The organism is Polaromonas sp. (genome assembly GCF_012927485.1).
GTDB lineage: Bacteria > Pseudomonadota > Gammaproteobacteria > Burkholderiales > Burkholderiaceae_C > Polaromonas.
Map to the genome: position 1 here is coordinate 57,672 of NZ_JABBPC010000009.1, position 57,671 is coordinate 115,342.

General features: G+C 57.4%; 48 protein-coding genes, 1 tRNA gene and 1 pseudogene (2 of these 50 cut by a window edge). 20 read left to right on the forward strand and 30 right to left on the reverse strand.

The window, feature by feature from the left end:
- Positions 1–2,111 carry the 5' portion of a DNA polymerase III subunit alpha gene (gene dnaE / locus HHJ16_RS02900; RefSeq protein WP_293640481.1) on the reverse strand. The gene continues 1,399 nt to the left of window position 1, outside the view, so only the first 2,111 of its 3,510 coding nucleotides appear in the window; the start codon lies at positions 2,109–2,111; its stop codon lies off the left edge, out of view.
- Between the two features lie 705 nt (positions 2,112–2,816).
- On the opposite strand from dnaE, the gene HHJ16_RS02905 reads away from it, so the two are divergent.
- A complete protein-coding gene (locus HHJ16_RS02905; protein ID WP_293640482.1) occupies positions 2,817–3,659 on the forward strand; it encodes a hypothetical protein in 843 nt (280 codons plus the stop codon).
- Between the two features lie 370 nt (positions 3,660–4,029).
- Here the strand turns inward: HHJ16_RS02905 and HHJ16_RS02910 are convergent, their stop codons facing one another.
- Positions 4,030–5,058: a sugar nucleotide-binding protein gene (locus tag HHJ16_RS02910; protein WP_293640483.1), complete on the reverse strand. Its 1,029-nt coding sequence runs from the start codon at positions 5,056–5,058 to the stop codon at positions 4,030–4,032.
- A gap of 235 nt (positions 5,059–5,293) precedes the next feature.
- Between HHJ16_RS02910 and HHJ16_RS02915 the strand changes: the two genes are divergently transcribed.
- The 3 genes from HHJ16_RS02915 to egtB all read left to right on the forward strand — a co-directional run bounded on the left by HHJ16_RS02915 (position 5,294) and on the right by egtB (position 8,489).
- A complete protein-coding gene (locus tag HHJ16_RS02915) occupies positions 5,294–6,076 on the forward strand; it encodes a LysR family transcriptional regulator (RefSeq protein WP_366557456.1) in 783 nt (260 codons plus the stop codon).
- Between the two features lie 265 nt (positions 6,077–6,341).
- Complete coding sequence (locus HHJ16_RS02920; RefSeq protein ID WP_293640484.1) at positions 6,342–6,551, forward strand: hypothetical protein; 210 nt, start codon at positions 6,342–6,344, stop codon at positions 6,549–6,551.
- A gap of 609 nt (positions 6,552–7,160) precedes the next feature.
- Positions 7,161–8,489, forward strand: a complete 1,329-nt coding sequence (egtB, locus tag HHJ16_RS02925) for an ergothioneine biosynthesis protein EgtB (protein ID WP_293640486.1) — start codon at positions 7,161–7,163, stop codon at positions 8,487–8,489.
- A gap of 42 nt (positions 8,490–8,531) precedes the next feature.
- Here egtB and HHJ16_RS02930 read toward each other — a convergent pair whose 3' ends face one another.
- Together HHJ16_RS02930 and HHJ16_RS02935 are read right to left on the reverse strand one after the other, a co-directional pair.
- The gene (locus HHJ16_RS02930) at positions 8,532–9,086 is read right to left on the reverse strand and encodes a flavodoxin family protein (RefSeq protein ID WP_293640488.1); all 555 of its coding nucleotides are present in this window, start codon (positions 9,084–9,086) and stop codon (positions 8,532–8,534) included.
- A gap of 204 nt (positions 9,087–9,290) precedes the next feature.
- Positions 9,291–9,992 (reverse strand): pirin family protein, encoded by a 702-nt coding sequence (locus HHJ16_RS02935; RefSeq protein ID WP_293640490.1) that lies wholly within the window; start codon positions 9,990–9,992, stop codon positions 9,291–9,293.
- A 108-nt stretch (positions 9,993–10,100) separates the two neighbouring features.
- Between HHJ16_RS02935 and HHJ16_RS02940 the strand changes: the two genes are divergently transcribed.
- The 6 genes from HHJ16_RS02940 (at position 10,101) to egtD (ending at position 16,237) form a co-directional block, all read left to right on the forward strand.
- On the forward strand, positions 10,101–11,054 hold the full coding sequence (locus HHJ16_RS02940; RefSeq protein WP_293640491.1) for a LysR family transcriptional regulator: 954 nt from the start codon (positions 10,101–10,103) through the stop codon (positions 11,052–11,054).
- Between the two features lie 190 nt (positions 11,055–11,244).
- Positions 11,245–12,327 (forward strand): FAD-dependent oxidoreductase, encoded by a 1,083-nt coding sequence (locus tag HHJ16_RS02945; RefSeq protein WP_293640492.1) that lies wholly within the window; start codon positions 11,245–11,247, stop codon positions 12,325–12,327.
- Between the two features lie 26 nt (positions 12,328–12,353).
- Positions 12,354–13,331, forward strand: a complete 978-nt coding sequence (gene gluQRS / locus HHJ16_RS02950) for a tRNA glutamyl-Q(34) synthetase GluQRS (RefSeq protein WP_293640781.1) — start codon at positions 12,354–12,356, stop codon at positions 13,329–13,331.
- Entirely contained in the window at positions 13,328–14,068 is a 741-nt protein-coding gene (trmB, locus tag HHJ16_RS02955) for a tRNA (guanosine(46)-N7)-methyltransferase TrmB (RefSeq protein ID WP_293640494.1), read from the forward strand. Before gluQRS ends, trmB begins: the two co-directional genes overlap by 4 nt.
- Before the next feature lie 47 nt (positions 14,069–14,115).
- Entirely contained in the window at positions 14,116–15,012 is an 897-nt protein-coding gene (locus tag HHJ16_RS02960; RefSeq protein WP_293640495.1) for an RluA family pseudouridine synthase, read from the forward strand.
- Positions 15,013–15,211: 199 nt separating this feature from the next.
- Positions 15,212–16,237, forward strand: coding sequence for an L-histidine N(alpha)-methyltransferase (gene egtD, locus HHJ16_RS02965; protein ID WP_293640496.1), 1,026 nt, complete (start codon positions 15,212–15,214; stop codon positions 16,235–16,237).
- A gap of 77 nt (positions 16,238–16,314) precedes the next feature.
- On the opposite strand, the gene HHJ16_RS02970 is transcribed toward egtD, so the two are convergent.
- The 3 genes from HHJ16_RS02970 to HHJ16_RS02980 form a co-directional block, all read right to left on the reverse strand.
- Positions 16,315–18,264: an acyl CoA:acetate/3-ketoacid CoA transferase gene (locus HHJ16_RS02970; protein WP_293640497.1), complete on the reverse strand. Its 1,950-nt coding sequence runs from the start codon at positions 18,262–18,264 to the stop codon at positions 16,315–16,317.
- 181 nt (positions 18,265–18,445) lie between these two features.
- Positions 18,446–18,691, reverse strand: coding sequence for a hypothetical protein (locus HHJ16_RS02975; protein WP_293640499.1), 246 nt, complete (start codon positions 18,689–18,691; stop codon positions 18,446–18,448).
- 27 nt (positions 18,692–18,718) lie between these two features.
- Positions 18,719–20,404 carry an electron transfer flavoprotein-ubiquinone oxidoreductase gene (locus HHJ16_RS02980; protein WP_293640500.1) on the reverse strand — a complete coding sequence of 562 codons (1,686 nt, stop codon included), beginning with the start codon at positions 20,402–20,404 and terminating at the stop codon, positions 18,719–18,721.
- Positions 20,405–20,525: 121 nt separating this feature from the next.
- Between HHJ16_RS02980 and HHJ16_RS02985 the strand changes: the two genes are divergently transcribed.
- From HHJ16_RS02985 to HHJ16_RS03015, 7 genes are all read left to right on the forward strand, one after another.
- Positions 20,526–21,308 carry an SDR family oxidoreductase gene (locus HHJ16_RS02985; RefSeq protein ID WP_293640501.1) on the forward strand — a complete coding sequence of 261 codons (783 nt, stop codon included), beginning with the start codon at positions 20,526–20,528 and terminating at the stop codon, positions 21,306–21,308.
- Positions 21,309–21,361: 53 nt separating this feature from the next.
- Positions 21,362–21,784, forward strand: a complete 423-nt coding sequence (locus tag HHJ16_RS02990; RefSeq protein WP_293640502.1) for an acyl-CoA thioesterase — start codon at positions 21,362–21,364, stop codon at positions 21,782–21,784.
- Between the two features lie 136 nt (positions 21,785–21,920).
- On the forward strand, positions 21,921–22,979 hold the full coding sequence (locus HHJ16_RS02995) for a 3-oxoacyl-[acyl-carrier-protein] synthase III C-terminal domain-containing protein (protein WP_293640504.1): 1,059 nt from the start codon (positions 21,921–21,923) through the stop codon (positions 22,977–22,979).
- 22 nt (positions 22,980–23,001) lie between these two features.
- The gene (locus tag HHJ16_RS03000) at positions 23,002–23,754 is read left to right on the forward strand and encodes a hypothetical protein (RefSeq protein ID WP_293640506.1); all 753 of its coding nucleotides are present in this window, start codon (positions 23,002–23,004) and stop codon (positions 23,752–23,754) included.
- Positions 23,751–25,028, forward strand: coding sequence for an NAD(P)/FAD-dependent oxidoreductase (locus tag HHJ16_RS03005; protein ID WP_293640508.1), 1,278 nt, complete (start codon positions 23,751–23,753; stop codon positions 25,026–25,028). The genes HHJ16_RS03000 and HHJ16_RS03005 overlap by 4 nt, the downstream gene beginning before the upstream one ends.
- A gap of 622 nt (positions 25,029–25,650) precedes the next feature.
- Entirely contained in the window at positions 25,651–26,373 is a 723-nt protein-coding gene (locus HHJ16_RS03010; protein WP_293640509.1) for a YafY family protein, read from the forward strand.
- Between the two features lie 32 nt (positions 26,374–26,405).
- The gene (locus HHJ16_RS03015; protein ID WP_293640510.1) at positions 26,406–26,780 is read left to right on the forward strand and encodes a VOC family protein; all 375 of its coding nucleotides are present in this window, start codon (positions 26,406–26,408) and stop codon (positions 26,778–26,780) included.
- 82 nt (positions 26,781–26,862) lie between these two features.
- On the opposite strand, the pseudogene HHJ16_RS03020 reads toward HHJ16_RS03015, so the two are convergent.
- The 5 genes and pseudogenes from HHJ16_RS03020 to aceE all read right to left on the reverse strand — a co-directional run.
- Positions 26,863–27,045, reverse strand: a pseudogene (locus HHJ16_RS03020) (Arm DNA-binding domain-containing protein); the annotation flags it as partial.
- A 215-nt stretch (positions 27,046–27,260) separates the two neighbouring features.
- A tRNA-Pro gene (locus HHJ16_RS03025) sits at positions 27,261–27,337 on the reverse strand.
- Positions 27,338–27,668: 331 nt separating this feature from the next.
- Positions 27,669–29,510 carry a dihydrolipoyl dehydrogenase gene (lpdA, locus tag HHJ16_RS03030; RefSeq protein WP_293640511.1) on the reverse strand — a complete coding sequence of 614 codons (1,842 nt, stop codon included), beginning with the start codon at positions 29,508–29,510 and terminating at the stop codon, positions 27,669–27,671.
- Between the two features lie 121 nt (positions 29,511–29,631).
- Entirely contained in the window at positions 29,632–31,314 is a 1,683-nt protein-coding gene (aceF, locus tag HHJ16_RS03035; protein WP_293640512.1) for a dihydrolipoyllysine-residue acetyltransferase, read from the reverse strand.
- A 59-nt stretch (positions 31,315–31,373) separates the two neighbouring features.
- The gene (gene aceE / locus HHJ16_RS03040) at positions 31,374–34,133 is read right to left on the reverse strand and encodes a pyruvate dehydrogenase (acetyl-transferring), homodimeric type (RefSeq protein WP_293640513.1); all 2,760 of its coding nucleotides are present in this window, start codon (positions 34,131–34,133) and stop codon (positions 31,374–31,376) included.
- A gap of 312 nt (positions 34,134–34,445) precedes the next feature.
- On the opposite strand from aceE, the gene HHJ16_RS03045 reads away from it, so the two are divergent.
- From HHJ16_RS03045 to folD, 3 genes are all read left to right on the forward strand, one after another.
- Positions 34,446–37,013, forward strand: a complete 2,568-nt coding sequence (locus tag HHJ16_RS03045) for a PAS domain-containing sensor histidine kinase (protein WP_293640514.1) — start codon at positions 34,446–34,448, stop codon at positions 37,011–37,013.
- Between the two features lie 33 nt (positions 37,014–37,046).
- The gene (locus HHJ16_RS03050; protein ID WP_293640515.1) at positions 37,047–37,673 is read left to right on the forward strand and encodes a response regulator transcription factor; all 627 of its coding nucleotides are present in this window, start codon (positions 37,047–37,049) and stop codon (positions 37,671–37,673) included.
- A 90-nt stretch (positions 37,674–37,763) separates the two neighbouring features.
- Positions 37,764–38,639 (forward strand): bifunctional methylenetetrahydrofolate dehydrogenase/methenyltetrahydrofolate cyclohydrolase FolD, encoded by an 876-nt coding sequence (folD, locus tag HHJ16_RS03055; protein WP_293640517.1) that lies wholly within the window; start codon positions 37,764–37,766, stop codon positions 38,637–38,639.
- A gap of 14 nt (positions 38,640–38,653) precedes the next feature.
- On the opposite strand, the gene HHJ16_RS03060 is transcribed toward folD, so the two are convergent.
- The 18 genes from HHJ16_RS03060 to pyrH all read right to left on the reverse strand — a co-directional run.
- Entirely contained in the window at positions 38,654–39,100 is a 447-nt protein-coding gene (locus tag HHJ16_RS03060) for a DUF4149 domain-containing protein (protein WP_293640518.1), read from the reverse strand.
- Entirely contained in the window at positions 39,100–39,576 is a 477-nt protein-coding gene (gene greA / locus HHJ16_RS03065) for a transcription elongation factor GreA (RefSeq protein WP_293640520.1), read from the reverse strand. Before greA ends, HHJ16_RS03060 begins: the two co-directional genes overlap by 1 nt.
- A gap of 135 nt (positions 39,577–39,711) precedes the next feature.
- Positions 39,712–42,942 carry a carbamoyl-phosphate synthase large subunit gene (carB, locus tag HHJ16_RS03070; protein WP_293640522.1) on the reverse strand — a complete coding sequence of 1,077 codons (3,231 nt, stop codon included), beginning with the start codon at positions 42,940–42,942 and terminating at the stop codon, positions 39,712–39,714.
- Positions 42,935–44,107: a glutamine-hydrolyzing carbamoyl-phosphate synthase small subunit gene (gene carA, locus HHJ16_RS03075; protein WP_293640524.1), complete on the reverse strand. Its 1,173-nt coding sequence runs from the start codon at positions 44,105–44,107 to the stop codon at positions 42,935–42,937. The genes carB and carA overlap by 8 nt, the downstream gene beginning before the upstream one ends.
- A gap of 258 nt (positions 44,108–44,365) precedes the next feature.
- Positions 44,366–45,151 carry an RNA methyltransferase gene (locus HHJ16_RS03080; protein WP_293640526.1) on the reverse strand — a complete coding sequence of 262 codons (786 nt, stop codon included), beginning with the start codon at positions 45,149–45,151 and terminating at the stop codon, positions 44,366–44,368.
- On the reverse strand, positions 45,148–45,765 hold the full coding sequence (rnhB, locus tag HHJ16_RS03085) for a ribonuclease HII (RefSeq protein WP_293640528.1): 618 nt from the start codon (positions 45,763–45,765) through the stop codon (positions 45,148–45,150). Before rnhB ends, HHJ16_RS03080 begins: the two co-directional genes overlap by 4 nt.
- A complete protein-coding gene (lpxB, locus tag HHJ16_RS03090) occupies positions 45,737–46,888 on the reverse strand; it encodes a lipid-A-disaccharide synthase (protein WP_293640783.1) in 1,152 nt (383 codons plus the stop codon). The genes rnhB and lpxB overlap by 29 nt, the downstream gene beginning before the upstream one ends.
- Before the next feature lie 96 nt (positions 46,889–46,984).
- Positions 46,985–47,797, reverse strand: a complete 813-nt coding sequence (lpxA, locus tag HHJ16_RS03095) for an acyl-ACP--UDP-N-acetylglucosamine O-acyltransferase (RefSeq protein WP_293640529.1) — start codon at positions 47,795–47,797, stop codon at positions 46,985–46,987.
- Between the two features lie 10 nt (positions 47,798–47,807).
- Positions 47,808–48,248 carry a 3-hydroxyacyl-ACP dehydratase FabZ gene (gene fabZ, locus HHJ16_RS03100; protein ID WP_293640531.1) on the reverse strand — a complete coding sequence of 147 codons (441 nt, stop codon included), beginning with the start codon at positions 48,246–48,248 and terminating at the stop codon, positions 47,808–47,810.
- Positions 48,245–49,300 (reverse strand): UDP-3-O-(3-hydroxymyristoyl)glucosamine N-acyltransferase, encoded by a 1,056-nt coding sequence (lpxD, locus tag HHJ16_RS03105; protein ID WP_293640533.1) that lies wholly within the window; start codon positions 49,298–49,300, stop codon positions 48,245–48,247. Before lpxD ends, fabZ begins: the two co-directional genes overlap by 4 nt.
- Before the next feature lie 47 nt (positions 49,301–49,347).
- Positions 49,348–49,854 carry an OmpH family outer membrane protein gene (locus HHJ16_RS03110; protein WP_293640535.1) on the reverse strand — a complete coding sequence of 169 codons (507 nt, stop codon included), beginning with the start codon at positions 49,852–49,854 and terminating at the stop codon, positions 49,348–49,350.
- Positions 49,854–52,160 carry an outer membrane protein assembly factor BamA gene (gene bamA / locus HHJ16_RS03115; protein WP_293640537.1) on the reverse strand — a complete coding sequence of 769 codons (2,307 nt, stop codon included), beginning with the start codon at positions 52,158–52,160 and terminating at the stop codon, positions 49,854–49,856. Before bamA ends, HHJ16_RS03110 begins: the two co-directional genes overlap by 1 nt.
- Before the next feature lie 13 nt (positions 52,161–52,173).
- Positions 52,174–53,550, reverse strand: a complete 1,377-nt coding sequence (gene rseP, locus HHJ16_RS03120) for an RIP metalloprotease RseP (RefSeq protein WP_293640538.1) — start codon at positions 53,548–53,550, stop codon at positions 52,174–52,176.
- A gap of 1 nt (position 53,551) precedes the next feature.
- Positions 53,552–54,739, reverse strand: a complete 1,188-nt coding sequence (gene ispC, locus HHJ16_RS03125) for a 1-deoxy-D-xylulose-5-phosphate reductoisomerase (protein ID WP_293640539.1) — start codon at positions 54,737–54,739, stop codon at positions 53,552–53,554.
- A 10-nt stretch (positions 54,740–54,749) separates the two neighbouring features.
- Positions 54,750–55,607, reverse strand: a complete 858-nt coding sequence (locus HHJ16_RS03130) for a phosphatidate cytidylyltransferase (RefSeq protein WP_293640541.1) — start codon at positions 55,605–55,607, stop codon at positions 54,750–54,752.
- Positions 55,607–56,359 carry a polyprenyl diphosphate synthase gene (gene uppS, locus HHJ16_RS03135; protein ID WP_293640543.1) on the reverse strand — a complete coding sequence of 251 codons (753 nt, stop codon included), beginning with the start codon at positions 56,357–56,359 and terminating at the stop codon, positions 55,607–55,609. The genes HHJ16_RS03130 and uppS overlap by 1 nt, the downstream gene beginning before the upstream one ends.
- Before the next feature lie 27 nt (positions 56,360–56,386).
- Complete coding sequence (gene frr, locus HHJ16_RS03140) at positions 56,387–56,947, reverse strand: ribosome recycling factor (RefSeq protein ID WP_293640545.1); 561 nt, start codon at positions 56,945–56,947, stop codon at positions 56,387–56,389.
- 55 nt (positions 56,948–57,002) lie between these two features.
- Positions 57,003–57,671, reverse strand: the 3' portion of a protein-coding gene (gene pyrH, locus HHJ16_RS03145; RefSeq protein ID WP_293640547.1) for a UMP kinase. 42 nt of this gene lie beyond the right edge of the window; 669 of the gene's 711 nt are visible here — the last part of the coding sequence; its start codon lies off the right edge, out of view — the gene reads right to left on this strand; its stop codon occupies positions 57,003–57,005.

Here is a 57,671-nt window from a genome sequence, read left to right on the forward strand (position 1 = left end):
TGCGCGGTCTGCATCACCTGCTCCTGGTAAACCATGATGCCGTAGGTCTCTTCCAGGATAGCCTTGACGCGCGGATCCGGGTACTCCGGCACTTCCTTGCCTTGCTTGCGCGCGATGTAGGTGGGAATCAACTCCATCGGCCCCGGCCGGTAAAGGGCGTTCATGGCAATCAAGTCTTCCAACCGGTCTGGTTTGGCATCCTTGAGCATGCGCTGCATGCCGATACTTTCAAACTGGAATACTGCTTCGGTCTGTCCCCGGCTAAAGAGGTCATACACCTTTTTGTCATTCAGCGGCAAATTCTCGAAGCTGAAATCTTTTTGCGCCGGATGGCGCTGGATGATGAATTCCTTCGCGATTTCCAGGATAGTCAGGGTGGCCAGCCCCAAGAAGTCGAACTTGACAAGGCCGATCGCTTCCACGTCGTCCTTGTCGAACTGGCTTACCGCGGAGCCGCTGCCCGGCTGAGCATAGAGAGGGCAAAAGTCGGTCAACTTTCCGGGTGCGATCAGCACACCGCCGGCGTGCATGCCGATGTTTCGCGTCAACCCTTCGAGCTTACGCGCCAGCTCCAGCAGGGTGCGCACGTCCTCTTCCTTGCGCTCGCGCTCAGCCAGAATCGGTTCGGCCTCTATGGCATAAACCAGTTTGTCGTTTTTGTCGCGGTCTGCTGGCGGCAATTGCAAGGTGACGGCCTGGCCTGGCTTGTTGGGAATCAGCTTGGAAATACCATCACAAAAACCATACGGAAAATCAAGCACGCGTCCCACATCGCGAATAGCCGCGCGCGCCGCCATGGTGCCAAAAGTCACGATCTGACTGACTGCATCCTTGCCATACTTGTCCTTCACGTAGTCAATCACGCGGTCGCGGTTAAGCTGGCAAAAATCAATATCGAAGTCGGGCATCGAAACCCGTTCCGGATTCAAAAACCGCTCGAACAGCAGGTTGTATTGCAAGGGGTCCAGGTCGGTGATTTTCATCGCATAAGCCACCAGTGAGCCTGCCCCGGAACCGCGTCCCGGGCCCACCGGACAGCCATTGTTTTTGGCCCAGTTAATGAAGTCGCTCACGATCAGGAAGTAGCCCGGAAACCCCATGTTCAGGATGGTGTTGATCTCGAACTCCAACCGCTCCACATAAACCGGCCGTTTCTCATTGCGACGCGCTTCTTGGGGGTACAAATGCGCCAGACGCGCTTCCAGGCCATCGAACGAAATCTTGCGAAAATACGCATCGATAGGGAGCCGTACACCGTCCACTTCCGGCGTCGGGTAGTCGGGCAGCATGGGCTTTCCCAACACCAGCGTGAGACTGCAGCGCTTCGCAATCTCAAGCGTGTTGGCAAGGGCAGAAGGAACGTCGGCGAACAACTCCGTCATCTGGGCCGTCGACTTGAAATATTGCTCCCGCGTGAACTTGCGTACACGGCGTGCATTGCCCAGAATTTCTCCCTCAGAAATACAAACGCGCGCTTCATGTGCTTCGTAATCGTCGAAGGTTAAAAACTGTACAGGATGCGTGGCGACCACAGGCAGCCCGAGCCGGGCCGCCAATTGCACCGCAGCCGTCACATGGCGTTCGTCATCGGGCCGCTGGGCACGTTGCAATTCCAGGTAAAAACGATGCGGAAAGATGCCTGCCAGATACAGGGCAGACTCAAGCGCCCGCTCGCTGTCTCCCTGCACCAAGGCCTGACCGACGGCACCGCCCTGTGCACCCGACAGGGCGATCAAGCCCTCATTGAGTTCTTCCAGCCACTCCAGCTGGATAACGGCTTGGTCCCGCACTACATTTTTCGTCCAGGCACGCGTCAGCAGTTCTGACAGATTCAGGTAGCCGCGGTGATTTTGTACCAGCAACAACAGGCGGGCCGCCGGTGCACCGGCATTCTTTCCGGGCACTTGCACCCAAACATCGGCGCCAATCAAAGGCTTCACGCCAGCCCCCCGACATTCCTTGTAAAACTTGACGGTGCCAAAGAGGTTGCTCAAGTCGGTAATGGCAAGAGCGGGTTGCTGGTCCGCTGCGGCGGCCTCAACGATTTCATCGATACGGTTGGTACCGTCAACAACTGAAAACTCAGTGTGAATTCTTAAATGGACAAACATACGCTTCATTTTAGGACGCAGCCTCTGACTGCCCACGCCATTGCATCGCTGCAGCAGGGTATGCCTTGCCTACACTCCCGCACATCATGCGTATTCTGAATGTTGCAGCGCATAAGTTTGTCGCGCTAGACGGCCAGCTGGAATTGTAAGCAGCGCTGCTCGGCGCGCTGCAGGCGCTTGATATCAGGGGCGCTGTGCAGCTTGCTAAAGACGGTTTTACCCTGTTTTCTGGCAGAGGTAGTGCCGACATTCATGATCTTTTGGCATGACTACGGGCCGAAGGTCGACTTGATGACCTTGAAATCAAGGAAAGCTGGTCCAGAGTGGCGTCCGTCTTGACGCGGGGCACGCGCTATTTCGAGCGATTAAAGTCGTCAGCACATATTCAAACAGGGTCATCGACCGGTTGAATCCAAGAGCGAAAGCCGACATCCAAGCGCAAGGTCCACTGGGCTATAGTGCTTGCATTGTGAAATGTCGAAGAGCGTGGTCCGGTGCCAATGCGCCAAGATAGGCGACAAGATAAAGGGGGACTGAAGTGACACTAGCGTTTCAGGAAAAATCTTTGCAAACCTTGGCTGCATGCGGCTTACCGCCCAATGGACTGATTCGTATCCAGTTTTGGAATTCTGGTTTATCTGGTCGGATAAGCTGGGATTGCCAGAATATCCGACGGTCTACATCACGTTAGGAGGCGAGAAAGCCATGACCATCCGAGAACAGGTTGAAGATGCATCCTTCTTGGCGCAGAACGGCCGCCACGTTGGCGCGCTTACAACGCTCATGCTTGCCGTCGCCGCTTCGTCTAGGAGGACGTTTCCAAAGGGCACGAAATCGCGCGAGAAGCCCAAGGAAGAAATGTCGGATCGCGAAGCCTTCACCCTATTCCTTGGCGGTCGCATACGGAAGATCCTGTTTGGAGACTTCGGCGCTCCAGACGAAGGAACATCAGGCATCTCTGTTGGGTTTCGCCAAGCACAACATGACGTCGCCGTTGTTCTCTACAAATACTATCGATGCGAACTTGTGCATGACGGTGAACTTCCAGAGGATGTCGAGTTCAGTGCTGCGAAGCAGCCTTCGGCCGGCCTGAACATAAGCAACCGAGGCCTGCAAGTCTCGATAAGCACCGGCAACAAGATGGTTCTCGACCATGGCTGGATCGACCTGCTACGGGAAGCAGTCACAAATGCACGCTGCAATGGGACCGAGTTCGGCATTCAGCACTTCGATCTCGTCCTCATGCCGGGTATTGACGAGCCAACGTTTCTTGCTTCTCTCGTCGAGAAATACGAGACAAGCCCGGGGCGTGTTCAGATACTAAAGCACGCAGTCCGGAAGCTCTCACCCGAGTCGATAACAAGCGCAGCCGGAGACGCCATAGCGAAAGGCTTCAGCGCACTGGTTCATTCCCAGGAGATCAATGGCGGAGCGATAACTGGTTTGAGAAGCCACGGTTTCACCAATGACCAAGGCGTCTTGCTTCAGCGAGGCATTGAGCTATTGCGTGAAATTGCATCCAGGTACCGCCTTGTCGCCGCCTCCTAACTATTCCTTCAAGCGGACGTGCCTACGGCACGCCGCTTAAGTCAAACGTTGAACGACTGCTATCGGCCGCCCCGAATGTCTGGAATCAGTCTGCCAGAGCCGGTGATCGTTCTCCGAAGCTTTCCTTCAAAACTGAAAGTCAGGTATCGAGCGCGGTGTCCTTCGGTTGTGCAGCGTAAGCGGGGTTCGCGATCGGCAGCTTTCAGGTCGCTCAATTTGCAATTCCGACCCGTATGTTTTGCGCAAGTCGCGGCCCAAACAAGCTTACAGGTTTCCACTCAGTTGCAGCCAGACCAGATCAGGGGCCGACGCCCAGCAGTAAAAAACTACTGCTTGTAATTGTGCTGAAATGGCCGTGATGGCCTTCGGGCTACCCATCACAGTGCGCATCAGCCACGCGCTGACACGCGAGCGGCTTCGCGCCAACAGCGTCTTTGGTGAACCCCAAGTCGTGCAAGGTCATGATCACCGCCTGAGCGAACGGGGTGTGTGGCTCTGCACCCAAAAGTGCGACCAGCTTGCGGTTGTCCAGCGCATGCGCAGTGTTCCACAAATAGCGCATCTCCAGCAGCGCCGCCCAGATGGGTGCAAACAGCGCACCAACGCGTATGACGGACCAAGGCAACTGGCTGTATTGCAGACAGGCGTCGGGCTTCACCCAGCCCTGGGCATGTGCAATGGGTTCCATCGTATCCAGCCATTGCTGGCCGGTGATGCCGTGACCTGCAAAGTGGAAGACTTCAAATGCCCTGAGGGAGTCGCGACGTGCAGCCACTTCGGCAAAAGTGCGGGCTAGGTCCGGCAAATAGGCCCAAGCCGTAGCAACGTCCTTGTGACCGGGATAAACGAACTTGCCCTTTTGAATGTCTTTGACAATGGCCTGGTCAAACCAGCTACCTTTACCACTGCCGAAAAAGTCTCCGGCACGGATCACGATAGCGCGGACACCACTGCGGTGAATCTGCTCTTCCATAGCGATGCGGATCTGGCCCTTGACCGTCTTTGCCCGTTGCGGCGTGTCCTCTGACAAGACCGGGGGCATGTCCGTCCCAAAGTTATAGATGTTGCCCATGAACATCAACGTGGCTTTGAGTGCGCGGGCGATCTCGATGGCCGCTTCAGTCAGGGGCATCGCCTGGGCTTTCCAAGCCTTGTGGGTGTAGATTGGGTTCAAGGCATGCACCACCACGCAGGCACCTTGGGCGGCGCGGGCTACCGCAGCGGTGGCTCGCAAGTCAGTGGCTATCCACTTGATGCGGTGGTCCGTTGCGGCCTCTGTGGGCACTTGTGCGCCGGGGCGGATCAGGCCCAGCACACGCCAGCCAGCGTCGGCAAAAGCGCGGGCAGTAGCCAGACCGAAACGTCCGCGTGCGCCCAAAATTAAAACGGTAGGTTGCATGGTGGTAATCCTTTTGAACAGAAACGTTTGTTGTGTTGACGTGAATTATGAAAACAAAGCGCGTGGTTCACAATTGCATAAATGTTGATACCAGAAATGCAAATATGCATACCTCTCCATGATTACCAGCGCTCCCCCCTCGTTTGACTGGCGCCTGGTGCGCTCCTTCCTTGCAGCCCTAAACCATGGCAGCCTGCTGAGTGCGGCCAAGGTGCTGCACACCAGTTAACCCACGCTGGGAAGGCATATTGCTGAGTTGGAAAACCAGCTGGGCGTGGTGCTGTTTGAGCGCACCGGGCGCGGCTTGGTACCCACTGCCACCGCGCTCAAACTGGCCGATGCCGCACGCGGTATGGCCGATGGCGCAGACCAGTTGGCACGCACCCTAACCGGTACCCAAGCCAAAAAAACCGGTACGGTGCGTATTACCGCCAGTACACCGGTGGCAGTGCAAATTCTTCCTCCCATCCTGTTGCAGATGCGTCAAGCCCTGCCCGACATTCAGGTGGAATTGGTCTCCAGCAACACAGTGAGTAACTTGCTGCGGCGTGAAGCCGATATTGCGGTGCGCATGGTCCGACCTGAACAGGGCACCCTTGTCGCCAAAAAGATAGGTGACGTGACCGTGGGTGCCTTTGCACACCGCGCCTATCTGGCACGACGCAGCCCGATACGCCGGCCACTGGACCTGATAGACCATGAGCTGATCGGCAGCGACACTAACACCGCCATACTGGATGGCTTCAAGGCGATGGGTTTTGCGGCGAGCAAAAATTTGTTTGCGCTTCGCACGGACGATTTCATCGTGCAATGGCAAGCCGTCCGCGCGGGCCTGGGCATTGGGTTTATAGCAAGCTACGCGGCGCGCGTCGACCCCGATGTGGTGCAGGTGCTGCCCGACTTGCTGCGTATCCCGCCCTTGCCCATGTGGCTTGCGGTGCACCGCGAAATACGCACTAGCCGACTCATTCGTTCGGTTTATGATTTTCTAGCGGAGGTACTTCCCAACGCTCTTTAACGCAAAGTTTTGTGCGACGTCTGAGGAGGCTCAGATTTACAAAATCATCGCCACATTGCCTACTGGCGGCCTGCCGATGTCGATGACTGCAATGGGGGACCCATTTCGGCAAGCTAAAGGACAGCAGTCAGTCTGCCAGAGCCGGTGAGCGTTCTTCGAACGCTGACCTTCAAAACTGAAAGTCAGGTATCGAGCGCGGTGTCCTTCGGTTGCGCAGCGAAAGGCGACCCCGTAACCGGTGAACTGAAACATAAGGATGTAAGAAGTGAAGACGCTCTTGTCGATAGTCTCCCTGTTGCTTTGCATTGCAGTTGGTGTCAGGATTTATGATGCGTTTGCTACACCAGATAGGCTTACATGCGTAGCCAATGAATTCAACTTTGGTTGCTTCACACCTTTGGGCTGGGCGATTTCGCTCGCGGCAGCAGCACTTGTGGTTCTGGCAATCTATGTCTGGGAGCGCTTTCGTGGCTGATAGGTCGCTCCGTTCTAACTGGCATATACGTTGTGTGACCGCTTCCGGACGAAGTGAAAGACTGCAAACAGTCTGACGCGAACAGTGGTGGCTACTCGACGGCGCATCGTGTCCATTTAACTTGTTTACGACTTTAGACGGTCCTGTTCTCAAGTCGAAACGCTGGAACAGCGCATGGAACTTCGCGTGAGGTTGACGACTTCAATTGCGTGGCATGCGCAATGCGCTTGAGGTGCATGAACCAACCAACCAGCCATCGATTGGCGCATCGGCGACCTCACCGTGTTTCCGGATGCCATGCAAAGTCGTCATGAAAAGCTGAAGATCAAAACGGTCGCGAATTTTTGTATCGGATGTAGTCGCGGCGGCAGGGCGGAATTCTGTAAGATTTCGAAGTCACTACATGGCGCCATTTTGACCGCGAATCCGTTGATTTGGCGCAGGTCGGGCACTCCACCCGGCCCCCAATCCCCGGGGCGATCTCGGCGCATCGTCTGACAACCGGGATAGCGAAAATCAGAGAAGCTTTAGATTAAACGTTTCTTGGTTTGGTTTTTCATCACTCTGAACCATCGGAAGCGCATCTACAAACTTTTGCATTGACCCCTCATGCCCGCACCGAAATCCGCTCTTCATGCTGACTCTTTAGTCTCGGAGCTATCCCAGCGCTTTGAAAAGGTTCGCAGGCAAACCGAGGTGCTGGTCGAGCCACTGACTGCGGAAGATTGCCAGCTCCAGTCCATGCCGGACGCCAGCCCTGCCAAGTGGCACCTGGCGCATCTGACGTGGTTTTTCGAAACCTTTGTGCTAGAGCGGTTTGAGCCTAAGTTCGAACCCTTCAACGCCAGCTTCCGCGTTCTGTACAACAGCTATTACAACGGCGTTGGAGACAAGTATCCGCGCCCGCAACGCGGCCTCATCAGCCGCCCTTCGCTGCAGGAAATAATGGCTTACCGGGCGCAAGTCAATGACCGTATCCAAAACCTGTTGACGACGGGGAAAACCCGTCAGGACAATCATCACGAACTGGCGCAGCTCATCACGCTCGGCCTGCACCATGAGCAACAGCATCAGGAGCTGCTGCTGACCGACATCAAACATGCGTTCTCATTCAACCCGGAGCGACCGGCCTATGCCAAGCGATGGCCGCTGGCTGGCATTCACCAGCAACCAGTACTCTGGCACCGCCATGCTGGCGGCCTGGTGTCGCACGGGTTCGACGCTGCGCAAGACGGTGCATTTTCATTTGACAACGAGGCACCTCGCCACCCGGTCTACATCGCCCCCTTTGAGCTGGCGAGCAGGCTGGTCACCAACGGCGAGATGATGGCCTTCATAGCCGACCAAGGCTACCAACGGCCGGAGCTTTGGCTGTCCATGGGCTGGGACTGGGTACAGACTGCCGTCACCCATCACACTGATCAGGGTAGCCTGCCGCTTTACTGGCAAGGCGATGCACGCGACTATCGTAATTTCACGCTGCAAGGGCTGGTGGATGTCGACTCCAATACGCCGGTATGCCACTTGAGCTACTTCGAGGCCGACGCGTTTGCGCGCTGGGCCGGTGCCCGACTGCCGACCGAGTTTGAATGGGAGTTGGCCGCCCGCACGCTACCCGTTCCCCGGTTGCCTGCTAACTTTGCAGACAACGCAGCGTTCCACCCGTTGCCTCAACAGGATCCGGGACACGGTGTTCCTGCGCAGATGCTGGGCGATGCCTGGGAATGGACGCAGTCCAACTACAACCCCTACCCTGGCTACAAACCTTGGCCCGGGCCGGTGGGCGAGTACAACGGCAAGTTCATGTGCAATCAATTTGTGCTGCGCGGCGGGTCATGTGCGACGCCACAAAGCCACATCCGCACCAGTTATCGAAACTTTTTCCCGCCAGACGCACAGTGGCAATTCAGCGGACTGCGCCTGGCGCGCGATGTTTAAAGTGTTGAGGGTGAACAAACCCGCAGCATCGACTTCGATTTACTAGCGCTGGAATCTGCCCGCCAAGTCGGCCACACGTTTACCTAAATTCCGCCCGCTGTCCAGGTCGCCAGAAGACATCTCACTGGCGCCCGCATCTGAAGGGGAATGGGCCATTGCACCGCTGTAGGAACCCAGGTAGTTGGCATCGTTACGTTGCGCGGCCTTGCTGTTGCTCGGCAAGACACCCTGGCTGACCCATATGCCCCCATGCTGCATAGCCAAGGTAAAAAGATAGCTCAAGGTCGACATCTTGTCGCCGTTCAAGGAGGCGCTGTTGGTAAAGCCAGAAAACAGTTTGTCTTTCCAGGCTTGGGTGTACCAGGGCCGCGAGGACGCGTCGGCAAACTTCTTGAACTGCCAACTCACGCTTCCCATGTAGGTGGGAGAACCCATGATGATGGCATCTGCGGCGCTGAGCGTGTCCCAACCCTCTTCGGGCAGATTGCCATCGGCATCAATGGCGATGAGTTCTGCGCTGGCGCCTTCAGCGACTGCCTGCGCCATACGTTGGGTGTGCCCGTACCCAGAGTGATAGACCACGGCGATTTTTGACATTTTTTAAAAGCTCCATTGATAATAATTACTCGCCACGCTTGCCATCCACACTCCAGGCACCTGGGCCCCAAGCCGTAACGGTCAGGAGTCCGCCAACAAAGTGAACCTGGAAATGATGGATTAAATAAAGCGCTCCGGCAAGACGTTTGCGTTAATTGACGCTGCAACGCGCTCTAAGCCGGTGGATCTGTCGCTTCCCTGGTTCTAAGCTGCCAGATCAAATACCAGTACCTCAGCCGCTTGCCCCTGGCTCAAGCGCAACTCGCTTTCTAATTGCAGGGCAGCGGAGTCGCCTGAGCGAAGTACCTGCCCATTGACCTCAAGCTGCCCGCGAATCAGGTGCACATAGGTCTTGCGCCGCGCATCAAGCGCTTGAGTGGCGGCTTCGGTACCCTCAAACAGGCCCGCATAGATTTTGGCGTCTGCATGAATCGTGACAGAGCCGTGCGCGCCGTCGGGAGAAGCCACCAGCCGCAGCGCCCCGCGCTTTTCGGCTTCGGAAAATGTCTTTTGCTCATAGCTGGGAGCGATGCCGGTGACGTTGGGCTCGATCCATAGCTGCAGAAAATGAGTTGTCTGGCCTTCTGCGTGATTGAATTCACTGTGTTGCACACCGGTACCCGCGCTCATCCGCTGCACGTCGCCCGGCGGGATGCCTTTGACGTTGCCCATGCTGTCTTTGTGCGCCAATTCCCCGCTCAGCACGTAGCTGATTATTTCCATGTTTTGGTGCCTGTGCGTGCCAAAACCTCTGCCAGCCGCGATGCGGTCTTCATTAATCACGCGCAGGTTGCCAAATTCCATGTGTGCTGGATCGTAGTAACCCGCGAACGAAAAAGAATGAAACGATTTGAGCCAGCCATGGTCCGCATAGCCGCGCTCGCTGGACGTTCTTAAAGTCATCATCAAGGGCTCCCTTCAAGTTGCGTTGCAATAGTTTCAATGTAGGGGCGCCCACGACCGGGGCCGTTGCACTGGTTTGATGGCATCATTCAAATTATTTGAATTTTTAATATGGCAACCATCAACACCCAGTTGCGCAATGCCCTTACGCCCGAATTCCTTGGGCTGATCGGCACCGTGCACCGCACCGGCAGCATGGCCGCCGCCGCCCGCGAACTCGGCGTGGTGCCGAGTGCCCTGACCTACCGCATTCGCCAGGTGGAAGACTCACTGGATGTCTTGTTATTTGACCGCTCCTCGCGGCAGGCAAAACTGACCGAGGCCGGCAAGGAACTGCTGCGTGAAGGCAACCGCCTGCTGCTGGAACTTGATGCCATCGCCAATCGCGTCAAGCGCGTCGCGACGGGCTGGGAGCCGCAGCTCACTTTGGCCGTTGACAGCGTCATTTCGCGCACCACCGTGATGGAACTGTGTGAGGCTTTTTTTGCGCTCGGCCCACCGACTCGTTTAAAAATTCGTGAAGAAGCCTTATCGGGAACGCTGGAGGCCCTCACCTCAGGCCAGGCCGATCTGGCCATCGGTGTGGCGATGGAACCTTCGCCGGGGAAAGCCGTGCAGAGCAAGCCGCTGGGAAGCATTCATTTCATCTACGCCGTAGCCCCGCACCATCCACTTGCCCAGGCCATCGAACCAGTCACCGACGCCATGCTGATGCCCCATCGCGCGGTAGCCGTCGCCGACTCGGTGCAACGGGGAAGCGGCGTGACGGTAGGATTGATGGGCGGCCAAGATATATTTACCGTCCCCGGCATGCAGGAAAAACTCGATGCACAGTTGCGTGGCCTGGGTGGGGGCTTCCTGCCGGAATACCTCGCGCGGCCCCATATCGTCACTGGACGTCTGGTTGAAAAGCAAATGCAACGCCCTGCACGGCTGATTCCCATGAGCTACGCCTGGCGCCGCACGATCGATGGCCGCGAAGGACGCGCGTTGCAATGGTGGCTCAAACAATTAGACAATCCGACCACGCGAAAAGCGCTGCTGGAGCGCGAACAGGCGATCTAAAAACGGATTTACCAGTGCGTTCCCCCGGCTGCGTGTAGAGTGGCGCCTATGATTTTCATTTATGGTGAAATTGTGACAATCCCCTGTGATGGCGAACCTGGACGAGGACTGCAATCAATATTTCGCAAGAAATTCGTGAGCAACGCTTGAACACTGCGTTCTTTCATCCACCCAGAAAAAGTACAAATAAATGATAAAAAAACCTTCTGCCTCCGGCGCTTCGTTTGAATTGCGCTCGCAGCGCCACATTGCGGTGGTGGGTGCCGGCATCGCCGGTATCACCTGCGCACGCACGCTGGTACAAGCCGGGCACCGTGTGACCGTATTCGAAAAAAGTGGTGGGGTGAGTGGGCGCATGGCCACCCGCAATACTGAATTTGGCGGGTTTGACCACGGTGCGCAGTACTTCACCGTGCGTGATGCGCGTTTTGAAAAAGCGCTGGCCATTGCCTCCGGGCTGGTACGCCCTTGGAGCGCAAACACCGTTCGCATTCTGGACGAGCTAGGCCGCGTCGTCGCGTCGTCGCCGCCCGCCAGGGAAGCCCACTGGGTCGCCACCCCTGGCATGAATGCGCTGGTTCAGCAATGGGCTCAGCCGTTGGCCGACGCCGGCCAACTGGTGCTTGAATCAGCGGTGATCCGGATCGAGGCCGACAAGCTGCACCCAGAACGCTGGCAACTACAAACCGAAGGCCCGGGCACGGACAGCCGGGTTCACTCCAACTTTGATGCGGTGGTGCTGGCCATTCCTTCTGCGCAAGCCCATGCCTTGCTGCTCAATTCGAAGCTGGAGAAACCGCTGCTGGCAGCCCTGGCCGGGGTCACCGTGGCGCCGTGCTGGACTCTGATGCTGGCCTTCCCGCAGGCGCTTCAGCCCACGCTGTCCCACCTGGGGCCTCAGTGGAATGCGGCGCGTAGCACGCACCATCGCATTGCCTGGCTGGCTAGAGAGTCGTCCAAGCCGGGGCGCGGCCCGATTGAGCGTTGGACCGTGCAAGCCAGTCCCGAATGGTCGCAGCGCCACCTCGAAGACGACGCAGAGCGCGTCAAGGCCAAGCTGCTGAAAGCCTTCACCGAGGTGACGGGCATACGCGCGGAGCCATCCCATGCCGCGGTACACCGCTGGCGCTATGCCCAAACCACCAAACCTCTCGGAAAAACCCATGCCTGGGACGCAAAATCCCGAATTGGCGCTTGCGGCGACTGGTGCCTGGGTCATCGCGTCGAAGACGGCTTTGTGTCGGGTCTGGAGATGGCTCTGGCCATTATTTAGTACGCAAAGCCGCGGGCGTGGCGTGCATTCCTTACCGGGGCAGGTTCGCGCCCTCGCCGACCGGCCCACTTCATGCCGGCTCACTGGTCGCTGCGGTGGCAAGTTGGCTGGATGCTCGGGCGTATGGCGGCCTCTGGTTGGTACGTATTGAGGATGTGGATGTTCCACGTTGCGTGCCTGGTGCCGCCCAAATTATTCTTGATCAACTGGCCGCCTGCGGTTTGGTGCCGGACGAGCCGGCGGTTTATCAGTCTCAGCGAAGCGCCTTGTACCAGCGAGCGCTTGCGCAACTCGTGAGGCAAGGTTTAGCCTACCCCTGCGGCTGTACACGACACGACATCGAACAGGCGCTGGCCGCCTCCGGACAACCGAGGAAACGTCAAGGTGAACGGGTGTATCCGGGCACCTGTCGGCACGGCTTGAACGGCCATGCCGCGCGCACCTGGCGGTTTTCCACTACAAGTGACGAACAAACTTTTCCTGTATTCCAAGCGATACGATCACCTGAAGCTATCGAATCAACGGCGGATATCAATGGGATGGCAATGGCCTCAGACTCCGAACAGGTCGTATGGCACGACCGGCTGCTGGGCGTTCAAACGCAGAACGTCAGCCGTGAAGTCGGGGACTTTGTGCTTAAGCGGGCGGGCAGCTTTTGGGCCTACCAGTTGGCCGTGGTGGTAGACGACAACGCGCAAGGCATTACAGACATCGTGCGTGGCCAGGATCTGGCGGATAACACCGCCCGTCAAATCCTGCTGCAGCGCGCGCTGGGACTGCCCACGCCGCGCTACCTTCACACGCCGCTGGTGCGGGGTATGAACGGCGAAAAGCTCTCCAAGCAAAACGGCGCGCAGGCGCTGGACGCCCGCCAGCCGCTGACGCGACTCCAGGAGGCGGGCCAATCATTGGGCCTTGGCCAGGTCAGCGCCGGCACACCGGGCGAGTGGCTGCAACGGGCCGTGCCGCTGTGGGCAAGCAGGCACACTAAAATCACAGCGTGATTGAAACCCCCTCCCCCAAATCCTCCGCCGCGCCGGCAAGCGCTCCCAGCGACGTGAGCTATCCACGCAACATTCGCAGTTTTGTCAGACGCACGGGCCGGACCACTATCGGCCAGGCCAAGGCCTTCACTGATGTCGGACCCCGCTTTTTGCTGCCTTACACGGCGGCGCCGATTGACTTTACCGCCGTTTACGCCCGCAGCGCGCCGACCATCCTGGAAATCGGCTTCGGCATGGGCGAAGCCACCGCGCATATTGCCGCCTTGATGCCGGAAAAAAACTTCCTCTGCTGCGAGGTGCATACGCCCGGCGTGGGAGCGCTGCTGAAACGCATCGAGGCGCAAGGGCTGGGCAACATTCGCATCGTGCAGCACGATGCCGTGGAAGTGATCGACACCATGCTCCCGCTCGGCAGTCTGGCGGGTGCACACATCTTTTTTCCAGATCCATGGCACAAAAAGAAACACAACAAGCGCCGTCTGATTCAGCCGCCGCTGATTGCCAAGCTTGCCGCTCGCCTCGAACTCGGCGGCTACCTCCATTGCGCCACCGACTGGCAGCCATACGCCGAGCAAATCCTTGAAGTACTGAGTGCAGAGCCTTTGCTTAAAAATAAAGCAGGCGCTGCGCCCGGCGGCTACGCGCTCAAACCCGATTACAGGCCCCTCACCAAGTTCGAAAACCGCGGCATCAAACTCGGGCATGGGGTCTGGGATCTGGTGTTCACGCGTGTGTAACCTGAGAGAAGGTCCCGTGCAACGCAAAGCAGCAAGATGAGGGCTGAATGATTCACGGAGGCTTGCCAACCCGCTTTGGGGTCAGCCCCAGTTGCGTCGGTTTGCCAGCAGGCCATTGGCCCACCATTACCGATTTTTTGATTCACCGCTTTCCGGCCATCACGCAAGAGGTCTGGCTTGAGCGCATGCAGGCGGGTCTGGTTGCCGATGAATTTGGCGCAGCCGTCACGCCGGAGCGCGCTTACCGCGGCCACATTCGCGTGTACTACTACCGGGCGATCAGCGAAGAATCGCACCTGCCATTTGAAGCCACCGTGCTGTTTCAGGACGAGCATCTGCTGGTGGCTGACAAACCGCACTTTTTGCCGGTCACGCCGTCGGGCCACTACCTGCAGGAAACATTGCTGGTACGACTCAAAAACAGCCAGGCGCTAAACCATTTGATACCGATTCACCGTATCGACCGCGAAACGGCAGGACTGGTACTTTTTTCAATCAATCCTGCCGAGCGCGACGCCTATCAATCCTTGTTCAGGCGGCACGAAGTCACCAAACATTACGAAGCCATTGCGCCCTGGCGCCCGGACATCGTCTTTCCGATCACGCGAAAAAGCCGGATTGTGCAGGGCGAGCCGTTCTTCCGGCAATGCGAAGCGCCGGGAGAACCCAACAGCGAAACTTATTTAGAAGTCCTGGAAGTAAGCGGCGACCGGGCGCGTTACGCGTTACGCCCGGTCACCGGAAAAAAGCACCAGTTGCGCGTGCATATGAATGCGCTCGACCTGCCGATCTTCAATGACCGGATATACCCTCCGATAAGCCCGACGCCGGATGACGACTTTTCCCATCCCCTGCAATTGCTGGCGAAGTCCCTTGCCTTCACGGATCCAGTGACCGGACAGCCCCGGCACTTTGAAAGCCGCTTCCGCTTATCGTTGGGCTGAACGAAGTCCTGTCCAGCCCAGCCCAGCCCCAAGCGTTCAATGCCCAACCGCGTTTTGTTGCACTTTTGTCCCGCTAATTCGAGGGGACTCCGGCCTCACCGCGATCAAAACTATACAGTTGCATAAACTGCAAAAGTCAAACTGCTTTACAAATCAGTCTGTCCTCTATTTTTCTATCTCTATCGCAGGTAAATCGATCTTGAACACCTCCGTAAAAATTCCCGGCCGTCCAATCGCGACGGCGCAGCCCTCGCCGCAGTTCATCAATCTCTACCGAGAATCGTCTGCTGGAGACACCCCCAGCGCCGTGCGGGAGTTGACGGAAGGACTGCTGGCGACCCCCTCAATCGTGTCGCCCAAATTTTTTTACAACGCGCTGGGCTCCAAACTGTTTGAGGCGATTACGGGTCTGCGCGAGTACTACCCCACCCGAACCGAGGCCAGTATTTTTGCGGCTTTTTATCCGCAAATCGCTGCAACGCTGGTAGAAAACGGCATCCAAAAGCCGTGCCTGATTGACCTGGGCGCGGGCAATTGCGCCAAGGCGATGACGCTGATTCCCCACCTGCAACCGCGCCAGTATGTGCCCGTCGATATCTCGGTGGACTTTTTGAGGGACGCAGCCGACCAAGTGCAAAAGAGTTTTCCTGCGCTCGAAATCGTCGGCTTGGGTATGGACTTTTCAGCGGGACTGACCTTGCCAGACGAGGTTCAAAGCCATGACCGGGTGTTTTTCTATCCGGGTTCAAGCCTTGGCAACTTTCAGCCTCCCCAAGCTTTACAGTTTTTGCAGCACATGGCTGACTCGTCGCAAGGCAAGGCGCGCGGCCTGCTGCTAGGCATTGATCTGGTGAAGGACGTCAGCACGCTGGAAGCTGCTTACGACGATGCATTGGGCGTCACAGCGGCGTTCAACAAGAACTTGCTGCTTAACGTCAATGAGCTGCTGGATGCGAACTTTGAGGTTCACCAGTGGCGTCATGTGGCGTTGTTCAACACCGTGCAGTCACGCATTGAAATGCATCTGGAGGCGACGCAGGACCTCACTGTGAACTGGCCAGGCCACGTGCGCCAGTTCAAGGCGGGCGAGCGCATCCACACCGAAAGCTCTTACAAATACACGCTGGAGACCATGACGGCCTTGCTGCGGCAGGCCGGCTTCAGGGACGTCAAACACTGGAGTGATCCAGCGCACTGGTTTGCCGTTTTCTGGGCCGCTGTTTAAGGCACCGCAAAGGCGGTTAGTCAAGCACACTGCTGACGACAGAAAAGCCCGGCACTACAACAGCGCGCCCCAAACGCTCATTCATCTTGCCCTGAAGTGGAGGCCGCCAACCGGGCCTTGAGGAAACCGCCGGTGCCATAGCGCGTCACGCGGCTGTAATAGCGCTCGGTCAGGCGTCCGACCATGGCCGAGTACTCGTCGATCAGCTGCGGCAGCACGCTGCAGCTGTCGTAATTGACCACCACCGCGACCCGTTCGCCGAGCGGCTCGAGAAGGGCTGTCAGGTGCTGTTGGATCTCCGCAATGTCGGAGGAACGATCCACCACCAGCCCCTCGAAATTGATGAACAGCAGCCCATGCTTGCGATCGAGTTCGAAACGTTGCGCCAGCGGCGTGGCCAGCAGACGCTCGCGCAGGCCGATGGTCTCACTGGCAAATAAGGCGGCGTCCATCAGCCGGAGCTGTGGGCTGATCAACGGCATAAAGTCCATCTGCGCCAGTACATCGCGCTCGAGGTTGATGCCCGGCGCAATTTCGATCAATTCCAGACTGCCCTGCTCGCCTTGTGGCCGCAACTGAAACACGCAGCGCTCGGTGATGTACAACACACGCTGACCACGTTTACAGGCTTCGCGACCGCTGAAAGTACGGTGCTCCACGGCCTTCACAAATTTACGGGTAGTGCCCTCACGGTGAATCTGCAGACGCCCGTCTTGCAGCCGTGCATCAAGATCCCCCGCTGTAAAGGTTCCGACGAACAACACTGATTTGGCGTTTTGGCTGATGTTGATGAAACCGCCCGCACCGGCCAGACGGGGGCCGAAGCGGCTGACATTGAGGTTTCCCTCGGCGTCAGCCTGGGCCAGACCCAGCACGGCCAAATCCAGCCCGCCACCGTCGTAGAAGTCGAACTGGCTAGGCTGGTCAATCACCGCCTGGGCATTGACGGCCGCTCCAAAACTCATGCCGCTGGCCGGAATGCCCCCGATCACGCCAGGCTCCGCTGTCAGCGTGAGCAGATCGATAATCTGCTCCTCCGCGGCTACGCTGGCCACGCCTTCGGGCATGCCGATGCCCAGATTGATGACACTGTTGGCGCGCAACTCCATCGCCGCACGCCGGGCAATCACCTTGCGTTCGCTCAAACCGATGACCGGCAGCGAATCGATTGGCACCCGTATCTCACCCGAATAAGCGGGGTTGTACTGCTCCGAAAAGGTTTGCATGTGGTGGGCCGGTTCAGTGGCGACCACCACTGCATCGACCAGTACACCAGGCACCTTGACCAGACGCGGATGCAAAGTGCCACGCTCGGCGATGCGTTCGACTTGAGCGATGACGATGCCGCCAGAATTTCGCGCGGCCATGGCGATTGCCAGCGCCTCAAGCGTCAAAGCCTCGCGTTCCATGCTCAGGTTGCCGTCGGGATCTGCAGTAGTGGCTCGAATGATGCCGACCGACACTGGAAAGGCTTTGTAAAACAGGTATTCGCGGCCGTCGATCTCCATCAGGCGAACCAAATCCTCGGTGGTGCGAGCGTTGATCTTGCCGCCGCCCCAACGGGGATCGACAAACGTATCCAAGCCAACGTGTGTCAGCGTGCCAGGCTTCCCTGCCGCGATATCCCGAAACAGGTGAGTGATCACGCCCTGTGGCAAGTTATAGGCCTCGATCTGATTCTCCACAGCGAGTTTCTGCAGCGTCGGCACCAGCCCCCAGTGCCCGCCCACCACGCGTTTGACCATGCCCGGATGCCCTAGATGGTTGAGGCCGCGTGTGGCGCCATCGCCCTGTCCGGCCGCGTAGACCAGGGTCAGGTTGCGCGGCGCACCGGTACCGGTTTCGGCCAGCGTATCCAGAAAGCGCTGCTCGAGCGCCACCGCAATCGTCTCGGCAAAACCGATGCCCACAAAGCCCCCGGTGGCCACGGTGTCACCGTCGTGAATCAATCGAATGGCGTCGGCGGCACTCACCACCTTGTTGCGCTGCGCGCCGTGTTGGGTCGAATCGGTGAATTGGGTATGCATGTGGGCCTCTGCAGCTGCGGATCGAAGACTTCCATCATCCGCCGACAAGCTGACTTTTGTTACCGGGGAAACCTGCTCCCCCTTTTTCAGGGGCGGGCGTTCACTTATCCTCTCAGTTCAACGACTTGATTAGAACCCCGGCCTGAGCGCCCCTTCTGGTCCACGGCGCTGGGACATCAACTTAAACGCGATCGATGAACAGCCCCATGCAGAGGACTGTTCCGACAACATACAACAACCAAGTCTGTGAGATGGCGTAGGGGTAAAACATCAACGCTACGCCAAGCCATTTGACAAGGTTGCGCCCGGCTCGCTTGCCGTATCGATACGCCGCAAAGCCAATGATGCCAAACAGCAGGGCGCCAAATAGATAGGCCGGACTGGGCAGCGTCAGTCCGAGCAACTGCAGGGCTGACGATTTATTCACGCCTGTTCAGCAACTTGCTTAACCGATCTACATCCCGCTGTAATTCGGTCCACCACCGCCCTCCGGGGCAACCCACACGATATTTTGGGTAGGATCTTTGATGTCGCAGGTTTTGCAGTGCACGCAGTTCTGCGCATTGATCTGCAGGCGATCGGTGTTGTCGGGGTTCTTGACATACTCATACACACCGGCCGGGCAGTAAAGGCTTTCGGGGCCCGCATACTTGGCGAGATTGACGTTCACCGGAACGCTGGCGTCCTTCAGCGTGAGGTGCGCGGGCTGATTTTCTTCGTGGTTGGTGTTGGATACAAACACGGAACTCAAACGATCAAAGGTGATCTTGTTGTCCGGCTTGGGGTAGACGATGGGCGTGCATTGCGACGCAAGTTTCAGCATCGCATAATCGGGCTTCGTGCGATGAATGGTCCAAGGCGGACTCTTAATGCCAAACTTGGGCAGCAGCCAATGCTCGACGCCCGTCATGAGTGTGCCCATGTACAAGCCCTTTTTGAACCAAGCCTTGAAGTTGCGCGACTGGTCCAGTTCTTGGGCCAGCCAGCTTTTGGCATAGGCCTCGGGGTAGGCGGTGAGTTCGTCGTGCTGGCGGCCGGCGGTCACCGCAGCGTAGGCTGCATCTGCAGCGAGCATGCCGGACTTGATGGCTGCGTGGCTACCCTTTATACGGGCGGCGTTCAGGTAACCCGCTTCACAGCCGATAAGCGCCCCACCAGGAAACACGGTTTTTGGCAAACTCAATGCGCCACCGGCCGTGAGAGCCCGCGCACCGTAGCTGATGCGCTTGCCGCCCTCCAGATACGCCTTGATGCTGGGGTGGGTCTTCCAGCGCTGCATTTCTTCAAACGGGCTGAGGTAGGGGTTGCTGTAGTCCAGTCCGGTCACGAAACCCAACGTGACTTTGTTGTCTTCCAGGTGGTACATAAAGCCGCCACCGTAGGTTTGGCGGTCCATGGGCCATCCGGCCGTGTGGACCACCAAGCCCGGTTTATGCTTGGCCGGGTCAATTTCCCACAGCTCTTTCACACCCAGGGCATAAGCCTGCGGGTCCTTGCCTTCGTCGAGCTTAAAGCGATCAATCAACTGACGGCCCAACTGACCGCGCGCGCCTTCGGCGAACACGGTGTATTTTCCATGCAGCTCCATGCCCAGTTGGAAATGGTCGGTTGGCTCGCCGTCTTTGCCAATACCGAGGTTGCCGGTGGCCACCCCCTTGACCGACCCGTTGTCGTTGTACAGCACTTCCGCGGCTGCAAAGCCCGGAAAAATTTCCACCCCGAGGTTTTCGGCCTGTTGCGCCAGCCAGCGCACCAGGTTACCCAAACTGATAACGTAGTTACCGTCGTTATGAAAGCAGTCGGGCACTAGAAAGGCGGGCGTTTTGACCGTCCCTGTTTCGCTGAGGAACAAGACTTCGTCACTGGTAACCGGCTGATTAAGCGGGGCACCAAGCGCTTTCCAGTCGGGAATCAGTTCTGTCAGAGCGCCAGGGTCCATCACTGCGCCCGAAAGAATGTGCGCTCCAGGCTCAGAGCCTTTTTCCAGCACGACCACAGAAACGTCCTTGCCGTTCTCAGCCGCCAATTGCTTGAGGCGAATCGCCGTGGCAAGACCACCGGGGCCACCGCCCACCACCACAACGTCATATTCCATTGTTTCGCGGGGACCAAACTGGGTCAGAATTTCTTGGGTGTTCATTGAGGGCTCGCTGATAATGAAGTTCAGGAATGTTATCTGTCTCGCGGCTGATTCTATGTCGCGAATGCATAGCCCCGGACGGGGGTTCCCTTTTGTATATTTATAGTCAGAGGAGTCTTAAATGGCCTACAGCATTGATCTTTCGGGGCGGGTCGCCCTGGTAACTGGGGCTTCCGGCGGCCTGGGTGCGCAGTTTGCAAAAACTCTCAGTCGTGCAGGTGCCGCCGTGGTGCTGGCAAGCCGCAGAATTGACAAGTTAAAAGAATTGCGCGCACAGATTGAAGCCGACGGGGGCGCCGCGCATGTTGTGCAGCTTGACGTGACGGATCATGCCAGCATCAAGGCTGGCGTCGCCCATGCCGAAACCGAGGTGGGACCGATCGATATTCTGGTCAACAATTCCGGTGTGAGCACGACGCAGCGGCTCCAGGATGTGACGGAAGAGGACTACGACTTCATTTTCAACACCAATGTAAAAGGTTCATTCTTTGTTGCTCAGGAAGTAGCCAAGCGCATGCTGGCTCGTGCCAAGGGGGCGGCGCCGGGCGCTTACGCGGGGGGCCGCATCATCAACATCGCATCGATGGCGGGCCTGCGCGTGTTGCCGCAAATTGGCGTCTACTGCATGAGCAAAGCCGCTGTGGTGCAAATGACCCGAGCCATGGCGCTGGAGTGGGGAAAATTCGGCATCAACGTCAATGCGATTTGTCCTGGCTACATAGACACCGAGATCAACCACCACCATTGGGAGACGGACCAAGGCAAAAAACTGGTTCAAATGTTGCCGCGCAAGCGCGTTGGCAAGCCTGAAGACCTGGACGCGTTGATGGTCATGCTGGCCAGCGGAGAAAGTCATTTCGTCAACGGTGCCGTCATTGCGGCCGATGATGGCTTTGGCGCCTGAGTGGTATCCCCGCCAGGAAAGCCATCGGCCACCTCCTTACCAGCCCTTGAATCATGAAAATTGAAATTCCCGAAAATAAAAAGCTGGTCTATGAGATGCGCATTCCGATCCGCTGGGGCGACATGGATGCGATGGGCCACCTTAACAACGGCAGCTACTTCCGCTATCTCGAAATCGTCCGCATTGATTGGATGTCCTCCATCGGCTGCAAGCCAGATCCGCAAGGCGAAGGGCCGGTGATCGTCAATGCCTTCTGCAATTTCTACAAACAGATCGAGTACCCCGGTGACGTACTGACCCGGATGTATGTGAGCGACCCGGGCCGCACCACCTTTGAAACCTGGGGCACCATGGAACGGCTGGACCAGCCCGGCGTGATTTGCGCAGCGGGCGGTGCCACCACGATCTGGGTTGACTTTCCGGCGCAAAAAGCCAAGACCTTGCCGGACTGGGTGCGCCAGGTGGTCGCGGGCTGAGTTCAATGGGAAGGGGCAGGAAGCTGCTCGTAACGTTGCGGCACTGTCCTACGCGTGAAGCACTGAATGGGCGCCCCCTTGGAAACTGAAAAGTCGTATTCTGCGGAGCTGTCTGTCAACAAGGCTCGCTCCCCCAATGTTTTTCCTCGGAATTGGCACCGCCACTCCCCCTGCACGCTACACGAAAGCCGAATGTCTGGAGGCGTTTCAGAATTCCAGCTGGTATGCGCGGCTTGATGCGCGCTCGCATTTCGTCGCTCGAACCGTTTTGCAGCGTGACAACGGCATTGAAGCGCGCCGGCTTGCTATTGATTCGCTGGACGACGTTTTTTGCATTGACCCCGATACCCTTTCCAGACGCTTTCTCAATCACGCGCCGGTGCTGGCAGCCAAGGCGGCCGAACGCGCGCTGGTCCATGCCGGGCTCGCCGCGCATGAAATTGACGCGGTGGTCATCAGCACCTGCACCGGTTATGTGTGTCCAGGCCTGTCTGGCCACGTGGTCGAACGCCTTGGTCTGCGCGCCGATGTCCAGGCTTTCGATCTCGTGGGCCAAGGCTGCGCCGCCGCGTTGCCCAACCTGCAGCTCGGACGATCCCTGCTCACATCAGGGGCCTGCGAGCATGTTCTGTCGGTCTGCGTCGAGGTGAGCAGTGCCGCGATGTACCTCGACAACGATCCGGGGGTGCTGATCAGCGCCTGCCTTTTCGGAGACGGTGCCGGTGCGGCAGTTTTGTCGTGCAAGGCGGGCAAGACCAATCGGCGGATAGAGTGGAAAGACAGCACCTCTCTGATCGAGCCGGCGCACCGCGACGCTTTGAAGTTCGAGCAGCGCGCCGGTATGCTGCGCAACGTCCTGACACGGGAGGTGCCGGCGCTGGCGGCCGACTATGCGCAGCGCGTGCTCGAAACGGTTCTGCAACGCGCTGGCCTGACCCGCACCGACATAAGCGCCTGGATCATGCACGCGGGCGGACGCGACGTGTTGCTTGCGCTGCAGCGCCGCTTCGACCTGCAGCCCGACGACTTGCGCTACAGCGCGGCCATGCTGCGTGAGTACGGCAATCTCTCCAGTGCATTCGTCTACTTTGTACTCCAGGCCGCCCTCGCAGAGGATGCACCGGGCGGCTGGTGGTGGCTGTCGGCGTTCGGCGCTGGCTTCAGCTGCCACGGCGCCTTGCTTGAGGTGCAATGATGAGCAGGGTTTTGGCGCGATGATGCCTCGGGTTGTTGCCGCTGAGACGCTGGACGGTCTGGCAGAAAACGATCCGGCCGCAATGCGGTCGCGCCGCGACCTTCAGCGCGTTCACCGCATGATGGGAACGCGCGCTATGGTGACGCAGGCGCTGCGTCGAATGTCAACGGCCCGCACCACCCATTCGCCGCTCCGGATATTGGAACTCGGTGCCGGGGATGGCAGCCTGATGCTCGGCGTTGCGCGCGCACTCAAGGGCGCGTGCCCGAGGGTCGAGTTGATGCTGCTTGATCGCCAGGCACTGGTCGGCTGCGCCACCGTCGCTCACTATGCCGATCTGGGCTGGACTGCCGTTTCACAGGTGATGGACGTGTTTGTGTGGGCAGCAAGCGATGAGGCGCCGCAGCCTGGACGCAGTGCCTCTGCATGTTGGGACGTCATTGTGTCGAATCTTTTCCTGCACCATTTTGAGAACCCACCGCTGGCGTCGCTGCTGGTTGCGATTGAGTCGCGCACGGAGCATTTCTTCGCCTGCGAGCCGCGGCGCGCCCCGCTGGCGTTGGTGGGCAGCCACTTGATCGGTGCGATCGGCGCCAATTCGGTGACGCGCCAAGATGCGGTGCTAAGCGTCCATGCGGGGTTTCGGGATCAGGAAATCAGTGCGCTGTGGCCGGCGCGTAAGGCGGCCTGGACGCTGAACGAATATTCGGCCGGCCTGTTCAGCCATTGTTTTCGGGCCGAACGAATCGAAATTGACGGGGCTACCCCACCATGATGCTCACGCGTTTTGACGCCATCATCATCGGCGCAGGGCCGGCAGGTTCGACCGCCGCAATCCTGCTGGCACGGGCCGGCTGGTCGGTCGCGCTGGTTGAAAAGCAGCGTTTTCCGCGCCGAAAGGTCTGTGGTGAATGCCTTGCAGCCAGTAATCTGCCCTTGCTCGACGCACTGGGCATCGGCGCCGCATTCGGCGCCAGTGCGGGACCCGATTTGCGCCGGGTCGCCCTGATGCAGGGAGAGCGCGTCGTTATGGCTAATCTTCCTCCAGCCGAGCATTCACGCCATGCGTGGGGCCGAGCACTCGGGCGTGAAACACTCGACACGCTGTTGCTTGAGGAAGCCAGAGCCTCAGGCGCCACGGTGCTACAACCGTGGTCAGTCCAGGCGCTCGATGGAAACACAGGAGACCATCGCTGTAATATCCGCGCCGTCGGGTCAGATCAAGAGGTCACTCTTCATGCGCCTATCCTCATCGCCGCACATGGTTCTTGGGAGCATTTGCCGTCGACCCGTGCCGCCCGGCGTCTTGACCGTCGCCCCGGCGACCTGTTTGCCTTCAAGGCAAATTTTCACGGCTCGACGCTCCCTGAAGGTCTGCTTCCGGTACTTTCTTTTAAGGGCGGTTATGGCGGCATGGTCGTAGCGGATCATGGCGTGACCACGCTGGCCTGCTGCGTTCGTGAAGACAAGCTCGAAGCGTGTCGGCGTGAGGCGCCAGGATTGAGTGCCGGTGAAGTGGTTGAGGCTTATCTGAAGCGCGAGTGCCGCGGCGTGGCCGAGGCGTTCGACACCGCACAGCGCGAAGGCGCGTGGTTGGCCTCGGGACCGATTGACCCCGGCATTCGCTTACACCGTAGCGACACGGTGTTTCGGATCGGCAATGCGTCGGGCGAGGCGCACCCGATCATCGGCGAAGGCATGAGCATTGCGATGCAGTCCGCGTGGTTGCTGTGCGCGCAACTCCTGGGTCCAGTTGTGCAACGTGGCAGCGTGTTGTCTTGCGCAACTTGGCAGCATGGCGTTCGCCAGCGTTACGCCGCCGAATGGCGCCGCCATTTTGCGCCGCGCCTTCGCCTGGCTGCGACTTTTGCACACCTGGCCATGCGGCCCGACGCGGCGTCGCCATTGCTGGCGCTGCTAAGCCGCTGGCCCTCGCTGCTGACGCACGGCGCTCGATGGGGCGGCAAGGTGCATTGCGCCCCCAACCCCTCTACCGTCGCCTGGTTGGCGTCGGGGTCAGGTGCAAAACCCAGCCCCACGCCGCATTGACTAAAGGCCTCGCGGGTGGTCGTTAGCACCCGAAGGTTTGACAACCGCCCGGGTGAAAGTCCAAGTCCAGTCAACTGATTCAGCGGCGACCGACACATAAGTCATACCTGCAAGGTGTTGTGGCAGCGCTGAAAGCAGGCGCCCATCTTTGCTGCGCGACATAAAAAATGTCCGCTGTCAAGCCTTTTTTGATAACAGACATGACGCAAAAAACCTATATGGAGCAACAGTTTAGAGTGTTTCCTGGGGACTTCAGCCTGCTGTAGATTTGCAGGCTGGGGGCCACATAGGAGCCTTGCGGTTGCGGGTCTTGGCGTGCCAGGGCGGGCAACACGGATGAAGGCATCGGTCGACTCCTCCGTAATCATACGTGAGCAATACATAAGACATAAGACGGATCACCAAGATGCGAATGCGCAGTTCCGCTATCGCAAACACGTCTGATTCGATTAAGGCTGGCTCGCGCTTCACACCAAAGGCTCCTTCGGGAGCCTTTGGCGTAGGTGAAAAATATCCTTTCAAAAAACCACTGCGAAGACTGGACAGTCCATTCGCCCAACAAAGGTACGGTACATACTGCCAATAATTGGCGGTATCCATGCGATGTGAGTAAGATTCTGGTATGTCCAGATCAGAACGCCTTCTCAGCCTCTTGCAGGTCTTGCGAAACCATCGCCGTCCCGTGAGCGGACAGGTCTTGGCAGATGAAATCGGCGTTAGCATTCGCACGCTGTACCGGGACATCGCCAGTTTGCAAGCGCAGGGTGCCGCCATTGAAGGGGAACCTGGTGTCGGCTACGTCATGAAGCCTGGTTTCATGCTTCCGCCCTTGATGTTTGCGTCTGAAGAACTCGATGCGCTGGTGCTGGGCATGCGGTGGGTGGCAGACCGGGGCGACCGGACCTTGGCGAATGCCGCATTGAGCACGCTTGCGAAAATCTCTGCCGTATTGCCGCTTGAATTGCGGCGAGAACTTCAAGAATCTGCGCTACTCGTGGGTGCCGGACACAAGACTTCGAGTCATTCGATTGCCCCCGACCTGCTGCGCGTTGCGATACGTGAGGAACGCAAACTCCAGATCACCTACGGCGACGCTTCAGGCGCAGTCTCGCAACGTGTGGTTTGGCCATTCGCGCTGGTGTACTTTGACCAGTCGCGCGTGCTTATGTGTTGGTGCGAACTGCGGGGCGATTTACGCAACTTCCGCACCGACCGAATTGCCGAAGCCGATCTGCTGGAAGTGCGGTACCCGAAGCACCGACAGTCACTTCTTAGGCAGTGGCGACGCTCCGAACATGCAGTTAATCGTTTGATACTGCCAGAACTTGGCAGTGACCTGGGATAAGCTGAACTTCTCTTTTTACCTTGGAGTTCATCATGAAATTCGCATCCATCCGCCTCGTCACCAACGAGTTCGAGCGCCTTGCCGTGTTTTACCAAAAGCTGTCGGGCCTTGAGTCCGTGCGCCTTGCCGACGGTTTTGCCGAAGTGCGCTTCGACGGGGCCGTCTTGGCCATCTCCTCGGAGCAACTGATTCAGCGCTTTAACGCCGGAGCCGCAACGGCTGCCGCCAACCGGTCTGCGATCCTGGAGTTCCAGGTGGACGACGTGGATACCGTGTGCGAGCGTATGCGTGTTGCAGGTGCAGAAATCGTCCTGCCCGCCACTGTCATGCCTTGGGGGAATCGCTCCCTGCTCCTGCGTGATCCCGATGGAAGTTTGGTGAACGTTTTTTCCAAACCCACGCCTTAGAACCTATTGACGACTGTCTGTTGAATTCCACCCAGAATTGACCCCGTGGGGGGCAACTTTGGATGGAAATCAACACTCCTTACAAGCCCAAAGCGGGCTTGCGCCGCTCGCCCGCATTGGTGCGGTACTGGAGCATGAACACCTTGCGACCTGCTGGTGTAATCTTGCACAGGAAGCCGGGCACCAGGGTATCGCGCAGTTCGACGGGCTGCGCCTGGGGTTGTGCCGCATCGACTGCGGACTTGGTGATCTTGATCTTGGCCATGACGACTCCTAGAGAAACCCCGATTTCCAGGTGTAGGCTGGGAGCCAAGCGAAGGAAAAGCGGAGCGGGTTACGGAAAGCACCGGCATATGGTGAACCCGCTTATTCCCTAGGGAAACTCGTTGTGGCGAACCTCACCGAACGTCAGCCAAATTCGGTGCTAATGTCATGATGAAATAAAAAAAGCCCACAAAGTGAGCTTTTTTTAAAGATTGTTGGTCGGAGTACAAGGATTCGAACCTTGGACCCCCTGGTCCCAAACCAGGTGCGCTACCAGACTGCGCCACACTCCGAAGTCATGCATTGTAACCGGACCGGAGGGTAAACCCAAGCAACCCCGAAAACTTTTCCCTTCCTCCCTGCGCGCCATTTGATGCTTGAGCCGCCAATCCGAAAAATTGAAAATTCGACGAGTTAATTTTTATTGGCTATCCCCTCACTAGAACAATGGACTTTCGAGCGGCTTGTTCGAGAACCTACGCGGTGGCAAAGCAAACGCCGGATGACTTGTTTGCTTGGCTTTTACAAAAAAAAACGCTTCATCGCGTTGGGAAGAGGTCTTTGGGGCTTTACATTTTTTACCGGGTAGCCCGCTTGGTGCGATGCTTAACCAGGGTAAACGATTCATTTTCTTGCGGGCGGCAAGTCGGTGCAGCTTCCGTGGGCTACTTCCGCTGCCATGCCGATGCTCTCGCCCAAGGTGGGATGTGGATGAATCGTTTGTCCGATATCGACCGCGTCTGCACCCATTTCAATCGCCAGCGCTATCTCACCAATCATGTCGCCAGCGTGGGTGCCAACGATGCCACCGCCCAATATTTTGCCGTGGCCGTGGACCTCGGGCGAGTCATCGAACAACAACTTGGTAAAGCCTTCGTCACGGCCGTTGGCAATCGCGCGGCCGGAAGCGGTCCAGGGAAAAAGACCCTTCTTGACTTTGACCCCCTGCGCCTTTGCCTGGTCTTCAGTCAGGCCCACCCACGCTATTTCCGGGTCGGTATAAGCCACGCTTGGAATGACACGGGCATTGAAGGCGGCGCTGGCCAGCTCCTTGTTGCCCGTTAATTCACCGGCAATCACTTCAGCGGCCACATGCGCCTCGTGCACCGCCTTGTGCGCCAGCATCGGTTGGCCGATGATGTCGCCAATGGCAAAAATATGCGGCACGTTGGTGCGCATCTGGATGTCCACCGGGATAAAACCCCTGTCGGTCACGTTCACGCCGGCCTTCTCGGCTTTGATTTTTTTACCGTTTGGCGAGCGGCCCACGGCCTGCAGAACCAGGTCGTAGGTTTGCGGCGCCGGTGCGCCCTCGCCTTCAAAAGTAACTTCAATACCCGCCGGCGTGACCTTGGCGCCTACGGTTTTGGTATTCAGCATGAGGTTGTCAAACCGCGGCGCGTTCATCTTCTGCCAGACTTTGACCAGATCCCGGTCCGCGCCCGGCATCAGGCCGTCGAGCATTTCCACCACGTCCAGCCGCGCGCCCAGGGAAGAATAGACCGTACCCATTTCCAGGCCGATGATGCCACCGCCCAGAATCAGCATCCGCTTCGGCACTTCTTTCAGCTCCAATGCGCCGGTGGAGTCCACCACGCGCGGGTCTTCGGGCATAAAAGGCAGGCGAACGGCTTGGGAGCCCGCGGCGATGATGCAGCGCTTGAACGCCACCGTTTTCTTGCTCCCCGTTTTTTCCTGTGAGGGGCCGGTGGTTTCTTCGACCTCGACATGGTTGGCACCGACGAAGGCGCCATAACCGCGCACCACCGTCACCTTGCGCATCTTGGCCATCGCCGCCAGCCCACCCGTCAGCTTGCCGACGACTTTTTCCTTGTGCGTCCGAAGCTTGCCCATGTCCAACGCGGGCGCACCAAAGCTCACGCCCAAGCTGGCAAAATGCTTGACTTCGTCCATCACGGCGGCAACGTGCAGCAAAGCCTTGGACGGAATGCAGCCGACATTCAGACAGACACCGCCCAGCGCAGCATAGCGCTCGACCAGCACGACCTTCAGACCCAGGTCCGCCGCGCGGAATGCAGCGGAGTAACCACCGGGGCCGGCGCCCAGCACCAGCACGTCGCAGTCCAGATCGATCGTGCCGCTGAAGCTAGCCGCAGCTGCTGGCGCTGGTACTACCGTATTAATAGCTGCTTGCGCCGTTGCTGTGTGGGCGGGCGCCTGTTTTAACTCTTCAACTGGGGCCGCGCTTGCAGCACCAGTGACTTCCAGCGTCAGCACCACCGAGCCCTGCTTGACCATGTCACCCAGCTTGACCTTGAGCGCTTTGATCACCCCCCCTTGCGACGAGGGAATTTCCATCGACGCCTTGTCACTCTCAACCGTGATGAGGCTTTGCTCGACCTTGATGGTGTCGCCAGCCTTGACCAGCACCTCGATCACGGTGACTTCGTCGAAGTCGCCGATGTCCGGCACCTTGATCTCGATCAGACTTGTGGAGGCGCTCATTAGGAAGCTTTCAATTTAAGGGTAACTACTTCAATCGGTCCAGCAGAATGCTTGTCGAACTCATAACGAGCAGTCAGACCGGCATCGCCGGCCGCCGCTGCTTCATTCATCACACGGAGCGTCATAAAAGAACACGACGGAAGTCAGCCAGAATCTGACCCAAATAGGCGTTGAAGCGCGCGGCGGAGGCACCGTCGATGACCCGATGGTCCCAGCTCAAGCTAAGCGGCAGCATGAGGCGCGGTTGGAAGGCCTTGCCGTCCCAAACTGGCTCGATCTGGCTCTTGCAGACGCCCAGAATCGCCACCTCGGGGGCGTTGATGATGGGCGTGAAATAACGCCCGCCAATGCCGCCCAGCGACGAAATTGTGAAGCACGCGCCTTGCATGTCGGCCGGGCTGAGCTTGCCCTCCCGCGCTTTCTTGGCAAGTTCGCCCATTTCCTGAGAAATCTGCACGATGCCCTTTTTATCCGCCTCTTTAATCACCGGCACCACCAAGCCGTTCGGCGTGTCGGCCGCAAAGGCAACGTTGTAATACTGCTTGACTACCAGTTGATCGCCATCGAGCGACGCGTTGAACTGGGGAAACTTCTTCAGCGCGGCCACCGAAGCCTTGATCAGAAATGCGAGCATGGTGATCTTGACGCCAGACTTCTCGTTTTCCTTGTTCATCTGGACACGGAAGGCTTCGAGCTCGGTGATGTCCGCATCATCGTGGTTGCAGACGTGCGGAATCATCACCCAGTTGCGGTGCAGGTTGGCGCCGCTCATTTTCTGAATTCGCGACAGGTCCTTGCGCTCGACCGGACCAAATTTGGTGAAGTCCACCTTGGGCCATGGCAGCAGATCCAGCCCTGCGCCGCCACCAGAAGGTGTAGGCGCCTGGGCCACTTGCGCTTGAGTACGGGTAGCGCCCAGCATCACGGCTTTGGTGAAAGCCTGAACATCGTCGGGCGTGATGCGGCCTTTGGGGCCGGTCCCCTTGATTTCGGCCAATGGTACGCCCAGCTCGCGGGCAAACTTGCGCACGGAGGGAGAGGCGTGCGGCAACCCGCCGACCGGGGGAGTAGCAGGCGCATGGTCAGGCATGGTCGCAACTGCGGCTGCGGCTGCGGCTACTGGTGCGGGTACTGATTCGGGTGTGGAGTCAGCGGATACCGATGCAGTCGATAGCGCCGATGGCACCGATGGAGCCGCTATAGGTGAAACCGAACCCTCCAGCATGGCCAACAAGTCGCCGATATTCACAATGTCGCCCAGCTTGACCTTGAGCTCCTTGATCACCCCTGCGGCGGCGGAGGGTATCTCCATGGAGGCCTTGTCGGACTCTACCGTGATCAGTGATTGTTCGGCCTTGATGGTGTCTCCCACCTTCACCAGTACCTCGATCACCGCAACATCCTTGAAGTCGCCAATATCAGGTACGCGCACTTCTATCGAGCCGTTGGCTGACGCCGCTGGTGCGCCAGCAGGCAACGGCGCAGGCTGAGGGTCCGAGGCGGCATTGGCTTTAGTTTTAGCGTCGGCTACGGGCATCGGTGCCGGGGCAACTTCGGACTCGGCGCCCGCCACTTCGAGCGTCAGGACAATCGACCCTTGCTTGACCTTGTCGTCCAGCTTGACCTTGAGCGTCTTCACCACCCCCGCGTGGCTGGAGGGTATTTCCATAGAAGCCTTGTCGGACTCCACCGTAATCAATGATTGTTCAGCCTTGACGGTATCGCCCGGCTTGACGAGAAGTTCAATCACCGTCACTTCGTCGAAATCCCCGATGTCAGGAACCTGAATGTCTATCAATGCCATGATTTTTCTCTCGGGTTGCTTTTAGTTTTCAGCTCAAGTTTCTGTTCGGTTCTTACGCCTCACGCGTAAAGAGGATTGATCTTGTCTGCGTCGATGCCATATTTCAAAATAGCTTCGGCAACCCTGGCGACGGGCACCGTACCTTCTTCGCTCAGGGCCTTCAGGGCCGCAACCACAATGTAGTGGCGATCGACTTCAAAATGTTCGCGCAGTTTGGTCCGAAAATCGCTTCGTCCAAAGCCGTCGGTACCCAATACTTTGTAAGCACGTCCCTTGGGGATGAAGGAACGAATTTGTTCGGGATAAGCTTTCATGTAATCCGTTGACGCAACCACGGGGCCGGTGTGTTTTTCAAGCTGCTCGCCTACAAACGGCACGCGCGTGGTCTCAAGCGGATGCAACAGGTTCCAGCGTTCGACGTTCTGGCCGTCGCGAGCGAGTTCATTGAAGCTTGGGCAGCTCCAGACGTTAGCCGCAACACCCCACTCTTTTTCCAGCAAGGTTTGCGCCGCAATCGATTCGCGAAGGATGGTGCCAGAGCCCAGCAACTGCACCCGCGGGACGGTCCCTGACAGGCCCTTTGGCAGCTTGTTGGTGCCCTCTTTGCATAAATACATACCTTTGATGATCTGCTCTTCGGTGCCGGCCTTGAGACCGGGCATCGCATAGTTTTCATTGAGCAAGGTAATGTAGAAATAGACGTTGTCCTGTTTCTCGACCATACGCTTGAGGCCATGATGCAGGATGACGCCGACCTCATGGGCGAAGGTCGGGTCATAGCTGACGCAGTTAGGTATCGTGCTCGCCATGATGTGACTGTGGCCGTCTTCGTGCTGCAAACCTTCGCCGTTCAGCGTGGTACGGCCCGAGGTGCCGCCCAGCAGAAAACCACGCGCCAGCATGTCCCCAGCGGCCCACGCCAAATCCCCAAAGCGTTGAAACCCGAACATCGAGTAATACACATAGAACGGAATCATGATCCGGTTGTTGGTGCTGTAAGAGGTCGCCGCTGCGATCCAGCTGCACATGCCGCCCGCCTCGTTGATGCCTTCCTGCAGGATCTGGCCCTTCTTGTCTTCCCTGTAATACATCACCTGATCTTTATCAACCGGTGTGTATTGCTGGCCAGCGGGGTTGTAGATGCCGATCTGGCGGAACAATCCCTCCATGCCGAACGTACGCGCTTCGTCCACAAGAATCGGCACTACCCTGGGGCCTAGTGCTTGGTCGCGAAGCAACTGCGTGAGGAAACGTACGTAGGCCTGCGTGGTGGATATTTCGCGGCCTTCGGCGGTGGGCTCAAGCACAGCCTTGAACGTCTCCAGCGCCGGGACGGTAAAGCTCTCGTCAGCCTTTGAACGGCGGGTAGGCAGATAGCCGCCGAGCGCTTGGCGCCGCTCATGCAGATACTTCATCTCCGGCGTGTCGTCGGCCGGTTTGTAAAAAGGAATGGCTGCCAGTTGGCTGTCGGGAATCGGAATGTTGAACCGGTCACGGAAGAGTTTGATGTCCTCATCTCCCAGCTTTTTCGTCTGGTGGACATTGTTTTTGCCCTCCCCAATCTTGCCCATACCAAACCCCTTGACGGTCTTGATAAGCAATACCGTAGGCTGGCCCTGGTGATTAACTGCGGAGTGAAACGCCGCATAAACTTTGTCCGAGTCGTGCCCCCCCCGACGCAAGTTCCAGATATCGTCGTCACTCATCTTGGCGACCATTTCCAGGGTGCGCGGATCGCGGCCGAAGAAATGTTTGCGCACGTAAGCACCATCGTTCGCCTTGAAAGATTGATAGTCGCCGTCATTGGTCTCCATCATGATCTTGCGCAGAATGCCTTCCTTGTCGCGCGCCAACAAGGGGTCCCAGCTGCTTCCCCAGAGCAGCTTGATGACGTTCCAGCCAGCACCGCGGAACTCACCTTCAAGCTCTTGAACAATCTTGCCGTTACCTCGAACGGGGCCGTCAAGCCGCTGCAGGTTACAGTTAATGACGAAAACCAGATTGTCGAGATTTTCACGGGCGGCCAGACCGATGGCACCCAAGGATTCGACCTCGTCCATTTCACCGTCGCCGCAAAATACCCATACCTTGCGGTTTTCGGTGTTGGCAATTCCACGGGCATGCAGGTATTTAAGAAAACGCGCCTGATAGATCGCCATCAAGGGCCCTAAGCCCATGGATACCGTAGAAAACTGCCAGAATTCGGGCATCAACTTGGGATGCGGGTAGCTCGACAAGCCCTTGCCACCGACTTCCTGGCGAAAGTTCAGCAATTGCTCTTCGGTCAACCGGCCCTCAAGGTAAGCGCGGGCATAAATACCTGGAGAAGAGTGGCCCTGAATGTAAAGACAGTCACCGCCGTGCTTCTCGCTTTCGGCGTGCCAAAAGTGATTAAACCCCGCACCGAACAAGCTGGCCAGAGAAGCGAAAGAGCCGATATGGCCACCAAGATCACCCCCGTCGGCCGGGTGGAGACGGTTGGCCTTGACCACCATTGCCATCGCATTCCAGCGCATGTAAGAGCGCAACCGTTTTTCGATCTGAATGTTGCCGGGGCAACGCTCCTCCTGGTCGGGCTCAATGGTGTTGACGTAACCTGTATTGGCCGAAAAAGGCATGTCAATGCTTTTCTGGCGAGCGTGTTCAAGCAGTTGCTCCAACAAAAAGTGGGCGCGTTCAGGGCCTTCACTGTCGATCACCGCCGAGAGCGCGTCCATCCACTCACGAGTTTCCTGCGTGTCATTGTCCGGCGCAGCACTGGAACCAGCTTTTAGGTTGTCAGAACCTGCTTCATCTTCTTTCTTCGGAATGGCAGCCATTTCTTTGTCTCCTGAGTAACACTAATACTAATCGCTTGTTAACCGGCAACACAACCTCTTGGCTGGACAGTGCGCCTGCATCCAAAGCGTGTTTTAAACGCAAATTGGATTCAAGTTTTCAGTTTCTCATACTATTTAAATAATTTCAAATGGTGCATATTGATTTCATATTATGCAATTTAATCAGTGCGTGTGAATGAAGAAACCGTCAGCTCAGCGCCCCTGGCCAACTCTTGGGAGGTTCACTTTGAAAGCGATCAGGGTCAACCCTGATTCCTACAACGCGTTACCTTAAACTCCACAATGTTCCTTATGTCAAAACAAGCCGTTTCTCCCGCCAATCTCACAGGTAGCTCTGTGCCCTTCGCGTTATGGCGGCGCTGGTGGCGCAAACAGTCGCCGGCACGGCAAGATCGTTTTATGACACTGGGCCCGCTGCTGGCCGTTGTGCTTTTCCTGGCAGCCGTTATTGCAGCATTCGGCTACCTGCGCATTGAAGAAATTGACCGCGAGCAACAAGCCGTCACACGTGACCTGGAGTACGCCCAGCAACGTCTTCGTTTACGCCTTCTTGAAAGACAAGAGCAGCTCATGCGCATCGGCCGGGATGTGTCGAACAAAGAGATCAGCGCCGAAGAATTTCTGATCCAGGCCGAAGCCCTGGTCAATCAGTATCCGGAGTTGATGGCCGTCAGCTGGGTCGACAGCAAACGGTACATCAAGATTACCTACGCATCACCCAGTGCCAATGCCAGCCAGCTGCGAAATACAGGTGAGCAGCTCAAGAACGGCGAGGCCACCAGTACCTATGAACTGGCGCGGGACCTGCGGCAGCCGGTTTACTCCCGCCCTGTGGTCGCTCAGGACCCCAACGGCTACAACGCGGCCAGCCTGCAACTGCAGGTACCGCTCGACGACCAGGGAAGATTTTCCGGCGTCATCATGGGCGAGTACTCGATCGACGGGCTGCTGCGCTTTGGCGTTCCCACCGAGGTCACGGCCAAATACGCAGTGACCCTGATGGACGATAAAAACCTGGTCTTGGCAGGCAACCTGCCACCGCCGCGCAACCGCGCAGCCAGCCTGGTGCCCTGGTCTGCGGGCGCAGCCGAATACGAGATGCCCGTCTCCCCGGTAGGCAACGGCCTGTTGATACGAGCCGAGGGCTACCGGGCCTCGCTCGGGGTGGTGGGTAGCGGTTTTTTCTGGCTGGTTAGCGCGCTGAGCGCACTCACCGTCTGGATGCTGCTGGGCACCTGGCGTCACACCCGTCGTCGCGTGCAGGCCCAACAAGCCTTGCTTTCCGAGACCCACTTTCGCCGCGCGATGGAAAATTCCATGCTGACCGGCATGCGCGCACTGGATTTGCAGGGCCGCATCACCTATGTCAACCCAGCTTTCTGCAAAATGACAGGCCTCACAGAACGAGAATTAGTGGGGCTTACGCCCCCCTTTCCCCATTGGCCTGAGGCCGAGGTTGACATCATGATGGCTCGACTCGACGACGAATTGCACGGTAGGACACCCTCCGCTGGTTTCGAGATCCGGATCAAGCGCAAAAACGGCGAGATCTTTGACGCTCGAATGTATGTATCGCCGTTGATTGATCCGCGGGGACTGCAAACGGGCTGGATGACCTCCATGACCGACATCACCGAACCAAAGCGTGTTCGCGAAGAGCTGTCGGCCTCTTATGAACGCTTCACAACGGTACTCGAGGGGCTGGACGCTGCCGTTTCCGTCGCCCCGTTGGGCAGCGAAGAGCTGCTGTTTGCCAACAAGCTGTACCGGTCCTGGTTTGACGGCCAGGTGTCCGGGCACATGAACCTGATTGCCCAAGCGGGTGTGCCGACCGCCGCACCGACGAACGATGCGCTCGATGCGGTGGATGGTCTCGCCGGTCTTCCGACCGACACGCTTACCGCAGCTCAAACGGAGAACGCCGAGATCTTTGTGCCGGAGCTGGAGAAATGGCTGGAGGTTCGTTCGCGCTACCTGACCTGGGTGGACGGGCGCCTCGCACAGATGGTGATTGCGACCGACATCACCCCAAGACGTCGAGCCGAAGAGCAGGCCGCACAACAAAACGAACGCGCTCAAACCGCCAGCCGCCTGATCACCATGGGCGAAATGGCGTCGAGTGTGGCCCACGAGCTGAACCAGCCGCTGACGGCCATCAACAACTACTGCAATGGCATGGTGTCACGCATCAAGGACCAGCAAATCAGTAACGAAGACTTGCTGATCGCGCTTGAGAAAACTGCCAAACAGGCCTACCGTGCCGGCCAGATCATTCAGCGAATTCGCTCGTTCGTAAAACGCAGCGAGCCCAATCGCATGCCGGCCGATGTTGCCACCATGGTCAGCAACGCAATGGAGTTGGGCGAGATCGAACTCAGGCGCCACCATGTAAGGCTGAGCCACTATATTGCGGCGCGCTTGCCCGAGATCATGGTGGATCCGATTTTGATCGAACAGGTGCTGATCAACCTGATGAAAAACGCAGCCGAGTCCATTGCGCAAGCCCACTTGCCCGCAGCCCGCCGCAGTGTTGAACTGCGCGTGGTACCGAAGCAAATTGAAGACCAGAATGTGGTGGAGTTTTCAGTCCTGGATTCGGGCTGTGGGCTGTCGCCGGAAGTCATGACGCGCCTATTTGATGCGTTTTATTCAACCAAGGCGGAAGGCATGGGCATTGGTCTGAAACTGTGCCGAAGTATTGTTGAATCTCATCAGGGCCGGATGGAGGCCGCCAACCTCTACAATGGCGAAGAGGTAGTGGGGTGTCGGTTCACTTTTTGGATTCCTGTGGCACCGCTGCTTCCACCGGCGACAACTGCTATTGATAACGAAGCAGTCAAGGACGCAGGCATTCGCTGAGACCCCTCGAAAAGTTTACGAAGAAAGTACGGTATGAGCTTGATCCCAAAAAAAGGTACGGTCTATGTTGTCGATGACGACGAAGGCGTGCGCGACTCCCTGCAATGGTTGCTCGAAGGCAAAGATTATCGAGTGCGCTGTTACGATTCTGCCGAAAGCTTTCTGAGCCGCTACGACGCGCGCGAGGTGGCCTGCCTGATTGTTGATATTCGCATGGGCGGCATGACCGGTCTGGAACTGCAAGACCGTCTGGTTGAACGCAATTCGCCGCTGCCAATCGTCTTCATCACCGGCCATGGCGACGTGCCCATGGCCGTGAACACCATGAAGAAAGGTGCCATGGATTTCATCCAGAAACCTTTTGAAGAAGAAGCGCTCGTAAATTTGGTGGAACGTATGCTGGAGGAGGCCAAAGGAGTTTTCAGCGATCACCAGCAGTCCGCCAGTCGCAACGCGCTGCTGGCCAAACTCACCTCGCGCGAGGCTCAGGTGCTGGAGCGCATCGTCGCAGGCCGCCTGAACAAGCAGATCGCGGACGACCTGGGCATCAGCATTAAAACCGTGGAAGCCCACCGTGCCAACATCATGGAAAAGCTGAATGCCAATACCGTGGCTGATTTACTCAAGATAGCCCTGGGGTCCAACGTTCAAAAAACCTGAATCGAAAAACAAACTGCTATTTTTTAATAGCTGCTTGCGCCCGTTACTCCTGGAATGACGGGCTTTTTTACTTGGAAAAACGGCACACAAATGACGGCACAACTGATCGACGGCATCGCCCTCTCCAAACAACTCCGTACTGAAGTTGCGCAGCGCGCTTCGGCGCTGCGCGCACGCGGCATCACCCCTGGCCTGGCCGTGATCGTCGTCGGTGAGAATCCTGCCAGCCAAGTTTATGTACGCAACAAAGTCAAGGCCTGCGAAGACAACGGACTGTATTCCGTGCTGGAGCGCTTTCCCGCCACGCTCTCCGAAGCTGACTTGCTGGCACGAATCGATGCCCTGAACCATGACTCGTCCATTCACGGCGTCCTGGTTCAACTTCCTCTGCCTCTTCACATCGACGCGCACAAGGTGATTGAAGCCATTTCCCCCGCCAAAGACGTTGACGGGTTTCACGTCGCCAGTGCGGGCGCGCTGATGGTCGGCCAACCGGGTTTCTGGCCCTGCACGCCCTTCGGCTGCATGAAGATGCTGGAAAGTCTCAACCAGGGTAAGGGCTACGATTTGCGCGGCAAACACGCCGTGGTGATTGGCCGCAGCAACATCGTGGGTAAACCCATGGCGCTGATGCTGCTGCAGAAAAATGCCACTGTGACGATTTGCCATAGCGCCACCAGCGAACTGAAAGCCATGACGCTTCAGGCTGATGTAATTGTGGCGGCGGTCGGGAAACGCAACGTGCTCACTGCCGACATGGTCAAACCGGGTGCGGTGGTAATCGACGTCGGCATGAACCGCGACGAGAGCGGCAAGCTTTGCGGCGATGTGGATTTTGAAGGCGTCCGGCAAGTCGCCGGCTACATCACGCCGGTGCCAGGCGGCGTCGGACCCATGACCATCACCATGCTGCTGGTCAACACGCTGGAAGCGGCGGAGCGCAGCGACGCCACGGCTAACCGATAGCGGTTGCCGACCAGTCAGCCCGCGTTGTCTGGTCGCCGAATTAAATGCCAGAGCGCGAATCCGGCGCAAAACCACTGGCCCAGGTACATGGCACTTCCCAACCCATGCCAGAGCCTGAGGTCGCCGCCCTCGGCCCGGGCATTGACGATACGCGGGGCCACACCAAATTCGACCAGCAAGGTCAGCAGCAAGCCGACCACTACAAATTTCATGACCGTCGCGGCGTAGGGCGCGATAGTCTCGTCATCTCTTTTGTTGAACACCAGCAGTATCAACATGGCGCAGGCGGTGCTGAGCCATGTTTGTGCTGTAAAAAGTTTTGCGGCCATGGCACCAGCCGCCGCCGGACTTTCCAGATGCAGGAACAACAGAGGAACCACGACAAAACCCAAACCCGTCAAACTTCCCCACCAGAGGGACGCGGCCAAAAAGGCAAGGCTCTGACGGATCGGCAAGCGCATCAGATGTAGCTGACCGTCACAATTTCGTAGCGCTTGAGCCCACCCGGTGCCTGCACCTCAGCGGTATCCCCTTCGTCCTTGCCAATCAATGCGCGGGCAATCGGAGAACCGATGTTGACCAGCCCGAGTTTGATGTTGGCCTCGTCTTCGCCCACGATCTGGTAGGTCACGCTGTCACCGGTGGCTTCGTCTTCCAGCTTCACGGTCGAGCCAAACACGACCCGGCTACCCGCCTCGAAGGTTGACGGATCAATGATCTGGGCGGCAGACAGCTTGCCCTCGATTTCCTGGATGCGACCTTCGATAAAGCCCTGCCTATCCTTGGCAACTTCGTACTCGGCGTTTTCGCTCAGGTCACCCTGGGCACGGGCCTCGGAAATCGCGTTGATGACCCAAGGGCGCTGAACCGTTTTAAGGTTGTGTAATTCGGCCTTCAGTTTTTCTGCGCCGCGCTTGGTAATAGGTAGGGTTGTCATTTTCTGCTCCTGCAAAAGCGAAACCGCCACCAGGCATCTGGCGGCGGCGTGTTTGATCGAATTAAGTTTAATGCAAATGTGGGGTGATTAAATGCTTAATTAGTCGGGAAATCACTCTAGCAACCCACCCAAGAATTAACCCAATTGTGCGTGAAGTTCCTGAATCGAATACACCTTTAGGTTGTCCAGGTATTTCATGCCTTCGACAGCCGCTTCAGCACCCGCGATGGTGGTAAAGGTGGTGACGCCGGCTAGCAATGCCGAGGTACGGATCTGCCGCGAGTCGGCAATTGCATTGCGTCGCTCCTCCACCGTGTTGATCACCAGTGCGATCTCACGGTTTTTAATCATGTCCACCACGTGCGGTCGGCCTTCCGTGACTTTGTTGACCACACCACAAGCGATGCCAGCCGCCGTGATGGCTGCGGCTGTGCCTTTGGTAGCGACCAACTCAAATGTCATCGCCGCCAAGGCACGCGCCACTTCGACGGCACGCGGCTTGTCGTTGTTCTTGACCGTCAGAAAGACTTTGCCAGCCCGCGGCAACTTGGTACCCGCGCCGATTTGAGATTTCACAAAGGCCTCGCCAAAGGTCTTGCCCACGCCCATCACCTCACCGGTCGATTTCATCTCGGGGCCGAGAATGGTGTCCACGCCTGGAAATTTAACGAAGGGAAAGACCGCTTCTTTCACGCTGAAATAAGGGGGCGTGACTTCGTTGATGATGCCCTGCGAAGCCAGCGACTGACCCACCATGCAGCGTGCGGCTACCTTGGCCAACTGAACGCCAGTGGCCTTGCTCACGAACGGGACAGTACGCGATGCGCGTGGATTGACCTCCAGCACGTAGATAACGTCCTTGCCGCCAATGTTCTGAATCGCGAACTGGACATTCATAAGGCCGACCACATTCAGCGCCTCGGCCATGGCGGAAGTCTGGCGCTTGATTTCGGTCACGGTTTCGGCGCTTAGGGAATACGGCGGCAATGAGCACGCCGAGTCGCCGCTGTGTACGCCCGCCTGCTCGATATGCTCCATCACGCCGCCAATAAACGTCTTGCCTTCGGGGTCGCGAATGCAATCGACATCGCATTCAATCGCATCGTTGAGAAAGCGGTCGAGCAGCACCGGCGAGTCATGGCTGACCTTGACCGCTTCGCGCATATAGCGCTCCAGGTCACGCTGTTCATGCACGATTTCCATGGCGCGTCCACCAAGCACATAGCTGGGACGAACCACCAGGGGATAGCCCAGCGCCTCGGCTTTTTCCAGCGCTTCGGGCTCGGCGCGTGCTGTGGCATTGGGCGGCTGGCGCAGGCCCAGCGCGTGCAGCAACTTCTGAAAGCGCTCACGGTCTTCGGCGGCGTCAATCATGTCGGGTGACGTGCCGATGATGGGAACGCCGTTGGCTTCCAGATCCAGCGCTAGCTTCAAAGGGGTCTGGCCACCGTACTGAACGATGACGCCCAGCGGTTTTTCTTTGTCGACTATTTCCAGCACGTCTTCCAGCGTCAGCGGTTCGAAGTAAAGACGATCACTGGTGTCGTAGTCGGTGGACACCGTCTCGGGATTACAGTTGACCATGATGGTCTCGTAGCCGTCTTCGCGCAACGCCATGGCCGCGTGGACGCAGCAGTAGTCGAACTCGATACCCTGACCGATGCGATTCGGACCTCCCCCCAGCACCATGATTTTTTTGTTGCTGGTCGGTGCGGCCTCGCACTCGCTGCCCTCGGCCTCGTAGGTCGAATACAGGTAAGCGGTGTTGGTCGAAAACTCCGCCGCGCAGGTATCCACCCGTTTGTAAACAGGGCGCACACCCAGCGCGACGCGCTTTTCGCGGATGGCGGTATCGGTCGTTTTCAATTGCTTGGCCAAACGACGATCTGAAAATCCTTTTTGTTTCAGCGCCCGCAGCGTGACAGCATCAATTTTATCGAGCGAGGTGGTCTCCAGCTCCAGCTCGATCTTGACGATCTGCTCAATCTGCACCAGAAACCAGGGATCTATTTTGGTCAGCGCAAACACTTCATCCACGCTCATTCCCATGGCAAAGGCGTCGCCGACATACCAGATGCGGTCAGGGCCTGGCGCACCGAGCTCTTTCTCAAGCACTTCGCGGTCCTGGGTTTTCTCGTTCATGCCATCCACGCCGACTTCCAGGCCGCGCAGGGCTTTCTGAAACGACTCCTGGAAGGTACGGCCCATAGCCATGACTTCGCCAACAGACTTCATCTGGGTGGTCAGGCGTGAATCAGCTGCGGGGAATTTCTCGAATGCAAAACGCGGGATCTTGGTTACGACGTAATCGATGCTGGGCTCAAAACTGGCAGGCGTAGCGCCCCCCGTAATTTCGTTGCGCAGCTCATCGAGCGTATAGCCAATGGCCAGCTTGGCAGCCACCTTCGCGATCGGAAAACCAGTTGCCTTGGAAGCCAGCGCGGAAGAACGCGAGACGCGCGGATTCATCTCGATCACCACCATGCGACCGTCTACCGGATTGATGGAAAACTGCACATTGGAGCCGCCGGTGTCCACACCAATCTCACGCAACACCGCCAGAGACGCATTGCGCAAAATCTGGTATTCCTTGTCGGACAGCGTCTGGGCCGGTGCCACGGTGATGGAGTCACCGGTATGTACGCCCATAGGGTCCAGGTTTTCAATCGAACAGACGATGATGCAGTTGTCCGCCGTGTCGCGGACGACTTCCATCTCGTACTCCTTCCAACCCAGCAAGGACTCTTCGATCAGCAGTTCGCTGGTCGGAGAGGCTTCAATGCCGCGTTTGCAGATCACCTCAAACTCCTCGGGGTTGTAGGCGATACCGCCTCCGGTACCACCGAGCGTGAAGCTGGGCCGAATCACGGTTGGAAAGCCGACTGTTCTCTGCACTGCCCACGCCTCGTCCATGCTGTGCGCGATGCCCGAGCGAGCGGAGCCGAGACCAATCTTGGTCATCGCGTCCTTGAACTTCAAGCGGTCTTCAGCCTTGTCGATGGCTTCGGGCTTGGCGCCGATCAGCTCCACGTTGTACTTGTCGAGCACGCCGTTGCGCCAGAGATCCAGCGCACAATTAAGCGCCGTTTGGCCGCCCATGGTCGGCAAAATGGCATCGGGCCGCTCCTTGGCGATGATTTTTTCAACCGTCTGCCAAGTGATGGGCTCGATGTACGTGACGTCGGCGGTGGCCGGGTCAGTCATGATGGTCGCGGGATTGCTGTTGATCAGGATGACCTTGTAGCCTTCTTCGCGTAGCGCTTTGCAGGCCTGCACGCCCGAATAGTCGAACTCGCAGGCCTGGCCGATGATGATCGGGCCGGCGCCAATGATTAAAACGGATTTGAGGTCTGTACGCTTAGGCATTTTTGTGTTGCTCCATGAGTGCCGTGAAGCGGTCGAACAAATACGAAATATCGTGAGGGCCGGGCGATGCTTCTGGATGTCCCTGAAAGCAGAACGCGGGCTTGTCGGTGCGTGCCAAGCCCTGCAGTGTCCCGTCAAACAGGCTGATGTGCGTAGGGCGCAGGTTGGCAGGCAGCGTTTTTTCATCGACCGCGAAACCATGATTTTGGCTGGTGATGCTGACTCGGCCGCTGTCCAGATCCTTGACCGGATGGTTGGCCCCGTGGTGACCAAACTTCATCTTGAATGTTTTGGCACCACCCGCCAGTGCCATGATCTGGTGGCCGAGACAGATACCGAACGTCGGAATACCGGTTTCAATTAATTCCTGAACGGCCGCAATGGCGTAGTCGCAAGCCCCTGGGTCACCGGGACCGTTGGCCAGAAAGATACCATCGGGTTTAAGTTTGAGCACGTCGGAAGCCGAAGTCTGCGCCGGCACTACCGTGATGCGCGCGCCGCGTTCAGCGATCATCCGCAGAATATTTTTCTTCACTCCGAAATCAAAAGCGACGACGTGAAATTTTGGCGTGATCTGCTCGCCGTAACCGGAGCCGAGTCTCCACTCGGTTTGCGTCCACTCGTAGGTTTGCGTGACAGACACGACCTTGGCCAGGTCCAGACCGTCCATGCTGGGTGCGCTTTTTGCGGCCACCACGGCTTTGTCAATGGCGGACTGGCTCACCGCCTCACCAGCGGCGAGCGCCAGAATACACCCGTTCTGTGCACCATGAACGCGCAGATGGCGCGTCAGATGGCGCGTATCAATCCCTGCGATCGCCACTGTTTTTTCCTTGACCAAGTAGTCGGACAAGGTCATGGACATGCGAAAGTTAGATGCCAGCAGCGGTAGATCCTTGATGATCAGACCCGCGGCATGGACTTTGTCGGCTTCAACGTCTTCGGCATTGACGCCGTAGTTACCGATATGAGGATACGTGAGGGTAACGATCTGCTGGCAGTAGCTCGGATCCGTGAGGATTTCCTGATAGCCGGTCATGGCGGTGTTGAACACCACCTCGCCGATCGTGGAGCCCGCAGCTCCAATCGAATTGCCGATAAAGACCGTGCCGTCTGCGAGCGCCAGAATGGCGTGAGGGGTGTTTCCCTGTAGAGACAAAAGCACTGGGTTCTCCGATTTATTACGGTTCGCCCAAGCGTGCACAAGAAAAGTCTCGGTAAAGACGCTTGCAGGCTGCTTTTGTGAGGGTTTTGGCTTTTTTTGCGCTCGGGCGAAGCTATGTTTTGAAAAGCCTTGAATTATAACTTGCCCATACCATCACTGGCGGTAGGCACGACTACTTAGTAGTAGGCAGCGCTTTCCCTGGCAGTGTCAACATCCCCGCCGAATAAAACGGCGCTCAGCCCCCAACTTTTTGCTGTCCTAGTGCCGCTGGAGCGCGCTGGCGTGCAGACAAATGGCGGCAGCAGCGGCGACGTTAAGGGATTCTTCGCCGCCAGGCTGGTCTATGCGCACTTGCAGTTGTGCGCTAGCCAACAGTTCATCGCTGACGCCCTGCCCTTCATGACCCATGATCCAGGCACAAGGCATGGGCAGTTCTTGTTGGTGCAGAAGTTTTCCCTGGTGCGAGCTCGTGACCACGATGGGAACGGTTAGCCCCGCCAGCACACCGGGATGAACGCCCTCCACCAAGCGCAGGGAAAAATGGGCTCCCATAGCCGCACGCAGCACTTTGGGTGACCAGAGTGCCGCCGTGCCTTTAAGCGCAATGATCTGGCTAAAGCCGAACGCTGCCGCACTGCGCAGGATGGAACCGACGTTGCCAGCATCCTGCACACGGTCCAGGATCACCGAGGCGGCATCAAACAGCAATTCGGGCGCAGCCGTCAACTCCAGCACAAACCCCATCTGCGCGGGTGATTCCAGTCCACTGATTTCCGGCAGCAACGGGTCAGAAACCACGATGTTTTTGACAGCAACTTGCGTATATTCAAGCGGGGCTAAAGGCCAAAAAGACTCTGAAAACACGGCAATCACCGGTTTGAACCCTCGCGCAAGCGAGGCCCGGCAAAGGTGGTCACCCTCCAGCCAGATCCGCCCTTGCGCCCGGTACGCCGTACTGTTCTGCGACAACTTGCGCAGCTCCTTGATAAGCGGGTTGTCGCGCGATGAAACGTGTGTGACCGGAACAGAAAAACCGGTAGTCACCGCAGCACCGCCGCCACGGGAGAAAATGTCTTGCGATGCTGGGGGCAGGCGCCATGCTCGCGCAAGGCCGCCAAATGCGCAACCGTGCCATACCCTTTGTGGCGGGCGAAGCCGTACTGCGGATATTCGAGGTGAAACTCCGCGCACCAGCGGTCTCGGTACACTTTGGCCAGAATGGATGCGGCTGAGATGCACGGCACCAGCGCATCGCCTTTAACAATAGCCTCGGCCAAAATTTCCAGCGAAGGCAGGCGGTTGCCATCAACCAGCACCTTGTTGGGCCTGAGTCGCAATCCCTCAACCGCCCGTTTCATGGCCAGCATGGTGGCCTGCAAAATATTTAAAGTGTCAATTTCCTCAGCGCTTGCCAGCGCAATGGAACAACACAATGCTTTGGCGCGAATTTCGTCGAAAAGCTTTTCACGCCGCAAGGCCGTGAGTTTTTTTGAATCCGCCAATCCCTGGATGGGATTCAATTCGTCAAGAATAACCGCTGCAGCCACCACGGGACCCGCCAGGGGACCACGCCCCGCTTCGTCAACCCCCGCTATCAGCCCAGGAACGTACCAACACAACGGAGCTTGCTCAAGCTTCAAGAATTTTCTGGATTGCATCGGTAGCCAATTGTGGGGTGTCGCGCTGCAACTCAGCGTGCAGCTTGGTGAAGCGTTCTTCCAGCGCCGCTATTTTTTCAGGCGCGGACGATTTTGCGTCCACCCACTGCAGCAGCGCGGCGGCCATGGCTTCGGGTGTGGCTGCTTCTTGCAGTAGTTCGGGAACGACAAACTCGTTGCAAAGGATGTTCGGTAGTCCAATCCAGGGCTGCAGCTTTTTACGCCGCATCAACTGCCACGAGAGCCAGTTCATGTTGTAGGCGATCACCATGGGTCGCTTGAACAAAGCAGCTTCCAGCGTGGCGGTACCGCTCGCAATCAAGGTGAAATCGCAGGCAGCGAGCACCGTGTGCGACTGGCCTTCGACAATCTGCAGATCAGTCCGCACACCAGCCTCATTCGCCAGCCGCTCAATCTGGACTTTCAGATGGGGAACTGCGGGTACTATAAATTTAATCGCTGGTTGTACGCGTTTAACAAGCGCAACCGCCGCGAAGAACCGACTCGCCAAATACCGGATTTCAGACACACGGCTACCTGGTAAAACAGCAATAACGGTATCGTCATCCTGCAAACCCAGCTTGCGCCTGGCCCCGGAGCGGTCAGGCTGCACGGGAATCACACTGGCCAGCGGATGTCCCACATAGGTCGCGGCAATGCCGTGCGCAGCCAGCAATTCAGGCTCGAAGGGGAAAATGCAAAGCACGTGGTCCACGCTGCGCCGGATTTTCTCTACACGGCCCGGGCGCCAGGCCCATACCGAGGGACTGACAAAATGAACGGTTTTGACGCCCTCCGCTTTCAGCGCAGCCTCAAGATCCAGATTGAAGTCGGGCGCATCGACACCGATGAAGATGTCAGGGCGACGCTCGATCCCATGACGCGGATCAAGCAGACGCGTCCTCAATTGGTGGCGTATTCCGACGAGTTCGCGATAACGCAGCAGTACATCCAGGCCATAACCGTGCAGCGCCAATTTCTCGCTCGGCCACCAGGCATGGAAACCCCGGCTCGTCATCTGCGGCCCGCCGATGCCGGCACATGTCAGCGCTGGCCAGCGTTTTTGAAGACCTTCCAGCAGCAAACCAGCCAGCAGATCACCGGAGGTTTCGCCCGCAACCATGGCTACGTTCGGTGCGTCTTGCGCGGGGGGGCTTGTGGGCAGTCCGCCAGCCTCTCTACGGGTGGGCAGAAGAGTCGGCGCAAACGACATCTGGGCCTACCGCACAATCCCGCGCTGCGGCGAAGTTTGCTCCAAAAAAAAGAGCATCATCTGGACGTCCGGTGATGATTCAGGATATTTTTCAGGCAACTCGGCGATTCGCATCCGGGCTTTGTCCAGCGTGAGATCGTCGCGATAAAGCGCCTTGTGCATCGCCTTGACGGCGGCAATCCGCTCGGGAGAAAAGCCTCGACGGCGCAGCCCCTCGTAATTCATCGATCGGGCTTCAGCGGGTTGCCCTTGCGACATCACGAACGGCGGCAAGTCGGCGAACAACAGGGAACACATGGCCGTCATACTGTGGGCTCCCAGCCGGACAAACTGGTGAACGACGGTAAACCCGCCCAGAATAACCCAATCTCCCACCTGTACGTGCCCGGCCAGCTGGGAGTTATTGGCAAAAATAGTGTGGTTACCGACCACGCAGTCATGTGCCAGATGTACATAAGCCATGATCCAGTTGTCATCGCCTACACGCGTCACGCCGCTGCCGCCGGGTGAGCCGATATTGAAGGTGCAAAACTCACGAATGGTGTTGCGGTCGCCAATGACCAACTCGCACGGTTCACCTGCGTATTTTTTGTCTTGCGGAATTGCTCCCAGTGAATTGAACTGAAAAATCCGGTTGTCGCAGCCTATCGTCGTATGGCCTTCAATCACGCAGTGCGGCCCGATGGTGGTGCCGGGCCCTACTCTGACATTGGGACCAATCACGGTATAAGGGCCCACGCGGACCGAGCTGTCGAGCTGCGCCAGTGGATCAACAACTGCCGATGCATGAATGCCCGGCACGGCAACTGACAACGTCATGTCATCACGCTCAAGCAATCCTGCGCATGGTGCACATCAGTTCAGCTTCGCAAACGATGGTTTCACCGACACGCGTCACGCCTTTGAACTTGAAAATACCAGACTTCATGCGATCCAGTGTGACGTCCATGATCAGCTGGTCACCGGGTTCGACCGGGCGCTTGAAACGGGCTCCGTCAATGCCGGCAAAGTAATACACGGTCTTGTCATCAGGAGTCTCTCCAAGCGTATCAAACGCCAGCAAGGCTGCAGCCTGCGCCATGGCTTCGAGCATCAATACCCCAGGCATCACGGGATGATGGGGAAAATGACCGACAAAAAAAGGTTCATTAATCGTGACGTTCTTGAGCGCCTTAATTCTTTTACCTTTTTCTATTTCGAGCACACGGTCGACCAACAAGAACGGATAACGATGCGGTAGCTGTTTGAGAATTTCGTGAATATCCATCATAATTTTTCTTGCAAGTTCGAAAGGGCCTTTTCAGCCTGTTTGAGTCTGTCACGCAAGGCGTGAAGTTGCTTGAGCGTCGCCGCATTTTTTTCCCAAGCTGCATTTTCGTCGATAGGAAAGAGACCGGTATAGTGCCCAGGTTTCAAAATAGATCGCATCACAACGGATGCCGCTGAAATATGTACCTCATCGGCCAGACTCAAATGGCCGAGCACAATAGCCCCGCCACCCAGCGTGCAGTGCGCGCCAATCGTTGCGCTGCCGGCGACGCCCGCACAACCTGCCATCGCAGTGTGTTTGCCTACCCGAACGTTGTGACCGATCTGAACCAGGTTATCAAGCTTGACGCCATCTTCCAACACCGTGTCTTGCAAAGCGCCCCGGTCAATGCAGGTGTTCGCGCCTATTTCCACCTCGTTGCCGATCTGTACCGCGCCAAGTTGTTCGATTTTGATCCACCGACCATCGTGCGGCGCAAAACCGAATCCATCCGCCCCAATCACCGCACCGGGATGAATAATGCAACGCTCACCAATGCGGCAGCCATCCGCCACGGTTACCCGGGCCGACAATCTGCTGTCAGCCCCAATAAACGCCCCCCTGCCGATGACGCAATGCTCGGAAATGTGTGCCCCTTCTGCAATCACGGCGCCCGCCGCGATACAGGCGAACGCGCCTACGGAAACACCCGGTGCCACGCTGGCCTCTGGATGGATGAAGGCACTGGGATGAATTTCTGGCAGTGTCCCCGCACCGTGCTGCCGCTTCCAGAACTGGGTCATCAGCGCGAAGTAATAGTAAGGATCGTCCACCACGATACAAGCACCGCGGCGCATGGCCGCTTCGCGGACACTAGGTGCCACCACCACACAAGCCGCTGCGGATTGTGCAAGTTTGCCGAGATATTTGGGGTTGCTTAGGAAAGTCAGATCGCGCGGACCGGCTGCCTCCAGGGTGGCCAGCCGATCAATCTGCAGATCAGGGCTGCCCACCAGCTCCGCCTGCACCGCACCCTCCAAGGCCTTTACGATATCGGCAAGACGGAGTGTCACACCGCGTGACCCGGTTTTACGTCAATTCGCGCCGTAAGTAGCTGCAATTAACGGGACGCGTTTAGCGCCTTGATCACCTTATCGGTGATGTCATGCTTTGGGTTGACGTAAACCGATTCCTGAAGAATCAGGTCGTACTTCTCAGCCTCAGCCAGCGTTTTCACCACTTTATTGGCGCGTTCAATCACTTGCTGCAGTTCTTCGTTTTTGCGGGTGTTGAGGTCTTCCTGAAACTCGCGACGTTTACGCTGGAACTCCCGATCCTGATCAACGAGCTGTTTCTGACGTGTACTGCGCTGACTTTCTGCAAGCGTAGGCGCCTCACGCTCGAACTTGTCAGACAACACTTTTAATTGACTGGTGAGATCGCCCAGCTCTTTTTCACGCTTGCTGAACTCCTGCTCCAGTTTTGTCTGGGCAGCCTTCGCGGAGTTGGCTTCACGGAAAATCCGGTCCAGATTGACAACGCCAACCTTAAATTCTTGTGCATTGACGGAAAAACCGGCCAATGCAATAACAAGAGCCAGGAAAAATTTGTTTGAAAAATGCGTCATTAGAATGATGTACCAATTTGGAATTGCAACCGCTCTATTCTATCGTCTGGCTTCTTGCGTATAGGCAACGCATACGCAATACGCAGGGGGCCCACAGGAGAAATCCAGCTGATCCCGATCCCGGTAGAAGCCCTCAGGTCATTCAGCCGATATTGCTCGTGTTCGCCAAACACGTTACCAGCGTCGACAAACCCGTAAACGCGCAACGTGCGGTCATTTCCTGCACCCGGAAATGGCGCAATGAGTTCCGCATTCAGCGTCAGCTTCTTTGGACCGCCGATGGCCAGCCTATTGACGTCATTGGGATCCACGGGTCCCAAAGAACCTTGCTGAAATCCGCGTACCGATCCCAAACCGCCTGAATAGTAGTTCTTGAAGAGCGGATAGGGCTGGCCACTAAGGCCTTTGCCCCAACCCAATTCACCATTCAAGGCAACTGTGAACTGCTTGTTGAGCGGTATGTATTGCTGCACCTGGTAATTGGCTCGCACGAACTTGATATTGCCGGCAACACCCCAGTCTCCGTAAACACGTTGATACCGACCTGTCGTCGGTACCAGCGCGCTGTCCCTGTTGTCCCGCGACCATCCAACTGTCAACGGGATGGAATTGCTTTTGTAGCCAAATTGATTGGCATAGGTCTGATAACTCACGGGAAGACTGGTGCCGGGAACAATCGTCAACGATTCATACCCCGTGCCAAAATAAACCGTATCGTTCTCAGTGAATGGAACACCGAAACGAATGCTTGCACCCCTTGTCTTCAGACTGTAATCGCCGCCCTGGCCAGACAGTGGGTTAGACGTACGGTCATACACATCAATGGTGCGGGAGATGCCATCGGCTGTGAAATACGGATCAATCGTGCTCAACACAAGCTGACGATTCGACTTGCTGGTGTTGAGTTCAATGCCCAAGTAGTTACCCGAACCGAAAACGTTCTCTTGTTTGATACCGAGCATCAGAGATACGCTGTCAGCGCTTGAGTAGCCAAGACCGAGTTGAAGATTACCTGTAGGCTTTTCAACCACGGTCATGTTGACATCAACCTGATCTGCCGTACCCGTCACCTCCTGGGTGTCCACATTCACATCCGTGAAGAATCCAAGGCGGTCGACCCGATCCCGCGAGAGCCGTATTTTGTCGCCGTCGTACCAGGAAGACTCAAATTGTCGGAATTCACGGCGCACTACTTCATCGCGCGTTCGGTTATTACCCGCTATATTGACCCGCCGTACATAGGCTCGCCGCGAAGGGTCTGCCTGCAGCACAAAAGACACCCGGTTGTTGACACGGTCAATTTCAGGTGCGGCCTCCACTTTGGCAAACGCAAATCCGAAGGTTCCGAAGTAATCGGTAAAGGCCTTGGTGGTTTCAGCGATCGCGTCAGCGTTGTAGGGTTGCCCCGGTTTGATCGTTACCAAGGACTTGAACTCTTCTTCCTTGCCCAGGTAATTGCCCTCAAGCTTGACACCCGACACCACGAAACGCTCACCTTCGGTGACGTTGACAGTAATCGATATGCTCTGCTTGTCAGGCGAAATCGCAACTTGGGTGGACTCTATCTTGAATTCCAGATAACCGCGCGACAGGTAATAGGAGCGCAGTGTTTCGATATCCGCATTGAGTTTGGTTCGGGAATATCGGTCGGACTTTGTGTACCAACTCAGCCAGCCGCCGGTGTTGAGATCAAACAGACCCAGCAGCGTCGACTCGCCGAACACCTTATTTCCCGTAATATGAATTTCCTTGATTTTTGCGACATCCCCCTCAACGACGCTGAAAGTCAGGTTGACGCGATTGCGTTCGATTGGCGTCACGGTAGTGATCACCTCAACGCCGTAGAGACTTTTGTTGATGTATTGCCGCTTGAGTTCCTGCTCGGCCTTGTCGGCGAGTGCCTTGTCGAAAGGCTGTCCATCTGCGACACCCGCCTCACGAAGCGCCTTCTTGAGCGCCTCCTTGTCAAATTCCTTGGTGCCGACGAAGTCCACGTCGGCCACCGTAGGGCGCTCCTCGACAATGACTACTAGCACATCACCACTGACCTCTAGCCGAACGTCCTTGAACAAACCCAAGCCGAACAACGCGCGAATGGCCGTTGAGCCCTTGTCGTCGTTGTAGGTCTCACCCACGCGAAAGGGGAGCGATGCAAAAATCGTTCCGGGCTCGACGCGCTGCAAACCTTCCACCCGAATGTCCCGAACCGTGAACGGATCAACGGCCCAAGCGGAGTTGACCAAGAAAAAACCAGAGGCAATGGCGCAAGCCGCACGAACCTTGAATCGATTTAAATGTTTTTGCATGAAATTAAAGGAATTAGCCTAAAAGCCGGGTGACATCATTGAACAGGGCAACGCACATCATGCCCAGCAGGATCGCAACGCCACCGCGCTGCAACCGGTCCATCCACGCGTCAGACACGCCTCGACCGGTGATACCTTCCCAAAGATAATACATCAGGTGACCCCCATCAAGAACCGGCAGCGGCAGTAAATTCAGTACGCCAAGGCTGACGCTAATCAGGGCCAGAAATAGCAGGTAAGCGGACCAACCAAGGCTGGCCGATTTACCGGCGTAATCCGCGATAGTCAGTGGGCCGCTCAGATTCTTGAGTGAAACTTCTCCGATAACCATTTTCCCCATCATCCTGAGCGTAAGAAGGGATACCTCCGAGGTCCGGACAGCGCCTTGCCACAAACCATCGAAAAGTCCGTAACGCACCGTCACAAATTCTGGCGGTGCGCCGACGTAAGCCCCTATTCGGGCCACTGCCGCCCCGCCCTCCTGCTTGACTTCCGGCGTCAGCTGCAGCACCAAAGGCTGACCGGCCCGCAGGACTTGCCAGCGCTGCGGCGCAATGACGCCAGCACCGCCGACCAAGGACCGCGCAGAAGTCCGTATGGCTTCGCGCAGCTGTTGGCCATCCACAATGGCGATATCGCCTATACGCTCGACCACATCACCGGCCTTCAAACCGGATTTTTCAGCCGCGCTGCCGACCATCACGTCGCCGATCACAGGCTTGGTCCAAGGTCCGAGAATGCCGATTTTTCGGAATAACTGAGCGTCAGCGTCGATGGCACCGAGCTTGCTGAGCTCCAGCAGTACCGTTCGCTTGGAAGCGTCTGCATCGCCACCGAGCAGCAGCATCAGATCACGCCCGTTGAGGGCACCTTGTGTGAGCCTCCAGCGAAGGTCTTCAAAAGAACGCACCGTTTGCAAATCATCGCCTGTAAAGGCTGCTTGCTGGACAGTTTCGTGACCGCGCAAGCCGGCTCGCTCAGCCAATGACCCGGCCACAGGACTGGCCAGAACGGCTTTGGGTTCCTGCAAGCCGCTCCAATTAACCACCGCGTAGAGCAACACGGCCAGCAATAAATTGGCAATGGGTCCCGCAGCCACCACGGCCGCTCGAGACTTTAAAGGCTGGGTGTTGAAGGCCAGATGCCGCTCGCCCGCATCGACCGGTGCCTCGCGTTCGTCCAGCATCTTGACGTAGCCGCCCAACGGCAGCATGCAGATGGCGAATTCCGTCGGCTTGTTCTTCAATCGCCAGGTGTAAAGGGGTCTGCCAAAGCCAATTGAAAACTTCAGAACCTTGATGCCGCAGGCGACTGCAACCCGGTAATGGCCATACTCATGCACGGTAATCAAAATACCCAGCGCGACTACAAAAGCGATCAGCGTCAGCATGTTAGAGCTCCAGACTTTTAGCTATTTGACCGGCTACCGCGCGAGCTTGGGTATCCAGCGCGAGCAAGCCTTCGATATCGTTCACGTCAGAGACCGTCACCAAATCCAAAGTGGCTTGATTGACATGGTGGATGTGGTCAAAGCGGATTCGTTGGTTCAGAAAAGCAGCCACCGCCACTTCGTTGGCCGCATTCAGTACTGCCGTACTGCCCAAAGGCGCCTTCAGCACCTCCCAAGCCAGCGGCAGCCCCGGAAACCGCGTCTCGTCAGGCACCTCAAAGGTCATGTTGGCCAAAGAAGAAAAGTCGAGCGCCTTGGCGCCCGAGACAATCCGATCCGGCCATGCCAAGCCGTAAGCAATCGGCACCCGCATGTCCGGCGTACCCAATTGCGCCACCACCGATGCATCGCGATATTGCACCATGGAATGGATGATGCTTTGCGGGTGGATCACCACCTCGATTTGCTGCGGCGCCAGACCAAACAGGTATTTGGCTTCGATGACTTCCAGGGCCTTGTTCATCATGGTCGCCGAGTCGACTGAAATCTTGCGGCCCATCACCCAGTTGGGATGCGCGCAGGCCTCGTCGGGCGTGACATGCTTCAAGGTGCCAGGCGCGCGGGTCCGGAACGGACCGCCTGATGCGGTCAGGATGATCTTCTCAACCCGCTGCGCCCAACTCGTCGAATCTTCCGGTAAGGACTGAAAAATCGCGGAATGTTCGCTATCGATAGGCAGCAGTTGGGCACCGCCTGCGCGCACCGCCTGCATAAACACGTCGCCGCCCACGACCAAAGCTTCCTTGTTAGCTAACAAAAGGCGCTTGCCGGCTTTGGCTGCGGCCATGCACGATGTGAGGCCAGCAGCGCCCACAATGGCCGCCATCACGGTGTCCACGAGTTCGTGAGCAGCGATCATTTCGAGCGCCTCTGGCGTCCACAAAACCTGGACTGAAAGCCCATTTTCTTTAATTTTTTCAGCCAGACGGCGGGCATGCGGCTCGCTCACCATCACCGCGTACTTCGGTTTGAACTGAGCACACTGGGCGAACATCAGGTCGGTTTGAGTCGCCGCACTGAGCGCAAACACCTCAAAACGCTCGGGATGGCGGGCGATGACGTCCAGAGTATTGGTGCCGATGGACCCGGTGGAGCCCAAAACCGTTACCCGATGTTTTTTAAACGACATGCAAAAAAACCTAAAAAGTGACCAACATCATCACCAGTGGCAAGGTGGGCAACAAGGCATCAACCCGATCCAGGATGCCCCCGTGGCCCGGAAGCAGGCCGCTGGAGTCTTTCACACCCGCGCTGCGTTTGATCAGCGACTCGACCAGATCCCCCACCACGCTCATGGCAGTCAAGAAAAGGATCACAAGCAGCATCATCGCGACACCATGGAGTTGAGTCAATCGGCTGAAAAGCGTCGGCTCCGCCAGGAAACCGCCCGCCGATACATCGCCCGCCCAAACCCAGAACAGGGACAAAACTACCACGCCGACCATGCCGCCCCAGACCCCTTCCCAGCTTTTTCCCGGACTGATGGAGGGCGCCAGTTTGCCCTTACTGAAGCGCCCACCGAAAGTACGCCCTGCGAAGTAAGCGAAGATATCAGCCACCCACACCAACAGCAACACCGACAGCAAAAAGGGAACACCGATCACGCGAGCTTGAGCGACGGCCAACCAGGCCAGCCAGAGTGCCACCAAACCGCCCAGAATACGCAACACCTTCGGAATGCGCGGCCAGCCGAGAACGCCGTTGCGCAGTAGCCAGCCTCCGACCAACACCCAGCCCGCGCCAGCAACGGCCCAGAGGGTTGGTAAAGTTTTTACGAGCAACCCTGCATACCAGGACAAGCCGCAGACCAGCACGCAAACCAGCGCCAGCCCGATAGAGCCGAATTGTCCTAACGTATTCAACCGGCCCCATTCCCAGGCGCCAGCGGCAATGAGCAACAGCGCAACTGTACAAAAAGGAACCGGGGTTTTGTAAAAAAGTGCGGGCAACAAAATCGCCAGCAGAACAATGGCCGTGATCACACGCTGCTTAAGCATCAAGCGACCTCTGCATTCTGGTTTTTGTCACGTCCATTGACCTTCCCGTTGAGCTGTCCAGGGGTTTGGCCGAACCGACGTTCGCGGGTGCGGAAAACCGCAATCGCTTCATCCAGCGCGGCTTCGTCAAATGAGGGCCAAAGCTTGTCAGAAAAGTACAACTCCGAGTACGCCGCCTGCCAAAGCAAAAAGTTGCTGAGACGCAATTCACCACCAGTGCGAATCAGCAGATCAGGGTCCGGCACATGCGCCAAGGCCATCGCCCGGTCCAGTGCCAACTCCGTAATGGCTTCGCCCCGGCTCGAAAGCCTTTGGGCGGCCTGGGCAATATCCCAGCGCCCGCCATAGTTAAAGCATACGTTGAATATAAGCCGCTGATTACCAGAGGTCATGCGCTCGGCCTGCGCCAATCCCGCCTGAACTTTTTCGGAAAGCGGCTCACGGTTTCCCACGAAATAGATCCGGACGCCATTGGCATTCAAACTCTGAACTTCCTTGGACAAAGACAATGCCAGCAGTTTCATCAAGCCAGAGACCTCTTCGGAGGGCCGATTCCAGTTTTCCGACGAAAAAGCAAAGACAGTCAACACCCGGATACCGCGTTCCAGGCAGGCCTGCACACAGCGCGTCAGCGAATTGACGCCCTGTTTGTGGCCGGCAATACGGGGTAAAAACCGCTTCGTTGCCCAGCGACCGTTCCCATCCATGACGATGGCTACATGGTGCGGAACGATGGGCGAAAGTATGGCCATGTTCGATTCAGGCCTGACGGGGTGAGGTCAGACCGCCATGATGTCATGTTCCTTGCCGGAGACCAGTTTGTCAACCTCAACAATAAAACGGTCTGTAAACTTTTGGATCTCTTCTTGCGAACGACGCTCGTCATCTTCAGAGGCCAGCTTTTCCTTGACCAGCTTCTTGACGCTATCGTTGGCGTCGCGGCGAAGATTGCGAACGATCACCTTGCCGTGCTCGCCTTCGGACCGCACAACCTTCGTGAGTTCCTTGCGCCGTTCTTCGGTCATCGCAGGCATCGGCACACGTATCAAGTCACCTTGGGCTGCAGGATTAAGGCCCAGATCGGAATCACGGATGGCCTTTTCAATTTTTGCACTCATCCCTTTTTCCCACGGCGATACGCTGATGGTACGCGCATCAAGCAACGACACGTTCGCCACCTGACTGAGGGGCACCATGGAGCCATAGTAGTCAATCTGAATGGTGTCTAGCAAGCCCGGATTAGCCCGGCCGGTACGGATTTTCGTCAGGCTGTGTTTGAACGAGTCCACGGACTGCTGCATTTTTTGCTCTGCCTGCTGCTTGATCTCAACAATACTCATGGTCGACACTCCGAATTTCTATGTGCGAAAAAGTGCAAAACTGCGGCACTAGGCATCAGACGTGAACCAGGGTTCCTTCGTCTCCGCCCTGTACCACGCGCTTGAGCGCACCGTGCTTAAAAATGCTAAAGATCTTGATCGGCAACTTTTGGTCGCGACACAGGGCAAACGCGGTCGCGTCCATCACCTCAAGATTCTTGCGCATGGCTTCATCGAACGTGATGTTGGTATACCGCGTTGCCGTTGGATCTTTTTTGGGATCAGCAGTGTACACGCCATCGACCTTAGTGGCCTTCAAAACGATTTCTGCGCCAATTTCAGCACCGCGCAAAGCTGCTGCCGTGTCCGTGGTAAAGAATGGATTCCCGGTGCCCGCCGCGAAAATGACGACCTTGCCTTCTTCCAGGTATTGCAGCGCTTTGGGCCTGACGTAAGGTTCGACCACCCGCTCTATGGCAATCGCAGACATGACCCGTGCAATCAGGCCGGCCTTATCCATGGTGTCGCCTAAAGCGAGCGCGTTCATCACGGTGGCCAGCATACCCATGTAGTCCGCTGTGGCGCGGTCCATGCCGACCGAGCCGCCCGCCACCCCGCGGAAAATATTGCCGCCGCCGATCACCACCGCCACCTCCACACCCATGCGAGTGACCTCGGCAATTTCTTCAACCATGCGTACGATCGTAGCCCGGTTGATGCCAAAGGCATCATCTCCCATCAGGGC

Excerpts from the sequence above, each read along its gene's own strand:
- HHJ16_RS02905 (WP_293640482.1), top strand. The coding sequence starts at position 2,817 with ATGACCATCCGAGAACAGGTTGAAGATGCATCCTTCTTGGCGCAGAAC.
- HHJ16_RS02910 (WP_293640483.1), bottom strand. The coding sequence starts at position 5,058 with ATGCAACCTACCGTTTTAATTTTGGGCGCACGCGGACGTTTCGGTCTG.
- egtB (WP_293640486.1), top strand. The coding sequence starts at position 7,161 with ATGCCCGCACCGAAATCCGCTCTTCATGCTGACTCTTTAGTCTCGGAG.
- HHJ16_RS02930 (WP_293640488.1), bottom strand. The coding sequence starts at position 9,086 with ATGTCAAAAATCGCCGTGGTCTATCACTCTGGGTACGGGCACACCCAA.
- HHJ16_RS02935 (WP_293640490.1), bottom strand. The coding sequence starts at position 9,992 with ATGATGACTTTAAGAACGTCCAGCGAGCGCGGCTATGCGGACCATGGC.
- HHJ16_RS02940 (WP_293640491.1), top strand. The coding sequence starts at position 10,101 with ATGGCAACCATCAACACCCAGTTGCGCAATGCCCTTACGCCCGAATTC.
- HHJ16_RS02945 (WP_293640492.1), top strand. The coding sequence starts at position 11,245 with ATGATAAAAAAACCTTCTGCCTCCGGCGCTTCGTTTGAATTGCGCTCG.
- HHJ16_RS02960 (WP_293640495.1), top strand. The coding sequence starts at position 14,116 with ATGATTCACGGAGGCTTGCCAACCCGCTTTGGGGTCAGCCCCAGTTGC.
- HHJ16_RS02970 (WP_293640497.1), bottom strand. The coding sequence starts at position 18,264 with ATGCATACCCAATTCACCGATTCGACCCAACACGGCGCGCAGCGCAAC.
- HHJ16_RS02980 (WP_293640500.1), bottom strand. The coding sequence starts at position 20,404 with ATGAACACCCAAGAAATTCTGACCCAGTTTGGTCCCCGCGAAACAATG.
- HHJ16_RS02985 (WP_293640501.1), top strand. The coding sequence starts at position 20,526 with ATGGCCTACAGCATTGATCTTTCGGGGCGGGTCGCCCTGGTAACTGGG.
- HHJ16_RS02990 (WP_293640502.1), top strand. The coding sequence starts at position 21,362 with ATGAAAATTGAAATTCCCGAAAATAAAAAGCTGGTCTATGAGATGCGC.
- HHJ16_RS02995 (WP_293640504.1), top strand. The coding sequence starts at position 21,921 with ATGTTTTTCCTCGGAATTGGCACCGCCACTCCCCCTGCACGCTACACG.
- HHJ16_RS03000 (WP_293640506.1), top strand. The coding sequence starts at position 23,002 with ATGCCTCGGGTTGTTGCCGCTGAGACGCTGGACGGTCTGGCAGAAAAC.
- HHJ16_RS03005 (WP_293640508.1), top strand. The coding sequence starts at position 23,751 with ATGATGCTCACGCGTTTTGACGCCATCATCATCGGCGCAGGGCCGGCA.
- HHJ16_RS03010 (WP_293640509.1), top strand. The coding sequence starts at position 25,651 with ATGTCCAGATCAGAACGCCTTCTCAGCCTCTTGCAGGTCTTGCGAAAC.
- HHJ16_RS03015 (WP_293640510.1), top strand. The coding sequence starts at position 26,406 with ATGAAATTCGCATCCATCCGCCTCGTCACCAACGAGTTCGAGCGCCTT.
- lpdA (WP_293640511.1), bottom strand. The coding sequence starts at position 29,510 with ATGAGCGCCTCCACAAGTCTGATCGAGATCAAGGTGCCGGACATCGGC.
- aceF (WP_293640512.1), bottom strand. The coding sequence starts at position 31,314 with ATGGCATTGATAGACATTCAGGTTCCTGACATCGGGGATTTCGACGAA.
- aceE (WP_293640513.1), bottom strand. The coding sequence starts at position 34,133 with ATGGCTGCCATTCCGAAGAAAGAAGATGAAGCAGGTTCTGACAACCTA.
- HHJ16_RS03045 (WP_293640514.1), top strand. The coding sequence starts at position 34,446 with ATGTCAAAACAAGCCGTTTCTCCCGCCAATCTCACAGGTAGCTCTGTG.
- HHJ16_RS03050 (WP_293640515.1), top strand. The coding sequence starts at position 37,047 with ATGAGCTTGATCCCAAAAAAAGGTACGGTCTATGTTGTCGATGACGAC.
- folD (WP_293640517.1), top strand. The coding sequence starts at position 37,764 with ATGACGGCACAACTGATCGACGGCATCGCCCTCTCCAAACAACTCCGT.
- HHJ16_RS03060 (WP_293640518.1), bottom strand. The coding sequence starts at position 39,100 with ATGCGCTTGCCGATCCGTCAGAGCCTTGCCTTTTTGGCCGCGTCCCTC.
- greA (WP_293640520.1), bottom strand. The coding sequence starts at position 39,576 with ATGACAACCCTACCTATTACCAAGCGCGGCGCAGAAAAACTGAAGGCC.
- carB (WP_293640522.1), bottom strand. The coding sequence starts at position 42,942 with ATGCCTAAGCGTACAGACCTCAAATCCGTTTTAATCATTGGCGCCGGC.
- rnhB (WP_293640528.1), bottom strand. The coding sequence starts at position 45,765 with ATGCAATCCAGAAAATTCTTGAAGCTTGAGCAAGCTCCGTTGTGTTGG.
- lpxB (WP_293640783.1), bottom strand. The coding sequence starts at position 46,888 with ATGGTTGCGGGCGAAACCTCCGGTGATCTGCTGGCTGGTTTGCTGCTG.
- lpxA (WP_293640529.1), bottom strand. The coding sequence starts at position 47,797 with ATGACGTTGTCAGTTGCCGTGCCGGGCATTCATGCATCGGCAGTTGTT.
- fabZ (WP_293640531.1), bottom strand. The coding sequence starts at position 48,248 with ATGATGGATATTCACGAAATTCTCAAACAGCTACCGCATCGTTATCCG.
- HHJ16_RS03110 (WP_293640535.1), bottom strand. The coding sequence starts at position 49,854 with ATGACGCATTTTTCAAACAAATTTTTCCTGGCTCTTGTTATTGCATTG.
- bamA (WP_293640537.1), bottom strand. The coding sequence starts at position 52,160 with ATGCAAAAACATTTAAATCGATTCAAGGTTCGTGCGGCTTGCGCCATT.
- rseP (WP_293640538.1), bottom strand. The coding sequence starts at position 53,550 with ATGCTGACGCTGATCGCTTTTGTAGTCGCGCTGGGTATTTTGATTACC.
- ispC (WP_293640539.1), bottom strand. The coding sequence starts at position 54,739 with ATGTCGTTTAAAAAACATCGGGTAACGGTTTTGGGCTCCACCGGGTCC.
- HHJ16_RS03130 (WP_293640541.1), bottom strand. The coding sequence starts at position 55,607 with ATGCTTAAGCAGCGTGTGATCACGGCCATTGTTCTGCTGGCGATTTTG.
- uppS (WP_293640543.1), bottom strand. The coding sequence starts at position 56,359 with ATGGCCATACTTTCGCCCATCGTTCCGCACCATGTAGCCATCGTCATG.
- frr (WP_293640545.1), bottom strand. The coding sequence starts at position 56,947 with ATGAGTATTGTTGAGATCAAGCAGCAGGCAGAGCAAAAAATGCAGCAG.